The organism is Serpentinimonas sp. SMBJO2, from assembly GCF_056341105.1.
In genome coordinates this window covers 2,262,921-2,318,639 of the sequence record NZ_CP150628.1, presented here as the reverse complement: position 1 = coordinate 2,318,639, position 55,719 = coordinate 2,262,921, and the positions used below count along the sequence as shown (strand labels likewise).

55 protein-coding genes (2 of these 55 running past the window's edge) are annotated in these 55,719 nt (G+C 67.6%); 38 read left to right on the top strand and 17 right to left on the bottom strand.

Going from position 1 to position 55,719, the window contains the following annotated elements; translation table 11 throughout:
- Both prfA and hemA read right to left on the bottom strand, forming a co-directional pair.
- Nucleotides 1–1,062, bottom strand: partial view of a peptide chain release factor 1 gene (gene prfA, locus AAAZ40_RS10750; protein WP_476660362.1) — the 5' portion only. 54 nt of this gene lie to the left of the window's left edge; the window shows 1,062 of its 1,116 coding nt (coding positions 1–1,062); its start codon is at nt 1,060–1,062; its stop codon lies beyond the left edge, outside the window.
- Entirely contained in the window at nt 1,059–2,336 is a 1,278-nt protein-coding gene (gene hemA / locus AAAZ40_RS10745) for a glutamyl-tRNA reductase (protein ID WP_476660361.1), read from the bottom strand. The genes prfA and hemA overlap by 4 nt, the downstream gene beginning before the upstream one ends.
- Nucleotides 2,337–2,490: 154 nt before the next feature.
- Between hemA and AAAZ40_RS10740 the strand changes: the two genes are divergently transcribed.
- From AAAZ40_RS10740 to AAAZ40_RS10635, 22 genes are all read left to right on the top strand, one after another.
- Nucleotides 2,491–2,772 (top strand): hypothetical protein, encoded by a 282-nt coding sequence (locus AAAZ40_RS10740; protein ID WP_476660360.1) that lies wholly within the window; start codon nt 2,491–2,493, stop codon nt 2,770–2,772.
- A gap of 132 nt (nt 2,773–2,904) precedes the next feature.
- Nucleotides 2,905–6,891 (top strand): DUF3683 domain-containing protein, encoded by a 3,987-nt coding sequence (locus tag AAAZ40_RS10735; protein ID WP_476660359.1) that lies wholly within the window; start codon nt 2,905–2,907, stop codon nt 6,889–6,891.
- A complete protein-coding gene (locus tag AAAZ40_RS10730; protein WP_476660358.1) occupies nt 6,888–7,325 on the top strand; it encodes an HIT family protein in 438 nt (145 codons plus the stop codon). Before AAAZ40_RS10735 ends, AAAZ40_RS10730 begins: the two co-directional genes overlap by 4 nt.
- 38 nt (nt 7,326–7,363) lie before the next feature.
- A complete protein-coding gene (locus AAAZ40_RS10725; protein WP_476660357.1) occupies nt 7,364–7,780 on the top strand; it encodes a gamma-butyrobetaine hydroxylase family protein in 417 nt (138 codons plus the stop codon).
- A gap of 30 nt (nt 7,781–7,810) precedes the next feature.
- Nucleotides 7,811–8,542, top strand: a complete 732-nt coding sequence (gene ubiE, locus AAAZ40_RS10720; RefSeq protein ID WP_476660356.1) for a bifunctional demethylmenaquinone methyltransferase/2-methoxy-6-polyprenyl-1,4-benzoquinol methylase UbiE — start codon at nt 7,811–7,813, stop codon at nt 8,540–8,542.
- A 24-nt stretch (nt 8,543–8,566) separates the two neighbouring features.
- Nucleotides 8,567–9,556 (top strand): Tim44 domain-containing protein, encoded by a 990-nt coding sequence (locus AAAZ40_RS10715; RefSeq protein WP_476660355.1) that lies wholly within the window; start codon nt 8,567–8,569, stop codon nt 9,554–9,556.
- Between the two features lie 54 nt (nt 9,557–9,610).
- A complete protein-coding gene (locus AAAZ40_RS10710; RefSeq protein ID WP_476660354.1) occupies nt 9,611–10,222 on the top strand; it encodes an SCP2 sterol-binding domain-containing protein in 612 nt (203 codons plus the stop codon).
- Nucleotides 10,222–11,775, top strand: a complete 1,554-nt coding sequence (ubiB, locus tag AAAZ40_RS10705; RefSeq protein ID WP_476661733.1) for a ubiquinone biosynthesis regulatory protein kinase UbiB — start codon at nt 10,222–10,224, stop codon at nt 11,773–11,775. Before AAAZ40_RS10710 ends, ubiB begins: the two co-directional genes overlap by 1 nt.
- Before the next feature lie 158 nt (nt 11,776–11,933).
- Nucleotides 11,934–12,239, top strand: coding sequence for an FmdB family zinc ribbon protein (locus AAAZ40_RS10700; RefSeq protein WP_476660353.1), 306 nt, complete (start codon nt 11,934–11,936; stop codon nt 12,237–12,239).
- A 129-nt stretch (nt 12,240–12,368) separates the two neighbouring features.
- Nucleotides 12,369–14,168, top strand: coding sequence for an aspartate--tRNA ligase (gene aspS, locus AAAZ40_RS10695; protein ID WP_476660352.1), 1,800 nt, complete (start codon nt 12,369–12,371; stop codon nt 14,166–14,168).
- Between the two features lie 52 nt (nt 14,169–14,220).
- Complete coding sequence (locus AAAZ40_RS10690; RefSeq protein ID WP_476660351.1) at nt 14,221–14,532, top strand: ElaB/YgaM/YqjD family protein; 312 nt, start codon at nt 14,221–14,223, stop codon at nt 14,530–14,532.
- A 122-nt stretch (nt 14,533–14,654) separates the two neighbouring features.
- Nucleotides 14,655–15,056 (top strand): phage holin family protein, encoded by a 402-nt coding sequence (locus AAAZ40_RS10685; protein WP_476660350.1) that lies wholly within the window; start codon nt 14,655–14,657, stop codon nt 15,054–15,056.
- Entirely contained in the window at nt 15,053–15,361 is a 309-nt protein-coding gene (locus tag AAAZ40_RS10680; RefSeq protein ID WP_476660349.1) for a YqjK family protein, read from the top strand. The genes AAAZ40_RS10685 and AAAZ40_RS10680 overlap by 4 nt, the downstream gene beginning before the upstream one ends.
- Complete coding sequence (gene motA, locus AAAZ40_RS10675; protein ID WP_476660348.1) at nt 15,358–16,218, top strand: flagellar motor stator protein MotA; 861 nt, start codon at nt 15,358–15,360, stop codon at nt 16,216–16,218. The genes AAAZ40_RS10680 and motA overlap by 4 nt, the downstream gene beginning before the upstream one ends.
- A 39-nt stretch (nt 16,219–16,257) precedes the next feature.
- The gene (motB, locus tag AAAZ40_RS10670) at nt 16,258–17,370 is read left to right on the top strand and encodes a flagellar motor protein MotB (RefSeq protein ID WP_476660347.1); all 1,113 of its coding nucleotides are present in this window, start codon (nt 16,258–16,260) and stop codon (nt 17,368–17,370) included.
- Between the two features lie 82 nt (nt 17,371–17,452).
- Nucleotides 17,453–17,836 (top strand): chemotaxis response regulator CheY, encoded by a 384-nt coding sequence (gene cheY / locus AAAZ40_RS10665; protein ID WP_250959790.1) that lies wholly within the window; start codon nt 17,453–17,455, stop codon nt 17,834–17,836.
- Between the two features lie 29 nt (nt 17,837–17,865).
- Nucleotides 17,866–18,510, top strand: a complete 645-nt coding sequence (locus AAAZ40_RS10660; protein ID WP_476660346.1) for a protein phosphatase CheZ — start codon at nt 17,866–17,868, stop codon at nt 18,508–18,510.
- A gap of 119 nt (nt 18,511–18,629) precedes the next feature.
- A complete protein-coding gene (locus tag AAAZ40_RS10655) occupies nt 18,630–19,784 on the top strand; it encodes an EscU/YscU/HrcU family type III secretion system export apparatus switch protein (protein WP_476660345.1) in 1,155 nt (384 codons plus the stop codon).
- A 27-nt stretch (nt 19,785–19,811) separates the two neighbouring features.
- Entirely contained in the window at nt 19,812–21,908 is a 2,097-nt protein-coding gene (gene flhA / locus AAAZ40_RS10650) for a flagellar biosynthesis protein FlhA (protein ID WP_476660344.1), read from the top strand.
- Nucleotides 21,905–23,449 carry a flagellar biosynthesis protein FlhF gene (gene flhF, locus AAAZ40_RS10645; RefSeq protein ID WP_476660343.1) on the top strand — a complete coding sequence of 515 codons (1,545 nt, stop codon included), beginning with the start codon at nt 21,905–21,907 and terminating at the stop codon, nt 23,447–23,449. Before flhA ends, flhF begins: the two co-directional genes overlap by 4 nt.
- Nucleotides 23,442–24,182 (top strand): hypothetical protein, encoded by a 741-nt coding sequence (locus AAAZ40_RS10640; protein ID WP_476660342.1) that lies wholly within the window; start codon nt 23,442–23,444, stop codon nt 24,180–24,182. The genes flhF and AAAZ40_RS10640 overlap by 8 nt, the downstream gene beginning before the upstream one ends.
- Nucleotides 24,157–24,873 (top strand): RNA polymerase sigma factor FliA, encoded by a 717-nt coding sequence (locus tag AAAZ40_RS10635; RefSeq protein WP_476660341.1) that lies wholly within the window; start codon nt 24,157–24,159, stop codon nt 24,871–24,873. The genes AAAZ40_RS10640 and AAAZ40_RS10635 overlap by 26 nt, the downstream gene beginning before the upstream one ends.
- 28 nt (nt 24,874–24,901) lie before the next feature.
- Here AAAZ40_RS10635 and AAAZ40_RS10630 read toward each other — a convergent pair whose 3' ends face one another.
- From AAAZ40_RS10630 to flgA, 3 genes are all read right to left on the bottom strand, one after another.
- The gene (locus AAAZ40_RS10630; protein ID WP_476660340.1) at nt 24,902–25,270 is read right to left on the bottom strand and encodes a hypothetical protein; all 369 of its coding nucleotides are present in this window, start codon (nt 25,268–25,270) and stop codon (nt 24,902–24,904) included.
- 71 nt (nt 25,271–25,341) lie between these two features.
- Nucleotides 25,342–25,695, bottom strand: a complete 354-nt coding sequence (gene flgM, locus AAAZ40_RS10625; protein WP_476660339.1) for a flagellar biosynthesis anti-sigma factor FlgM — start codon at nt 25,693–25,695, stop codon at nt 25,342–25,344.
- Nucleotides 25,696–25,797: 102 nt separating this feature from the next.
- Nucleotides 25,798–26,568, bottom strand: coding sequence for a flagellar basal body P-ring formation chaperone FlgA (gene flgA / locus AAAZ40_RS10620; protein WP_476660338.1), 771 nt, complete (start codon nt 26,566–26,568; stop codon nt 25,798–25,800).
- 187 nt (nt 26,569–26,755) lie between these two features.
- Between flgA and flgB the strand changes: the two genes are divergently transcribed.
- From flgB to AAAZ40_RS10565, 11 genes are all read left to right on the top strand, one after another.
- Nucleotides 26,756–27,184 carry a flagellar basal body rod protein FlgB gene (flgB, locus tag AAAZ40_RS10615; protein ID WP_476660337.1) on the top strand — a complete coding sequence of 143 codons (429 nt, stop codon included), beginning with the start codon at nt 26,756–26,758 and terminating at the stop codon, nt 27,182–27,184.
- Nucleotides 27,185–27,196: 12 nt separating this feature from the next.
- Complete coding sequence (flgC, locus tag AAAZ40_RS10610; RefSeq protein WP_476660336.1) at nt 27,197–27,604, top strand: flagellar basal body rod protein FlgC; 408 nt, start codon at nt 27,197–27,199, stop codon at nt 27,602–27,604.
- 22 nt (nt 27,605–27,626) lie between these two features.
- Nucleotides 27,627–28,283 (top strand): flagellar hook assembly protein FlgD, encoded by a 657-nt coding sequence (locus tag AAAZ40_RS10605; RefSeq protein WP_476660335.1) that lies wholly within the window; start codon nt 27,627–27,629, stop codon nt 28,281–28,283.
- A gap of 27 nt (nt 28,284–28,310) precedes the next feature.
- Complete coding sequence (gene flgE / locus AAAZ40_RS10600; protein WP_476660334.1) at nt 28,311–29,633, top strand: flagellar hook protein FlgE; 1,323 nt, start codon at nt 28,311–28,313, stop codon at nt 29,631–29,633.
- 26 nt (nt 29,634–29,659) lie between these two features.
- Nucleotides 29,660–30,403: a flagellar basal body rod protein FlgF gene (locus AAAZ40_RS10595; protein ID WP_476660333.1), complete on the top strand. Its 744-nt coding sequence runs from the start codon at nt 29,660–29,662 to the stop codon at nt 30,401–30,403.
- Nucleotides 30,404–30,433: 30 nt separating this feature from the next.
- Complete coding sequence (gene flgG / locus AAAZ40_RS10590) at nt 30,434–31,216, top strand: flagellar basal-body rod protein FlgG (RefSeq protein ID WP_476660332.1); 783 nt, start codon at nt 30,434–30,436, stop codon at nt 31,214–31,216.
- A gap of 63 nt (nt 31,217–31,279) precedes the next feature.
- Nucleotides 31,280–32,026 carry a flagellar basal body L-ring protein FlgH gene (locus AAAZ40_RS10585; protein WP_476660331.1) on the top strand — a complete coding sequence of 249 codons (747 nt, stop codon included), beginning with the start codon at nt 31,280–31,282 and terminating at the stop codon, nt 32,024–32,026.
- Between the two features lie 65 nt (nt 32,027–32,091).
- Complete coding sequence (locus AAAZ40_RS10580) at nt 32,092–33,321, top strand: flagellar basal body P-ring protein FlgI (RefSeq protein WP_476660330.1); 1,230 nt, start codon at nt 32,092–32,094, stop codon at nt 33,319–33,321.
- Between the two features lie 2 nt (nt 33,322–33,323).
- Nucleotides 33,324–34,214 (top strand): flagellar assembly peptidoglycan hydrolase FlgJ, encoded by an 891-nt coding sequence (gene flgJ / locus AAAZ40_RS10575; protein ID WP_476660329.1) that lies wholly within the window; start codon nt 33,324–33,326, stop codon nt 34,212–34,214.
- 13 nt (nt 34,215–34,227) lie between these two features.
- Complete coding sequence (flgK, locus tag AAAZ40_RS10570) at nt 34,228–36,129, top strand: flagellar hook-associated protein FlgK (RefSeq protein WP_476660328.1); 1,902 nt, start codon at nt 34,228–34,230, stop codon at nt 36,127–36,129.
- 12 nt (nt 36,130–36,141) lie between these two features.
- Nucleotides 36,142–37,092, top strand: a complete 951-nt coding sequence (locus AAAZ40_RS10565; protein WP_476660327.1) for a flagellin N-terminal helical domain-containing protein — start codon at nt 36,142–36,144, stop codon at nt 37,090–37,092.
- A gap of 152 nt (nt 37,093–37,244) precedes the next feature.
- On the opposite strand, the gene groL is transcribed toward AAAZ40_RS10565, so the two are convergent.
- The 3 genes from groL to ampD form a co-directional block, all read right to left on the bottom strand.
- Nucleotides 37,245–38,891, bottom strand: coding sequence for a chaperonin GroEL (gene groL, locus AAAZ40_RS10560; RefSeq protein ID WP_476660326.1), 1,647 nt, complete (start codon nt 38,889–38,891; stop codon nt 37,245–37,247).
- A gap of 45 nt (nt 38,892–38,936) precedes the next feature.
- Nucleotides 38,937–39,227 (bottom strand): co-chaperone GroES, encoded by a 291-nt coding sequence (gene groES / locus AAAZ40_RS10555; protein WP_029463242.1) that lies wholly within the window; start codon nt 39,225–39,227, stop codon nt 38,937–38,939.
- Nucleotides 39,228–39,381: 154 nt separating this feature from the next.
- Nucleotides 39,382–39,966, bottom strand: coding sequence for a 1,6-anhydro-N-acetylmuramyl-L-alanine amidase AmpD (ampD, locus tag AAAZ40_RS10550; protein ID WP_476660325.1), 585 nt, complete (start codon nt 39,964–39,966; stop codon nt 39,382–39,384).
- 139 nt (nt 39,967–40,105) lie between these two features.
- On the opposite strand from ampD, the gene pssA reads away from it, so the two are divergent.
- From pssA to AAAZ40_RS10535, 3 genes are all read left to right on the top strand, one after another.
- Nucleotides 40,106–40,954, top strand: coding sequence for a CDP-diacylglycerol--serine O-phosphatidyltransferase (gene pssA, locus AAAZ40_RS10545; RefSeq protein WP_476660324.1), 849 nt, complete (start codon nt 40,106–40,108; stop codon nt 40,952–40,954).
- A 317-nt stretch (nt 40,955–41,271) separates the two neighbouring features.
- A complete protein-coding gene (locus AAAZ40_RS10540) occupies nt 41,272–42,822 on the top strand; it encodes a 2-isopropylmalate synthase (protein ID WP_476660323.1) in 1,551 nt (516 codons plus the stop codon).
- Nucleotides 42,823–43,005: 183 nt separating this feature from the next.
- Nucleotides 43,006–44,286, top strand: a complete 1,281-nt coding sequence (locus AAAZ40_RS10535; RefSeq protein WP_476660322.1) for a D-alanyl-D-alanine carboxypeptidase family protein — start codon at nt 43,006–43,008, stop codon at nt 44,284–44,286.
- Between the two features lie 101 nt (nt 44,287–44,387).
- Here the strand turns inward: AAAZ40_RS10535 and AAAZ40_RS10530 are convergent, their stop codons facing one another.
- Genes AAAZ40_RS10530 through nth form a run of 4 tightly spaced genes read right to left on the bottom strand, consistent with a single transcriptional unit; the run spans nt 44,388 to nt 47,479 of the window.
- Nucleotides 44,388–45,194: an IclR family transcriptional regulator gene (locus AAAZ40_RS10530; RefSeq protein ID WP_476660321.1), complete on the bottom strand. Its 807-nt coding sequence runs from the start codon at nt 45,192–45,194 to the stop codon at nt 44,388–44,390.
- A 37-nt stretch (nt 45,195–45,231) separates the two neighbouring features.
- A complete protein-coding gene (locus AAAZ40_RS10525) occupies nt 45,232–46,038 on the bottom strand; it encodes an arginyltransferase (protein ID WP_476660320.1) in 807 nt (268 codons plus the stop codon).
- Entirely contained in the window at nt 46,035–46,826 is a 792-nt protein-coding gene (gene aat, locus AAAZ40_RS10520; protein WP_476660319.1) for a leucyl/phenylalanyl-tRNA--protein transferase, read from the bottom strand. Before aat ends, AAAZ40_RS10525 begins: the two co-directional genes overlap by 4 nt.
- Nucleotides 46,823–47,479: an endonuclease III gene (gene nth, locus AAAZ40_RS10515; protein ID WP_476660318.1), complete on the bottom strand. Its 657-nt coding sequence runs from the start codon at nt 47,477–47,479 to the stop codon at nt 46,823–46,825. Before nth ends, aat begins: the two co-directional genes overlap by 4 nt.
- A gap of 35 nt (nt 47,480–47,514) precedes the next feature.
- Here nth and AAAZ40_RS10510 point away from each other — a divergent pair, with 35 nt between their 5' ends.
- Nucleotides 47,515–48,714: an aminotransferase-like domain-containing protein gene (locus tag AAAZ40_RS10510; protein WP_476661732.1), complete on the top strand. Its 1,200-nt coding sequence runs from the start codon at nt 47,515–47,517 to the stop codon at nt 48,712–48,714.
- Between the two features lie 35 nt (nt 48,715–48,749).
- Here AAAZ40_RS10510 and AAAZ40_RS10505 read toward each other — a convergent pair whose 3' ends face one another.
- Nucleotides 48,750–49,316, bottom strand: a complete 567-nt coding sequence (locus AAAZ40_RS10505) for a redoxin family protein (RefSeq protein WP_476660317.1) — start codon at nt 49,314–49,316, stop codon at nt 48,750–48,752.
- Nucleotides 49,317–49,469: 153 nt separating this feature from the next.
- Here AAAZ40_RS10505 and AAAZ40_RS10500 point away from each other — a divergent pair, with 153 nt between their 5' ends.
- Nucleotides 49,470–50,840 carry a TrpB-like pyridoxal phosphate-dependent enzyme gene (locus AAAZ40_RS10500; RefSeq protein WP_476660316.1) on the top strand — a complete coding sequence of 457 codons (1,371 nt, stop codon included), beginning with the start codon at nt 49,470–49,472 and terminating at the stop codon, nt 50,838–50,840.
- Nucleotides 50,841–50,850: 10 nt separating this feature from the next.
- On the opposite strand, the gene serB is transcribed toward AAAZ40_RS10500, so the two are convergent.
- The 4 genes in view from serB to AAAZ40_RS10480 are tightly spaced (at most 10 nt apart) and all read right to left on the bottom strand, a layout consistent with a single transcriptional unit that may run on beyond the window.
- Nucleotides 50,851–51,576 (bottom strand): phosphoserine phosphatase SerB, encoded by a 726-nt coding sequence (serB, locus tag AAAZ40_RS10495; RefSeq protein WP_476660315.1) that lies wholly within the window; start codon nt 51,574–51,576, stop codon nt 50,851–50,853.
- The gene (locus AAAZ40_RS10490) at nt 51,573–54,563 is read right to left on the bottom strand and encodes a restriction endonuclease (protein WP_476660314.1); all 2,991 of its coding nucleotides are present in this window, start codon (nt 54,561–54,563) and stop codon (nt 51,573–51,575) included. Before AAAZ40_RS10490 ends, serB begins: the two co-directional genes overlap by 4 nt.
- Before the next feature lie 10 nt (nt 54,564–54,573).
- Nucleotides 54,574–55,137 (bottom strand): hypothetical protein, encoded by a 564-nt coding sequence (locus AAAZ40_RS10485; protein WP_476660313.1) that lies wholly within the window; start codon nt 55,135–55,137, stop codon nt 54,574–54,576.
- Nucleotides 55,134–55,719, bottom strand: partial view of an AAA family ATPase gene (locus AAAZ40_RS10480; protein ID WP_476660312.1) — the 3' end only. It continues 824 nt past the right edge of the window; the window shows 586 of its 1,410 coding nt (coding positions 825–1,410); its start codon lies beyond the right edge, outside the window; the stop codon is at nt 55,134–55,136. Before AAAZ40_RS10480 ends, AAAZ40_RS10485 begins: the two co-directional genes overlap by 4 nt.

Below are 55,719 nucleotides of genomic sequence, written 5' to 3'. Positions count from 1 at the left end.
CAGCTCGGCGCCGCGCGCCAGCCGCAGCGCCTGCAGCACTTCGTCCAGATCGCCCTCCAGGACTTGCCCCAGTTTGTAGAGTGTGAGGTTGATGCGGTGGTCGCTCAGGCGCCCCTGCGGGTAGTTGTAGGTGCGGATGCGGTCGCTGCGGTCGCCGCTGCCGATCAGGCCCTTGCGCTCGGCGGCCTCGCGGCTGGCGCGTTCGCTGCGCTCTTTTTCCTGCAGGCGCGCTTGCAGCACCTGCAGCGCCTTGGCCTTGTTGCTGTGCTGGCTGCGCCCGTCCTGGCATTCGGCCACCAGGCCGGTGGGCAGGTGCACCACACGCACGGCGGAGTCGGTTTTGTTGATGTGCTGGCCGCCGGCGCCGCTGGCGCGGAAGGTGTCGATGCGCAGCTCGGCCGGGTTGAGGGTGATGGCCTGCGTCGGGTCGGGCTCGGGCAGCACCGCCACGGTGCAGGCGCTGGTGTGGATGCGCCCTTGCGCTTCGGTGGCCGGCACGCGCTGCACCCGGTGCCCGCCGGACTCAAAGCGCAGCATGCCGTAGGCACCGTGCCCCTCGAGGCGCAACACCAGTTCTTTGTAGCCCCCCAGCTCGGCCGGGGTTTCGCTCAGGGTCTCGACGCGCCAGCCCTGGCGCTCGGCAAAGCGGGTGTACAGGCGCGCCAAGTCGCCGGCAAAGAGCGCGGCCTCATCGCCGCCGGTGCCGGCGCGGATTTCGAGGAAGGCGTTGCGCGTGTCGTCGGGGTCGCGTGGCAGCAGCAGGGTTTGCAGCTCGGCCTCGAGCTGTGCCAGTTCGGCTTGCAGCTGCGCCGCCTCGAGCTGCGCCAGCTCGGCCAGTTCGGGATCGGGGTCGAGGCTCAGGCTGTGCGCGTGGTGCAGCGCGGCTTCGCGCTCGAGGTAGCGCAGGTAGGGTTGCACCACGGCGTCGGCCTCGGCGTGCTCGCGGCTGAGCTGGCGAAAGCGCTCGCGGTCGGACACGGCGTCGGGCGCGCCCAGCAGGGCGTCGAGCTCGTGCAGACGCAGCCGCTGGCGCTCCAGCGTCTGGCGGATGAAGGGCTTCACAGGCGCCCGGGCCCGCGCAGAAACAGGCGCGAGACCGCTTCGGCGGTGGCGGCGCGGGTGTGTTCGTCGCCGGCGTGCAGCTCGGCCAGCGGGCCGTGCAGCATTTTTTGCGTCAGGCCCCGCGCCAGCGCCTGCAGCACGGCCTCGGTGTCCTCGCCACGCGCCAGCCTCTTGCGCGCGCGCTCCAGTTCGAGCGTGCGCCAGTCTTCGGCCTGCGCGTGCAGCTGGTTGATCAGCCCGACCACGCCTTGGGCCGGGTCGCGTTGCTGCAACCAGTGCATGAAGCCCTGCACGCCGGAATCGATGATCGCTTCGGCCTGCGCCACCGCCGCCTGGCGTTGGCTTTTGCCGTTTTGCACCACATGGGCGAGGTCATCGACGGTGTAGAGGTAAACGTCTTCGAGCCCCTTGACTTCGGCTTCGATGTCGCGCGGCACGGCGAGATCGACCATGAACATGGGCCGGTGGCGGCGCTGCCTGAGCGCGCGCTCGACCGCCCCGAGCCCGATCAGCGGCAGGGTGGAGGCGGTGCAGCTGATCACGGCGTCGAACTCGTGCAGCCGGTTGGGCAAGTCGGACAGCCGCAGCGTCTCGGCCCCGAAGCGGCTGGCGAGCTTCTCGCCGCGCTCCAGCGTGCGGTTGGCGATGGCCATGGACAGCGGCTGCCTGGCGGCAAAGTGGGTGATGGCGAGTTCGATCATCTCGCCGGCGCCGATGAACAGCACCCGGATCTGGTGCAAATCTTCGAACAGCTGGCCCGCCAGGCGCACGGCGGCGGCGGTCATGCTGATCGACTGCGCGCCGATGGCGGTGCTGCTGCGCACCTGCTTGGCCACGGCAAAGGAGCGCTGGAACAGCTGGTGCAGCGTGCGGCCCAGGGCGCCGGCCTGTTCGGCGGCGCGCACTGCGTCCTTCATCTGGCCCAGGATCTGCGGTTCGCCCAGCACCATCGAGTCGAGCCCGCTGGCGACGCGAAAGGCGTGCCGCGCCGCGGCGTCGTCGCGCAGCACGTAGGCGTGGTGCAGCAGCTGCTGCGGGCTCACGCCACCGGTGTCGGCCAGCCAGTGCAGGGTGGGCTCGAGCGCAGCCTGCTCGGCGGCGCAGTAGATTTCGGTGCGGTTGCAGGTCGAGAGCAGCGCCGCCTCGGGCCGCTGCGCCAGGCCGGCGCGAAAGCGCTGCAGGGTGGGGGCCAGCTGGTCGAGCGCGAACGCGAACCGGCCGCGCACGTCGAGCGGCGCGGTTTGATGGTTGATTCCTAGCGCCCAAACTGCCATAAGGGCTGGATTATAAAATCGACCTGACCGATTCAACCCTGCCTACAAACCCGCAGGGATGCGCCTTCGGGCCCGCGCCCGTATTCCCCGGGCCGGACTGGGGGTGCGAGCTTTCTTTTGCCCCTACAGCAGGCCTGCGTGGCCGCACCCCACCATGAGCTTCCTCGACGGCCTGCTGCACCTGTTTCATTTCTTCCTGCCGGCCTTTGGTTTGGCGGCGCTGCTGGCGCCGGCGCTGGTCTGGGGCCAAGGCGGGGGCAGCCGGCGCGGCTCGCGCTTCAAGAGCCTGCTGCTGGGCTGGCTGGCCTTGTCGGCGCTGGGCGCGCTGGTGCTGCTGGCCGGGCTGTGGTGGCACGGGCGCGACGGCCGCATGGCCACTTACGCGGCGCTGGTGGTGGCGCTGGGCTCGGCGCTGGCCTACTGGCGCTCGCGCTGACTTCAAGGCCGGCAGCGGCGGCCTGGGGATCGCCGCTTACCCATGCGCCGCGCAGGCGCAGCGCCGCTGCGCTGGCCGGTGCCGCGAAGCGCTGCGTTAACATCGGCCACCCAGCCTGACGCTTTGGCCCTTATGAACGCCCCGATCCCGATGCAGCAGCTGCTCGCCGCCGCCGACGTGCAGCCGCGGCTGCGCGAAATCCCCTACAACTACACCTCGTTTTCCGACCGCGAGATCGTCATCCGGCTGCTCGGCGCGCGCGCCTGGGAGCTGCTCGAGCAGCTGCGCCAGGAGCGCCACACCGGGCGATCGGCGCGCATGCTCTACGAGGTGCTGGGCGACATCTGGGTGGTGCAGCGCAACCCCTACCTGCAAGACGACTTGCTCGACAACCCCAAACGCCGCCGCGCGCTGGTGCAGGCGCTCGAGCACCGGCTGTGCGAGATCGAAAAACGCCGCCGTCCGCTCGAAGACGGCGCGCGCGACGCGCTGGTGGGCGAGCTGCTGGCGGCGGCGCAGCAGGCGGTGCGCGAGTTCGAGCGCCGCTTCACAGAGGTGGCCACCCTGCGCCAGCGCGTGGCCAAGGCGCTGCGCCGCCACACCGCGCGCGACAACGTCAAGTTCGATGCCCTGAGCCGCGTCAGCCACGTCACCGACGCCACCGACTGGCGCGTCGAATACCCCCTGGTGGTGCTCACGCCCGACAGCGAGGCCGAAACCGCCGCCTTGGTGCGCGCCTGCTTCCAGCTTGGGCTGACGTTGATTCCGCGCGGCGGCGGCACCGGCTACACCGGCGGCGCGGTGCCGCTGTGCTGGAACAGCGCCGTCATCAACACCGAAAAACTCGAGGCCCTGAGCGCCGTCGAAATGACCACGCTGCCCGGTGTGGCACAGCCCGTGCCCACGATCTGGAGCGAGGCCGGGGTGGTGACGCAGCGCGTGGCCGACGCCGCCGAGCGCGCTGGTTTCGTGTTTGCCGTCGATCCCACCAGCGCCGAGGCCTCGTGCGTGGGCGGCAACATCGCCATGAACGCCGGCGGCAAGAAAGCCGTGCTCTGGGGCACCGCGCTCGACAACCTGGCCAGCTGGCGCATGGTCACGCCCGACGCCGAATGGCTGCAGGTCACGCGCCTGAACCACAACCTGGGCAAGATCCACGACGCCGAAAGCGCCAGCTTCGAGCTGCAATACTTTGGGCCCGACGGCAAGACGCTGCTGCGCACCGAGCGCCTCGACATCCCGGGCCGCACCTTCCGCAAGGCCGGGCTGGGCAAGGACGTGACCGACAAGTTCCTGGCCGGCTTGCCCGGGGTGCAGAAAGAGGGTTGCGACGGCCTCATCACCAGCGCGCGCTGGGTGTTGCACCGCATGCCCGTACACACCCGCACCGTGTGCCTCGAGTTCTTTGGCAACCCCAGAGACGCGGTGCCCAGCATCGTCGAAATCAAGGACTACCTCGATCGCCTGCAACGCAACGGCAGCGCGCAGCCAGTGCTGCTGGCCGGGCTCGAGCACCTGGACGACCGCTACCTGAAGGCGGTGGGCTACAGCACCAAGAGCAAGCGCGGTGGCCTGCCCAAGATGGTGCTGATCGGCGACCTGGTGGGCGACGACCCGGACGCGGTGGCGCACGCCACCAGCGAGGTGGTGCGGCTGGCCAATGGCCGTGCCGGCGAAGGCTTCGTCGCCGTGAGCCCCGAGGCGCGCAAGAAGTTCTGGGCCGATCGCAAGAAGACCGCCGCCATCAGCCGCCACACCAACGCCTTCAAGGTCAACGAAGACGTGGTCATCCCGCTGGCGCGCATGGGCGAGTACACGCTCGGCATCGAGCGCATCAACATCGAGCTGAGCCTGCGCAACAAGCTCGAACTGGCCGATGCGCTGCTGGCCTTCTTTGACCGCGCCGCGCTGCCGCTGGGGCCGGTGGAAGACGCCGCCGACCGCCCTGGGCCGCAAGCGCAGCTCGAGCGGGCGCAACAGGCGCGGGCGCTGATCGAGCGCGTGCGCGCGCAATGGCTGGGCTGGCTCGAAGCGCTCGACGGCTTTGCCGCCGCCCCCAGCGCAAATGTCCAGGATGCCCTCGATGCCCTGGACGGGGTGGATGGCTCGGACGGCGCACCCACCGAGCGCAACAGCTTCGAGCCCTTGCAAGAGCAACGCTGGCGCGCCAGCTGGAAGACGCAGATTCGGGCCCCGCTGCGCGCCCTGTTTACTGGCAGCGTCTGGACGCCGGTGCTGGCCGAATGCGAGGCCATCCACCAGCGCGTGCTCAAGGGCCGGGTCTGGGCGGCGCTGCACATGCACGCCGGCGACGGCAACGTGCACACCAACATCCCGGTCAACAGCGACGACTACGCCATGCTGCAGACCGCGCACGAAGCGGTGGCGCGCATCATGGCGCTGGCGCGCAGCCTGGGCGGCGTGATCAGCGGCGAGCACGGCATCGGCATCACCAAGCTCGAATATCTGAGCGAGGCCGAGCTGGCCCCGTTTGCCGACTACAAACAGCGCATTGACCCCGAAGGCCGCTTCAACCGCGGCAAACTGCTGCGCCACAGCCCCTTGTTCGCACAGGCCGAGCAGCGCCGCGCCGACCTGAGCCAAGCCTACACCCCGAGCTTTGGCCTGATGGGCTACGAGTCGCTGATCATGCAGCAAAGCGACATCGGCGCCATTGCCGACAGCGTCAAGAACTGCCTGCGCTGCGGCAAATGCAAGCCGGTGTGCTCGACCCACGTGCCGCGTGCCAACCTGCTCTACAGCCCGCGCAACAAGATTTTGGCCACCAGCCTGCTGATCGAAGCCTTTCTGTACGAGGAGCAGACCCGGCGCGGCATCAGCCTGCGGCACTGGGAAGAGTTCGAAGACGTGGCCGACCACTGCACCGTGTGCCACAAGTGCCTGTCGCCCTGTCCGGTCAACATCGACTTTGGCGACGTCACCATGAACATGCGCAACCTGCTGCGCAAGATGGGCAAAAAGAGCTTCAGGCCGGGCAACGCCGCCGCCATGTTCATGCTCAACGCCACCCGGCCCGAGACCATCAAGCTCGCGCGCAGCCTGATGGTGGGGGTGGGCTTCAAGCTGCAGCGCTGGGCGCACGGGCTGCTCAAGGGGCTGGCGCGCCAGCAGACCAGCGCCCCGCCCGCGACCCTGGGGCCGGCCCCGATCAAAGAGCAGGTGATCCACTTCGTCAACAAAAAGCTGCCCGGCGGCCTGCCCAAGAAAACCGCGCGCGCCCTGCTCGACATCGAAGACCGGAACTACGTGCCCATCATCCGCGACCCGCGCGCCACCAGCAGCGACACCGAGGCCGTGTTCTACTTCCCTGGCTGCGGCTCCGAGCGCCTGTTCAGCCAGGTCGGGCTGGCGACCCAGGCCATGCTCTGGCACGCCGGCGTGCAGACCGTGCTGCCGCCGGGCTATCTGTGCTGCGGCTACCCGCAGCGCGGCTCGGGCCAGTTCGACAAGGCCGAGCAGATCATCACCGACAACCGGGTGCTGTTCCACCGCGTCGCCAACACGCTCAACTACCTCGACCTCAAGACCGTGGTGGTGAGCTGCGGCACCTGTTACGACCAGTTGCAGGGTTATCAATTCGAGCAAATCTTTCCCGGCTGCCGCATCATCGACATCCACGAATACCTGCTCGAAAAGGGCATTACCTTGCCCAAGACCGACGGCAGCTACCTGTTTCACGATCCCTGCCACAGCCCGATGAAGCTGCAAGAGCCGCTGCAAACCGTGCAGGCGCTGCTCGGCCCCAAAGTGCTCAAAACCGAGCGCTGCTGCGGCGAGTCGGGCACGCTGGGCGTGACCCGGCCCGACATTTCGACCCAGGTGCGCTTTCGCAAAGAGCAAGAACTCAAGCAAAACGCTGCCGATCTGGCCGCGCTGGCGGGCCCCCGTGCTGACACGCGCCCGAGCAAGACCAAGGTGCTCACCAGTTGCCCCAGTTGCCTGCAAGGCCTGAGCCGCTACGGCGACGATCTGGGCAACGGCTTGCTCGAGGCCGACTACATCGTGGTCGAGATGGCGCAGCAGATATTGGGCCCCAACTGGCTGCCCGAGTACGTGGCGCGCGCCAACGCCGGGGGCATCGAACGGGTGCTGGTGTGAGTCGGTCGCCGTGCCCGCTGTGTCGCAGCGAGGGCGGGCAGGTGCTCTGGCGCGACGCGGGCTTGCGCATCGTCCGTGTCGCCGGGGCGGAGGCCGAGGATTTTCCCGGCTTTTATCGCGTCATCTGGAACGCCCACGTGGCCGAGTGGACCAACCTGTCGGATGCCGAACAAGGGCGCTGTCTGAGGGCGCTCAACGCCACCGAGCGGGCCGTGCGCGAGCACCTGCGGCCGACCAAGGTCAATCTGGCCTCGTTGGGCAATTTGGTGCCGCATCTGCACTGGCACGTGATCGCGCGCTTCGACTGGGACAGCCGCTTTCCCGCCCCGGTCTGGGCCCCCGCCCAGCGGGTCGCGCCATCGGCCCGGATGGCGGCCTTGCAATCCGCCCTCGCGGCCTGCGATGACGCCCTGGCCGGTGGGGTATTTGCCTGAGCCCCACAATCGCCCCACCCCTTTCAGGAGCAACACCCATGGCCGGACTCACCTCAACCACTCCCATTGCACAAAACATCACCGTGCACGCCCAGTCGCGACTGCTGGAGATCGTGTTTTCCGACGGTGCGCACTTCAAGCTGCCGTTCGAGCTGATGCGCGTGTACTCCCCTTCTGCGGAAGTGCAGGGCCATGGCCCGGGTCAGGAGGTGTTGCAGACCGGCAAGCGCGAGGTCGGCATCGTGGCCTTGGAGCCGGTCGGCCAATATGCCGTGCAACCGACCTTTACCGACGGGCACAACAGCGGCATCTACAGCTGGGATTACCTCTACTCTCTGGGGGCCCGGCAGGCCGAGCTGTGGGCCGACTACGAACGCCGTCTGGCCGCAGCGGGCATGGGCCGCGACGCCCCGATGCCTGCCAAAACCGGATCGGCCTGTGGTCGCTCCCATTGAACTGGCCCCTGAAGCGGCTACCATAGCAACATGAGCCAGACCCATTTCGGATTTGCCGCCGTCGATGAGCAGGACAAGGCGCGCCACGTGCGCGCCGTGTTCGATTCGGTGGCGCCGCGCTACGACCTCATGAACGACCTGATGTCGGGCGGCCTGCACCGCTTGTGGAAGCGCTACGCGGTGGCGGTGGCCAATGTGCAGCCGGGGCAGCGCGTGCTCGACCTCGCCGGCGGCACCGGCGACTTGGCGCGCGCCTTTGCGCCGCTGGTGCAGCCCGGTGGCGTGGTGGTGCACACCGACATCAACGAGGCCATGCTGCGCGAGGGCCGCGAGCGCCTGCTCGACGCCGGGGTGCTGCTGCCGACGCTGGTCTGCGACGCCGAGCGCCTGCCCTTTGACGAAGGCGCTTTCGACCTGGTAACGGTGGCCTTCGGGCTGCGCAACATGACGCACCAGCAGCTCGCGCTGCAAGAGATGCACCGGGTGCTGCGCCCGGGCGGCAAGCTGCTGGTGCTGGAATTCTCCAAGGTGGCGCCGCCGCTGCAGGCGGCTTACGACTGGTACAGCTTCAACATCCTGCCGCGGCTGGGTCAGTGGGTGGCGGGCGATGCAGACAGCTACCGCTATCTGGCCGAATCGATCCGCATGCACCCGGATCAGGAAACTTTGCGTGGCATGATGCGTCAAAGCGGCTTCGGGCATGTGGACGTGCACAACCTCACGGCCGGCGTCACGGCCTTGCACGTGGGCATCAAGTGTTGATTTTTCAATGAAAGTGAGCGAGACATGAAGTTTTGGTCGATTTTTCTGGCGCTGATGCTGGCGCTGACCTCCTTTGATGCCCTGGCGCAAAAACGCTTTGGCGGCGGCGGCTCCTTCGGGCAGCAGTCGGGCAACGTGCAGCGCAACGCCACGCCAGCGCAACCGGCGCAGGCCCCAGGTCAGCGCGCCGGGCAGGCCACACCCAACCAGGCCCCGGCTTCGCGCCCTTGGGGGGCCATGCTGGGCGGCCTGGCAGCGGGTCTGGGCTTGGCCTGGCTGGCTTCGTCGCTCGGTTTGGGTGAAGAGTTTGCCACCCTGCTGCTGTTCCTGCTGGCCGGTTTGGCGATCATGGTGGTGGTGGGCCTGATTCTGCGCGCCCGCGCCGCCTCGGCCGGCCGTTCGCCCTTTGCCATGCAAGGCGCCGGTGGCCAGTACACGGCGCGCAGCTACCAGCCCGGCAATGTGGGCAACGACGCCTCGGCGCGGCCTTGGGAGCGCAGCCAGAGCGGCTTTGGTGGCAGCCCGGCCCCGGCCTCTGGGGCGGGCGGCCAAGGCGGTAGCCTGATCGGTTCGGCCTTGGGCGGCTCGGCGCTGGGCGGCAGCCAAAGCTGGGGCGTGCCTGCAGACTTCGACACCGAGGGCTTTCTGCGCGCCTCCAAAGCCAATTTCGTGCGCATCCAGGAGGCATGGGACCGCGCCGACATCGCTGCCCTGCGCACCCTGATGAGCGACGAGATGGTGGGCCACATCCAGGCCCAGCTGGCTGAGCGCGCCGTCGAGCGCGAGCGCGCCGGCGCCCCGCTGGTGCAGAAAAACGAAGTGCTGATGCTCGAGGCGCAGCTGCTGGGTATCGAAGACCGCGGGCACGACTACATGGCCAGCGTCGAGTTCTCGGGCATGATGCGCGAAGAGGGCTCGGCCGGCCCCACGCCGATGCGCGAAGTCTGGAACATCACCCGACCCAAGCAAGGCCCAGGTGGCTGGGTGGTGGCGGGCGTGCAGGCCCTGCACTGAGAGGCGGCCAGGCGCAGCGACAGGCTGGGCTTTATGCGCCAAAATCGGGGGGCCATGAAACAGCCCCCCTTTGCTTTTCCGCCGCCGCCCGAGGCGCTGCAGCGCTTCCTGGAAGCGCTGCCCAAACTGCCCAAGCTGCCCGCCCTGGATGCGCTGCCCGCAGCGCTGCCCAGTCTGGCGGCCTTGCCTGAGCCCCCCGAATGGTTGCGCCTGGAACTGCACAACCGCTTGCTGCTGCTGCTCAACCACGTGCTGCAGCAAGAGCCGCAGGCCATGGAGCGGCTGCGCCGCCAGCAAGGCAAGGTGGTGCGGGTGCAATGGGGGCCGTTTGCGCTCGAGCTGCAGGCCACGCCGGCGGGCTTGCTGGCGCTGGCGGCGCCGGAGCGCACCCCCGATCTGCGCATCGAGCTCACCGACCCCTCGCCGCTGGCGCTGGCCCAAGCGGCCCTCAGCGGCGCCAAGCCCGCGCTCGAAATACAGGGCGATGTGCAGCTCGCCGCCGAAGTGGCGTGGCTGTTCGACAACGTGCGCTGGGACGCCGAAGAAGACCTCTCCCGCCTGCTGGGCGACGCGCTGGCGCACCGGCTGGTGAGCGCGGTGCAGGCCGGCTTGGCCGAGCTCAAGCGCTTTGGTGCCAGCCGCGGTGAGCGCGGAGCGCCGACGTGATCCGGCGTTTCTTTCGCGGCGCCTTCATCGTCTGGGTGGTGTTGCGCTACGGCCTCGACGAGCTGGTGCTGTCGGGCTTTGACAACCCGCTGCTGGCCTTGCTGCGCCGCATCGTCACGGTGGGGCGCAACCTGCGCGCCCCGCGCGGTCAGCGCCTGCGCGAGGCGCTCGAGCGGCTCGGGCCGATCTTCGTCAAATTCGGTCAGGTGCTCTCGACCCGGCGCGACCTCATGCCGCCCGATATCGCCGAGGAGCTCGCGCATCTGCAAGAGCGGGTGCCGCCTTTTCCCAGCGCGGTGGCGGTGGCCACGATCGAAAAAGCCTTTGGCAAGCCGCTGCAGCAGATATTTGCCCAGTTCGAGCAGACGCCGGTGGCCAGCGCCTCCATTGCGCAGGTGCATTTTGCGCAACTGCACGACGGGCGCGAGGTGGCGGTCAAGGTGCTGCGCCCCGATATGTTGCCGGTGATCGAGAAAGACCTCGGTCTGATGCGCCTGATGGCCGGCTGGGTGGAGCGGCTCTCGGTCGATGGCAAGCGCCTGAAACCGCGCCAGGTGGTGGCCGAGTTCGACAAATACCTGCACGATGAGCTCGACCTGTTGCGCGAAGCCTCCAACGCGGCCCAGTTGCGGCGCAACATGCAGGACCTCGATCTGGTCCTGATCCCCGAAATGCATTGGGACTGGTGTCGCTCCGACGTGCTGGTGATGGAGCGCATGCGCGGCGTGCCCATCAGCCAGGTCGAGCGGCTGCGCGCGGCCGGGGTGGACATCCCGCGCGTGGCGCGCGAAGGGGTGACGATCTTTTTTACCCAGGTGTTTCGCGACGGGTTTTTCCATGCCGACATGCACCCCGGCAACATCCAGGTCAGCCTCGAGCCCGCCACCTTTGGGCGCCTGATTTCGCTCGATTTCGGCATCGTTGGCACCTTGACGCCGACCGACAAAGAGTATCTGGCGCAAAACTTCACCGCCTTTTTCAGGCGCGACTACAAGCGCGTGGCCGAACTGCACGTGGAAAGCGGCTGGGCCCCGCCGCACACCCGCATCGACGAGCTCGAGGCCGCCATCCGCGCCGTGTGCGAGCCCTATTTCGACCGCCCCTTGAAGGAAATCTCGCTCGGCATGGTGCTCATGCGGCTGTTCCAGACCTCGCGCCGCTTTCAGGTCGAAATCCAGCCGCAACTGGTGCTGCTGCAAAAAACCCTGCTCAACATCGAGGGCTTGGGGCGCGAACTCGACCCCGAGCTCGACCTCTGGAGCACGGCCAAACCGTTTCTGGAAAAGTGGATGCTCGAGCAGGTGGGGCCGCAGCGCCTGTGGCAGCAGCTCAAGGCCGAAGCGCCGCTGTATGCCAAGCTGCTGCCCGCCTTGCCACGGCTGCTGCACGACTATCTGCGGCAGCGCCCGACCGACTTGCGGCGCGAGGTGCAGGAGCTGGTGCAGGAGCAGCGCCGCACCAACCGCCTGCTGCAGGGCATCATTTATGGCGGCGTGGGCTTCGTGCTGGGGTTGCTGGCGATGCAGCTCTATGTGCGCGTCAGCTTGTGGTGAGGGCAGGGCTGGCAGGCTGGGCCCAAGCCCAGCATCGGGATGGTTCGCGCCAAAGCGGATCGAGACCGCAGGCTTGAAACGGCACCGTCTGGCCCCAGCTAAAATGCCGGGTTCGAACCCGCTTCCTTCTCTGTTCCCGATTTGCACAGGTACACCCCATGCCCATCTACGCCTATCAGTGTGAGTCCTGCGGCCACGCCAAGGACGTGTTGCAAAAAATCTCCGCCGACCCCCTCACCACCTGCCCGGCTTGCGGGGCCGAGAGCTTCAAAAAGCAGCTCACTGCCGCCGGTTTCCAGCTCAAGGGCTCGGGTTGGTACTGCACCGATTTTCGCAACGGCTCGGGTGCTGCGGCCAAGCCGGGCGCTGCGGCACAGTCTGCCGGCCAGCCCGAGGCGGCTGCGGCGGCACCACCGCCCTGCGGCCAGCCCGCCTGTGCGGCCGCCTGCCAAGGCCAGGCCTGATGCCCATCCTTGGCGCCACGCCTTGCCCGTGCAAAGGCTTGGCGCGCGCCCTCTGGGCCGGGCCACGAAGCGCTGCGCTCGCGCGCCCTCGCTGCATCTGTTTGATTCCCTGTTTTTGAAAGCCCTTACATGTCGATGCGCAGCCACTATTGCGGTTTGGTCACCGAAGCCCTGCTGGGCCAAGCCGTCAGCCTGTGCGGCTGGGTCAACCGCAGGCGCGACCACGGCGGCGTGATCTTCATCGACCTGCGCGACCGCGAAGGCACGCTGCAAGTGGTCTGCGACCCCGACCGACCCGAGATGTTTGCCATCGCCGAGGGCTTGCGCAACGAATTTTGCGTCCAGATCCAGGGCGTGGTGCGCGCGCGCCCGGCTGGCACCGCCAACGAAGCCATCAAGAGCGGTCAGGTGGAGCTGCTCTGCCACGCCATCACGGTGCTCAACCCCTCGGTCACGCCGCCGTTCACGCTCGACGACGACCATCTGAGCGAGACCACGCGCCTGACGCACCGCGTGCTCGATCTGCGCCGCCCCACCATGCAGCGCAACCTGATGCTGCGCTACCGCGTGGCGATGGCGGTGCGCCAGTTCCTGGACGCGCACGGCTTCATCGACATCGAAACCCCCATGCTCACCAAGAGCACGCCCGAGGGCGCGCGCGACTACCTGGTGCCCAGCCGCGTGCACGACGGCCACTTTTTTGCCCTGCCGCAGTCGCCGCAGTTGTTCAAGCAGTTGCTCATGGTAGCCGGCTACGACCGCTACTACCAGATCACCAAGTGCTTTCGCGACGAAGACCTGCGCGCCGACCGCCAGCCCGAGTTCACGCAGATCGACATCGAGACCTCGTTCCTGAGCGAGCAAGAGATTCGCGACCTGTTCCAGCGCATGATCACCGAGGTCTTTCGCGGCACGCTGGGTGTGGAGCTGGGCGCGTTCCCGGTCATGGCCTACGCCGAAGCCATGCACCGCTTTGGTTCCGACAAGCCCGACTTGCGCGTGCGGCTCGAGTTCACCGAGCTCACCGACGTCATGGCGGGGGTCGAGTTCAAGGTCTTCAGCAGCGCGGCGCAGATGAAGGGCGGGCGCGTGGTGGCGCTGCGCGTGCCCGGCGGCGCCGCCCTGAGCCGCTCCGAGATCGACGCCTACACCGAGTTCGTGAAAATCTACGGCGCCAAGGGGCTGGCCTGGATCAAGGTCAACGACCTGGCGGCGGGCCGCGAGGGTTTGCAAAGCCCGATCGTGAAAAACCTCGACGACGCCGCGCTGGCGGCGGTGCTCTCGCGCAGCGGCGCGCAGAGTGGCGACCTGCTGTTCTTCGGTGCCGACAAGGCCAAGGTCGTCAACGACGCCATCGGCGCCTTGCGCCTCAGGATCGGCCACAGCGACTTTGCCAAGGCCAACGGCCTGTTTGAGCCACGCTGGGCGCCGCTGTGGGTGGTCGATTTCCCCATGTTCGAGTACGACGACGAGGCCGCGCGCTGGAACGCCGTGCACCACCCCTTCACCGCCCCCAAGGCCGGCGACGAAGCCTACATGGCCAGCGAGCCCGGGCGCTGCGTCGCGCAGGCCTACGACATGGTGCTCAACGGCTGGGAGCTGGGCGGCGGCAGCGTGCGCATCCACCGCGCCGAGGTGCAGGCCAAGGTGTTCGAGGCGCTGGCCATCAGCCCGGCCGAGCAGCGCCAGAAGTTCGGCTTTCTGCTCGACGCGCTGCAGTACGGCGCGCCGCCGCACGGCGGGCTGGCGTTCGGGCTCGATCGGCTGATCACGCTCATGACCGGCGCCGAGTCGATTCGCGACGTGATCGCCTTCCCCAAAACCCAGCGCGCCCAGTGCCTGCTGACGCAAGCGCCGAGCCCGGTAGACGAAAAGCAACTGCGTGAACTTCACATCCGGCTGCGCAATCCGATTGTGGCCCAGTCCTGATATAGTGGCTGGGCAACGTGCCCTTTTCCATCACCCTCAACGGGAGCTAGCCATGACCGATTCCACCGCCGCCTCCAAAGACAAGCTGGTCGCCGACCTCAAGGTCGTGATCGCCGACGCCGAAGAGTTGCTCTCTGCCACCGCCCACGAAGCGGGCGAGCGCGTGGCGCAACTGCGCGAGCGCGTGCAAGACAACCTGCGCAATGCGCGCCACACCCTGGGTGGCCTCGAGGACGACCTGCGCCTCAAGGCGCGCGACGCCTGCCGCGCCACCGACCACTACGTGCACGAGCACCCCTGGACCTCGATCGGCGTTGCCGCCGGCGTCGGGCTGCTGCTGGGTCTGCTGATCAGCCGCCGCTGAAGCGGCCACGAAGGCGGCATTGGGGCGGCGCTTGGGCTGCGTTCAGGCTTCGGCCTGAGCTGCCTTGGTGCTTGCCCTTTTTGATCCGCTTTCGGTCCTTTTTCAAGCACCCCGCACCCCCTATGGCTTTGCTGCGCCCCTCTGCCGACCAGCCGCCGCGCCCGGCCTGGAGCGCCAGCCTGCGCGGCTTGCTGCGCGACGCGCTCAGCCTGGCGCAGGTGCGCCTGGAGTTGCTCGCGCTCGAAGGGCGTAGCCACGCCCAAGCCGTGGTCGGCCTGCTGCTGTTGGGCTGGGCGGCTTTGTGCCTGTTGTTGCTCGGCCTGGCTTTTTTGGCGGTGCTGCTGACCGTGCTTTGGTGGGACACGCCCTACCGCGTGTTGGCGCTGGCGGCGTTTGCCTTCGTATTCCTCACCCTGGGCGTGGTCGCCGCAGCCTGGGCCTGGCGCAGTTGGCAGGCCGAGCGGCTGTGGTTCGAGGCCTCGCGCCAGGAACTGGCGCAGGATTTGCGCCGGCTGCGCCCATGAACGGCCCTAACGCGCGCTACTGGGAGCGCCGCGCGGCGCTGTTGCAGCAGTCGGCGCAGTTGCGCACGCGCCTCGAGGGCCACGTGCAGGCGCTCGAGCCGGCCTGGCAGGTGCTAGACGGCGCCCAGCGCGGCCTGGGCTGGCTGCGCCGTCACCCCTGGGTGCCGCTGCTGGGTTTGCTGGCGCTGGCGCGGCGCCCGCGCACCGCCCTGAGTTGGGGCTGGCGTGCCTGGCGCACCTGGCGCTGGGTGCAGCCTTGGCTGGGCTCCGAGCGGCCGACCACATTGCGGCAGACCCAACCATGAAGCTGATTTTTGGCCTGGTGTTCGGCATCGGCTGCATCTTTGGCGGCTACGTCCTGTCCGGTGGCAAGATGGGCGCCATTCTGGCGGCGCTGCCCATCAAGATGCTGATCATCATGGGCGGCGCGCTGGGCGCCTTCATCATCAACAACAACCCCAAGGTGCTCAAGGGCGCGCTGGCCGGTATCGGCGCGGCCATGAAGACCAGCAAGCACACCAAGGCGCGCTACCTCGATTTGCTCGCGCTGCTGTACGACGTGCTGCAAAAGGCGCGCAAGGAAGGGCTGATGGCGATCGAGTCTGACATCGAAAAGCCGGAAGACTCGCCCCTGTTCCAGAAGTACCCCGCCATTGCCGCCGACCACCATACGGTCGAGTTCATCACCGACTACCTGCGCATGATGGTCTCGGGCAACCTGAACGCGCACGAGATCGAGTCCATCATGGACAGCGAGATCGAAACCCACCACAACGAAGGGCATCTGGTGGCGGCGGCCTACCTGCGCCTGGCCGGCGCCCTGCCGGCGTTTGGCATCGTGGCGGCGGTGCTGGGCGTGATCCTGACCATGGCCTCGGTGACCGAGCCGCCCGAGGTGCTGGGGGCCAAGATCGGTTCGGCCCTGCTCGGCGCCTTCCTGGGCATCTTCCTGGGCTACGCCATCTTTGAGCCGCTGGGTGGCACGCTGGAGCAAAAGCTGGAGGAAGACACCAAAGAGCTGCAGTGCATCAAGACCGTGCTGCTGGCCAGCATGCAGGGCTACCCGCCCCTGACGGCGATCGAGTTCGGGCGCAAGGTGCTGTTCTCGAACGAACGCCCGAGCTTTGTCGAGCTCGAAGGGCACGTCAAGCAGAAGAAGTAAGCCCGGCGCCCGGGCTGCACTCGGCATGGACACGCGAACATGAGCGCCACCGGCAAACCGCTGCAGCCGATCATCATCAAGCGCATCAAGAAGGGCGCGCATGGTGCGCATGGCGGTGCCTGGAAGATCGCCTACGCCGACTTCGTCACCGCCATGATGGCGTTGTTTTTGCTGCTGTGGCTGCTGGGCTCGACCACCGAAGAGCAAAAGCAGGCCATCTCTGGGCACTTCAACCAGACCATCATGGTGGCTTTGTTGGGCGGGCCGGGTGCGGGTGCAGGCACCACCGTGCTGCCCCATGCCGGGGGCGATATCACCCAGGCTGTGGGCGAGGTGGCGCGTGCACCCCAACCCAGCCCCCCCGATTTGCAACGCGCCCAGGAAGCCCAATTGCGCCAGATGCAACTGGCGCTGGACCGCAGGCGCATCGAAGACCTGCGCGGCCAGATCGAGCAGGCCATCGCCGCCAATCCGCAACTGGCCGTGTACAGCCAACAGATCCGGCTCGAAATGGTGCAGGACGGGCTCTACATTCAGATCGTGGACGAACAGAACCGCCCCATGTTCGACGCTGGCAGCCCGGTGGTGCCGACGCACCTGCGCAGCATCCTGCGCCAAATCGCGGTGTCCTTGCAGGCGGTGGACAACCGCATTTCCATTTCCGGTCACACCGACGCCAGCCCATTTGGGCGCGGCGCTCTGGGTTACAGCAACTGGGAGCTGTCGGCCGACCGCGCCAACGCCACCCGGCGCGAGCTCATGGCTGCCGGCACGCCCGAGCAAAAGATTGCGCGCGTGGTCGGCATGGGACCGGCCCAGCCCTTGCTGCCCGAAAACCCATTCGACCCGCGCAACCGGCGCATTGGCATCCTGGTGCTGACGCAAGAGGCCGAGGAGCGCATGACGCGCGCCATCGAAGGCGCCGCACCCCAAGCGCCTGCCCCCACACCGGCGCAGCCGCTGGCCCCAGACCAGCCCACACCGGCTCCGGCTGCCGTTCCCACAGCGCCCGCGCCCAGCCCGCCGCCAGCCCCGGCCCAGCGCCAAGGGGGCACCCCTGGGACGGTTGCCTTGCCGCCCTTGCCAGCCATTGCGCCACCCATCAGCCCGCCCCTGACCCCGCCCGCAGCGCCGCCTGCGCCGCCGCGCTAGCGTCAGGCGTCTGGCACCTGCCCAGCTGTTTGTGCTGGCCCAGTTACACTAGCGCCAACCGAAAACCGTACCGGATCTAGCCATGCCTGACCTGCGTTTCCTGATCGTCGATGATTTTTCGACCATGCGCCGCATCGTGCGCAACCTGCTCAAGGAAATCGGCCACACCGACGCCGACGAGGCCGAGGACGGCGTCGTGGCCTTGCACAAGCTGCGCAACGGCCGCTTCGATTTCGTGGTTTCCGACATCAACATGCCGAACATGAACGGCTTCGAGTTGCTGACGCAGATCAAGGCCGACGACAAGCTCAAGCACATCCCGGTGCTCATGGTCACGGCCGAGGCGCGCAAGGAAGACATCATCGCCGCCGCCCAGGGCGGGGCGGCGGGCTACATCGTCAAGCCCTTCACCAAAGCCACGCTGGAAGAAAAGCTGGCCAACATCTTCAAGAAAATGGGCTGGTGAGCGCACCCAGGCACGCACAGGGCAGGGATATGGATCAGCAAACGCACGAACATCAGGCCGAAATCTTTCAGCGACTCGGGCGCATCACGCGCCAGTTGCATGACGCGCTCAACGAACTGGGCTACACCCCGGTGCTCAAGGGCGCCGTCGATGAGTTGCCCGATGCCCGCAGCCGCCTGCAATACATCGCGCGCCTCACCGGCGATGCGGCCGAAAAGGTGCTCAACCGCGTCGATGAGGCCAAGGCCGAGCAAGACGCCGTGCGCCTGCACAGCCAGCAACTGCTCGACACCATCGGCGCCGTGCCAGGCCTCAAATGGGCCATGCCCGAGCTGCTCGAGTGGTCGCAGAAAATCCAGCACAGCACCGAGCGCACCGACGCGCACCTGACCGAGATCATGCTGGCGCAGGACTTTCACGACCTCACCGGGCAGGTGATCAAGAAAGTGGTGACGCTGGCCGCCACGATCGAGGAGCAACTGCTGCAACTGCTGCTCGAATCGGCCGCGCACGCGCAGTCCGAGGCGGCGCCGCAACCCGCGGCGCTTGCCGCGCCGGCTCCTGCCGTGCGGCGCGAACCGTTGTCTGGCCCAGTGGTCAACCCCGAAGGCCGCACCGACGTGGTCACCGACCAGTCGCAGGTGGACGATCTGCTCGCCAGCCTCGGCTTTTGAGGCATCGCGCCTGCCCAAGGCGCGTGTTAAGTGCAAACAGCTCGGTTTAGGGGCGGCTAATCGGGCTTTAGAAATCTGGCGCGCACCAGACAATGCGGTCAACCCAGCGTTGGCCGCCCATGGAATCCTCCCAAGACAAAAACCTGCCCGCCACCCCGCGGCGCCTGCAAAAGGCGCGCGAGGACGGTCAGGTGCCGCGCGCCAAGGATTTGAGCAACCTGGTGGTGGTGGCCGGCGGCATGGTGCTGCTGTGGCTCAGCACGGCCTGGGCCTACGAGCGCATGAGCCAGGTCATGCGCATCAGCTACCGCTTCAACGCCGAGTCGCTGCGCCATCCCGAGCACATGCTCGAGGTGCTGGCGCTGGCCCTGTACGCCGCCCTGCTGTACTACCTGCCGCTGGCGCTGACGGTGGCGGTGCTGGCGGCGCTGTCGCTGGTGGCGGTGGGCTCCTTTGCCTGGAGTTTCAAGCCCATCACGCCCAAGCTGTCGGACATCGGCCTCATCAGCGGCTTCGGGCGGCTGTTCTCGATGCAGCAGCTGTTCGAGCTGCTCAAGCTGCTCGCGGTTTCGATCCTGTTGGCGCTGGTGGGATGGTGGTTCGTGAGCAGCCATTTGCCGGCGTTTGGCTCCCTGCTGCTGCGCCCGCTCGAGAGCTCGATCCTGCAGTTGGGGCAGTGGTTCATGCTGGGTGTGGGCGGCCTGCTGCTGGTGTTGCTGCTGGTGGCCCTGATCGATGTGCCGCTGCAGCAGTATCTGCACCGGCGCAACCTCAAGATGTCGCACCAAGAGGTGGTGGACGAGAACAAGGAAGCCGAGGGCAACCCGTGGTTGCGCGCCAAGCGCTTGCAGCGCCAGCGTGAACTGGCGCAGGGCGGCAGCGTGGCCCAGGTGCCCGCGGCCGACCTGGTGCTGATGAACCCCACCCACTACGCCGTGGCGCTCAAGTACGACGAGCAAACCATGGCCGCCCCGCACGTGATCGCCAAGGGGGCCGACCTGAACGCGCTGCGCATCCGCGACATGGCCAAGCTGCACCAGGTGCCGGTGTTGCAGTCCCCGATGCTGGCGCGCGCGCTGTATGCGCACACCGAAATCAACCAGCAGGTGCCGGCGGCGCTGTTCACCGCCGTGGCCCAGGTCTTGGCCTATGTGTACCGTCTGCGCGCTGCGCTGCGCGGCCAGGGCCCCATGCCGGGCCAGCCACCCAAGCCCCACGTGCCGCCCGAACTCGACCCGCATCAGGGCCACGATGGGGCACCGGCGCAGGCCTAAGCCCGCGCGCTCAGACACGATGCTCCCATGAACGCCCTGTTGCAAACCCTACAACGCTGGTTCGGCCCCGGCAGCGGCTATGCCGCCGTGATCGCCGTGCCCATCCTGGTGATGCTGGTGCTGGCCATGCTGGTGCTGCCGCTGCCGCCCTGGCTGCTGGACCTGCTCTTCACCCTGAACATCGCCGTGGCCCTGATGGTGATGATGGTCGCGGCGTATATGCGGCGGGCGATGGACTTCATCGTCTTTCCCACCGTGCTGCTGCTGACCACGCTGATGCGGCTGGCGCTCAATGTGGCCTCGACCCGCGTGGTGCTCATGGAAGGGCACCAGGGCACGGGGGCGGCCGGCAATGTGATCGAGGCCTTCGGCACCTTTCTGGTCGGTGGCAACTTTGCGGTCGGCGTGATCGTGTTCCTGATTCTGGTGGTGATCAACTTTGTCGTCGTCACCAAGGGCGCCGAGCGCATCGCCGAAGTCGGGGCGCGCTTCACGCTCGACGCCATGCCGGGCAAGCAGATGGCGATCGACGCCGACCTCAACGCCGGCATCATCAACGACAAAGAGGCCAAGCAGCGCCGCGCCGAAGTGGCCGAAGAGGCCGACTTCTTCGGCAACATGGACGGCGCGGCCAAGTTCGTGCGCGGCGACGCCATTGCCGGCATCCTGATTTTGCTCATCACCATGATCGGCGGCTTTGCCATCGGCATGCTGCAGCACGGCATGAGCGCGGGCGACGCCTCCGGCACCTACATCACGCTGGCCATCGGCGACGCGCTGGCGGCGCAGGTGCCGGCGCTGTTGATTTCGGTGGCGGCGGCGATGGTGGTCTCGCGCGTGGGCAAGGAAGAGGACCTGGGGCAGCAGATCGTCGGCCAGGTGTTCGATTCGCCCAAGGTGCTCGGCATCAGCGCGCTGGTGCTGTTTCTGCTGGGCATCATCCCGGGCATGCCCAACGTGGTGTTCCTCAGCTTTGCCTTTGCCCTCGGGGCGGCGGCGTTCTGGACCGGTTGGCAGCAGCGCAAGGCGCAGGCGGCCAGCGAGCTGGCGCAGCAGCAGGCCAGTGCGCCCGCCCCCAGCGACGGCGAGGCCTCGTGGAACGACATGCAGCCGGTCGATCTGCTGGGCCTGGAGCTGGGCTACCGCCTGATACCGCTGGTGGACAAAGCGCGCCAGGGCGATTTGCTCACGCGCATCAAGGGCGTGCGCAAGAAGTTCGCCCAAGACGTGGGCTTTCTGCCGCCGCCGGTGCACGTGCGCGACAACCTCGAGCTCAAGCCCAGCAGCTACCGCATCGCGCTGCGCGGCGTGGTGGTGGGCGAAGGCGAGGTGTTTCCGGGCCAGTTCATGGCCATCAACCCGGGCCACATCCGCACACCCCTGATCGGCAACCCGACCACCGACCCGGCCTTTGGCCTGCCGGCGCACTGGATCGACGAGCGACAAAAAGAAAACGCGCAAATGGCCGGTTATACCGTGGTTGATTCCGAGACCGTGCTGGCGACGCATTTGTCACACTTGATGCAGGTCCATGCCGCCAGGCTGCTGAGCCGCACCGAGGTGCAAGAGCTGGTGGCGCACGTGTCCAAACTGGCCCCCAAACTGATCGAGGAAGTGGTTCCGGCCATGGTGCCCATCGGCGTATTTCACAAGGTGCTGCAGCTGCTGCTCGACGAGTCGGTGCACATCCGCGACGTGCGCACCATCGTCGAGGCCCTGGCCGAACACGCCGGCCAGACGCAGGACCCGGCCGAGCTGGCGCGGCGCATGCGGCAGGCGCTGGCGCCGGCGATCGTGCAGCAAATCTACGGCCCGGTGAGCGAACTGGAGGTGATCGCCATCGAGCCCGGGCTCGAGCGCTTGCTCACCCAGGCCCTGGGCGGACAGGGCGCGGGCGCGCTCGACCCCGGCGTGGCCGAACTGCTCACCCAGTCGGCGGCGCAGGTCTCGAACCGGCAGGAAGAAAAAGGCATCCCGGCCTGCCTGCTGGTGCCTGACGCCATCCGCAGCGCCATGGCGCGTCTGCTCAAGCGCGCCGCGCCCCGCCTGCAGGTGCTGGCGCACAGCGAAATCCCTGACACCCATTTGATCCGCATCGGCCCGATACTTGGAGAGCCCGCATGAACGCCCAACGCTTTATAGCCCCGAACTCGCGCGAAGCCATGGCGCTGGCCAAGGCCACTTTTGGCGACAGCGCCGTGATTTTGTCGAGCCGCTCCATGGATCAAGGTTTTGAAGTGGTGGCCACCAGCGAGGAAGACCTGGGGCACTTGCGCACGCAGGTTGCGGCTGCCCCCAAGCCATCGCAGCGCCCCGACGAACGCACGCCGCGCGCCAACCTGCAGCAGCGCGCCGAGAGCCAGTTGCCGCGCCAGCAGCCAGCGCCCAGCAGCGTGGCGCAGGACACCGAAACCATGGCCATGAGCACCTTGTCGTTCCAGGACTACGTGCGCGAACGCATGCTGCGCAAGCGCCGCGAAGCCATGCAAAGCCCAGTGCGCGCCGATCCGGTGCCCAGCGAGCCTGCGCACCCACAGGGCGCCGCACCCGCACGCCGCAGCGCGCCCGAGCGCGAGGGCTATCGGGCCTCGCCCGATGAGCACGACCTGCGCTTGCAATTTGCCCAGCCCGCAACTGCTGCGCCCAAGCCCAAGGCGCGCCCGGCAGTGGTGAGCCCGGTCCCCGAAGCACCCAAAGCCGACGCCTCGCCCTCGGTGGCGGCGCGCCTGACCGAGCAGATCGACAAGCTGCAGACGCTGATGGAGGAACGCCTGAACACCTTGGCTTGGCTCGGGCAGGCCAAGCAAGACCCGATCGAGGCCGGTCTGCTGCTCAAACTCATCCGCTGCGGCTACTCGCCCACGGTGGCGCGCGCGGTGATCGAGCGCCTGCCCGAAGGCCAAGAACCAGCGGCGGCCTTTCGCTGGACGCAAGAGGTGCTGGCGCGCAACCTGCGCACCCACCGCGAAGCCGGCCAGCTGTGCGACGAGGGCGGGGTGTTTGCGCTGGTGGGGGCCACCGGCGTCGGCAAAACCACCACGGCGGCCAAGCTGGCGGCGCAATGCGTGCAGACCTATGGGCCCAGCAGCATCGGCCTGATCACGCTCGACAGCTACCGCGTGGCCGGCTACGAGCAGTTGCGCTCCTATGCGCGCATGCTGGGCGTGGTGGCGCATCTGGCGCACGACCGCGCGGCGCTGCAAGACCTGCTCGAGCTGCTGGCCAACAAGCGCATGGTGCTCATCGACACCGCCGGGCTGGGCCAAAAAGACCCGCGCATCGCCGAGATGATGGAGCTGCTGGACTCGCCCGGCATCAAGAAACTGCTGGTGCTCAACGCCGGCGCCCACGGCGACACGCTCGACGAGGTGGTGCACGCCTACGTGGGCAGTGGTCTGCATGGCGTGATTTTGTCCAAGCTCGACGAAGCCGCCAAGCTCGGGCCGGCGCTCGACACCCTGATCCGGCACCAGCTGGTGCTGCGCGGCCTGAGCACTGGCCAGCGCGTGCCCGAAGACTGGCAGCGCCCCGATGCGCCGACGCTGGTGCGGCTGTCGATGGCGGCGAGCGGCAAATCGTCGTTCGACCCGCTGGAGGCCGAGTTGCCGGTGTACTTTGCCGAATCGGGCCAGGTGCGGGTGCCGTTGGACGGTCGCCATGTTTGAGTCCGGTTTCGACCAGGCCACGGGCCTTGCGGCCTTGCGCCTGCAGCATCCCAAGCGCTTGTTGCCGGTGGTGCAAAGCCCCGATCCGGCGCTGGCGCAGGCGGCGCTGCAGCGGCTTGAAGACGGCTTGCTGCATCTGGGTCTGAGCGTGCTGCCGCTCGATGGCATGCCCGAGAGCGGTGGCGCGCTGTCCCCATCCAGCGCCTGGCTGGACCAGTGGCAGCAGGCGCTGCCCGACGCTGGGGTGTTGCTCTGGCAGGCCCCGCTGGAGGCCTGGGCGGTGCGGTTGGCCGGCACCCAGGCGCGCCCGCTGGTGCTGCTCGATGCGGTCCCGGCGAGCCTGGTGAACGCCTACAACGCCGTCAAGGTCTTGTGGCAGGTGGCGGCCCTGCAGGCGCTGGTGCTGTGGCTGCCCGAGGCCGAGCCGACCTCGGTGCGGTCAGCCGACAGGGATCAAGGCCAGGAGCCTGGGCCGGTGCAGACGCTGCGCCAGCAGGTCTGGCGCCACCTGGGGCTGCGGGCTGCGGTCTGGCCGCTCGGGTATGATCGTCAGCGGGGTGTCTTGCACCACGCGGCTGGCGAGTCCTGTATGCAACGGGTACTGGAAACGGCGTTGGTGCTGCAAGATTGCGTGAGACAACCCCATGTTCATTCCATTTCACACGAGTTTTTCGCGCTTTCAGCCCACCAGACCGGCGCATTTCCTGATGTACACCGCCAAAGGCACGCTTGACCGCGATGCCCAACTCAGACGCCACAGCCCTTTGGTGCTCCGTCTGGCGCATCATCTGATGGCCCGACTCCCGGCCAGCGTCGATATCGACGACCTGATCCAGGTCGGCATGATCGGCCTCAACGAAGCCCTGTCGCGCTACGACCCGGCGCAAGGGGTGCAGTTCGAGACCTTTGCCAGCCAGCGCATCCGCGGCGCCATGCTCGACGAGCTGCGCGACGGCGACTGGCTTTCACGCGGCTCGCGCAAGCAGCAAAAGGACATCGAGCAGGCGGTGCAGCGGCTGGAGCAGCGCCTGCAGCGGGCACCGCGCGAATCCGAGATCGCGCTCGAGCTCGGGCTGTCGCTGCCCGAATACCAGGAGATGCTGGGCCGGGTGCGCGGTTCGCAACTGGTTTACCTCGAGGACCTGAGCGGCGGGGCGGAAGACGAGCAGTTCCTCGACCGCTTTCTGCCCGCCGACGAAGGCGCCAACCCGCAGGCCCAGTTGAGCGAGCAGCGCATGCGTGCGGCCCTGGTCGAGGGCATCAACAAGCTGCCCGAGCGCGAGCAGCACGTGATGAGCATGTACTACGAGCACGACATGAACCTCAAGGAGATTGCTGCCGTGCTGGGGGTGACCGAGTCGCGCGTGAGCCAGTTGCACAGCCAGTCGATTGCGCGGCTGCGGGCGCGGCTGCGGGCGCACTGAAAGCGCGCGCTTGCGCCGCCACGGCGATTCAGGCTTTGAAGTAACCTGCCGCGGCCCCGTTGCCCTGGGCAAAGGGGCTCGAGCGCCCCGCCAGCCGGCTGTAGGTTTTGAGGGCGTCGGCCGGGAACAGCACGTCGAGTGCGCGCTGCGCTCGGGCCGACAGGCGGGTGTTGGTCTGGCTCAGTTGCTGCAGATCGGTGCCCAGGCGTTGCCATTGCAGCACAAACTCGGCCGGCGCGGCAGCGCCGTGTGCGGCGGCTTGCTGCAGCAGCGGCAGGTGCTGGGCCATGCAACGGGCCAGTTCGGCGGCGCCGGCCACCAAGGCATCGGCGTTGTCGTGCTGGATCGACTCCAGCGCCAGCCGCTGCACCGCGGCGGCCGCCGTACGCAAGGCCATCAGGGATTCAAGCGCCAAGCCCCAATCGGGGCTGCCGGCGGGAGGAAGGCTGTGCGCCAAACCCCGGTTGCTCATCGCATGGGGGCGGCGCCGGCCTCGGAGCGCGGCGCCGCAGCGGCCACGCCAAGCATTTCACGCGCCTGAACCAGCATCTGGTCGGCGATGGCTTCGGCGTTGACCGAAAACGAGCCGTTCTGGATTGCGCTGCGCATGGCCTGCACTTTTTCGGCGTTGAAAACGTCGGCGCCGGAGCGCGCCACGTTGTGGGTCATGGTCTGGGTCACGGCCGACAACCGCACCTCGACGCTGGCCACGGAGGCCGTGTCAGGCGCACCCACCCCCTGAGCAGGCACGGCGGCGCGATCGAGCACCCGCGTGGGCGGGCTGACTGCAGCAGGCTTGTCGGTGAGGTTGTTGATGTTCATGACGCGCTCCAAACCCCAGATGAGTGGGGCACTTGAGAGCCTTATCGGCCGAATGAGGCCCGACTTTAACCTTTTTTTGCGGTTCTGGCTGTGGCGTTTGTGTCACAGGCGGACGGCGACCGTGTCGGCGTCGATGACCACCCCGTTGACGACTTGCCGATTGGGCAGCCGCACCCGCACCGCTTGGCCGCGCACCCCGTGGTTGAGCGCGGTGCCGCTGGCCGTGAGTGTAAAGCCTGCGCCCTGAAGCAGCAAGGTCACTGTGCTCCCGGACGCAAACAGCTGCGGGGCGCGCACCATGCCGGGGCGCAGCACCTGACCGGGTTGCAGCGCGCTCGCCGCCGCCAAGCCCAGCCACTGCTCGGGGCGGGTCAGCGGGGGTGTCGGGTGCGCGGCCCAGTCGATCTCGGCGGGCTCCAGGTCGGCCTCGGTCAGGGCAACCCCGTGGCGCACCGGCTGGCGCACCACCCAGGCCGGGCCCCAAGCGCGCACCTGGACGGGCAAAAACACCGTCCAGGCCACCGGGCCTTGCACGCAGCGCAGCCCAATGCGGGTGCGGCCCCAGAGCCGGGTGTTGTTGGGCATGAACGGTTCGACCTGGGCGCATGGGGCCAGTTGCAGCCGGCTGTCGAAGCGCCCCACCACCACTTCGGGGCGCAAGGGCAGGTCGGTGCTCACCTGGGCGATCAGCTGCTCGTTGATCCAGCGCTCGGTCTGTTGCGACCAGGCCTGGTGCGCAGGGCTGGGCTGGGTGGAGGCGGCGGCACCGCTCCAGCCCATTGCGAGCGCCAGCAGCCCGGCCAGCAGCAGGGCGGCACGCCGCACGCGGCCACGCTGCGGCCCTTGGCAGGAGCAGATTGGGTTCGGGCGCATGGGGGCAGCTGTGGTCAGGGACGGTGTCGCAGCACTGTAGCCCAGCCGTGGCTGCGGGTTGAGCGGAAATAGCCGGCCAATGGGCTGCTTATTCAAGGCTTGAAAAGGGCTCAAGTTTTCCACAATCGCGGCATCGGGGCCGTGCGTGCAGCCAGTGCCTCCCAACCAAAAGCCGCAGGAGCGCAAGATGTTTGAGCCACTGACCCGGCGCCTGGAGTTCTTCTCGGACGCGCTGCAGTTGCGCGCGCATCGCCAGCAGGTGCTGGCGAGCAACATCGCCAACGCCGAAACGCCCGGCTTCGTGGCGCGCGATTTCGACTTTCGTCAGGCCATGGACAGCGTGCGTGCGCGCAGCCCCGAATTGCGCGCCGGGGCCATGCCGGTGCTCACCGGCGGCAACACCCAGCATTTGCGCACGGCAGCGGCCATGGCGGATGTGCCAGACCGCCACCGCGTGCAGTACAGCGTCCAGACCCAGCCCAGCCTGGACGGCAACAGCGTGGACATGGACCAGCAGCGCGCCAACTTCGTCCACAACGCGGTCATGTACGAATCCACCTTGCGGTTCATCAACGGCCATGTGCGCACCATGCTGAGCGCCATCCAGGGCCAGTGAAGGAGAGCGATCGTGTCGATGTTCACCATTTTCAGCGTCTCGGGCAGCGCCATCAGCGCCCAGGCGCAGCGCCTCAACACCGTGGCCAGCAACCTGGCCAACGCCGACGCCGTGGCCGGCCCGGACGGCCAGGCCTACCGCGCGCGCCAGGTGGTGTTCCAGACCGTGCCCATGGGCAACAACCCGGCCTCGGCCGGGGTGCGGGTGCAGGACATCATCGAAAGCGCGGCGCCGAACCGGCGCGTCCACAACCCGCAGCACCCGAACGCCGACGCGCAAGGCTACGTCACGCACTCGAACGTGAACCCGGTCGAGGAGATGGTGAACATGATCGCCGCCTCGCGTTCGTACCAGAACAACGTCGAAGTCATGAACACCACGCGCAACCTGCTCTTGCGCACCCTGCAAATGGGCCAATGAGCCGCCCCCCCGGAGCCGCACCATGTTCATGACCCCCTTGAGCCGCAGCGAGATCGACGCCTACAACGCACGCGGCGGCAACCAGGCCCAGGCCAACGACCCACAGGCGGCACAGGACCGCTTCCTCAAGCTCTTCATCGCGCAATTGAGCAACCAGGACCCGCTCAACCCCATGGACAACGCGCAGATGACGACGCAAATGGCGCAGATCAACACCGTCACCGGCATCCAGCAACTGAACCAGACCGTCAAGAGCCTGGCGGCGCAGTTTGGCTTGACGCAAGGGGTGCAGGCGGCGACACTGGTGGGGCGCGAGGTGGTCACGCAGGGCAATGCCCTGAGCAGCGCCGCGGGCCAGGCCGTGGGCAGCTTCAGCCTGGCGCAAGCCGCCGACAGCGTGCGTGTGGATGTGCTCGGCCGCAGCGGCGAGTTGTTGGGCAGCGCGAACCTGGGGCCGCGCAGCGCGGGCTTGCAGCACTTCACCTGGGCGCTCGACGGCGTCGACCCGGCGCGCGTGGCCAGCATGCAGATCCAGGCCACGGCGGCGGGGCAGGCCGTCAGCGCCATGCCCCTGGCGCGCCAGCGCATCGAATCGGTCGGGGTGATCGAGGGCGCGCTGCAAATGCGCAGCGCCAGCGGCCAGACCCTGAACACCAGCGACGTGCTCGCCTTTCTCTGACACCGCCACGCACCCGAGGAGTTAGCCATGAGTTTCCAGACCGGCCTGTCGGGCCTGAACGCCGCCGCACGCAACCTGGACGTGATCGGTCACAACATTGCCAACGCCAACACCACCGGCATGAAGGCGAGCCGGGCCGAGTTTTCCGAGGTCTTTGCCTCGTCGCTGGGCGCAGCCGGCGGGGGCAATGCGGGCATAGGGGTGCAGGTGGCCACGGTGGCGCAACTGTTCAGCCAGGGCAATCTGAAAATCACCGGCAACCAGCTCGATCTGGCCATCAACGGCAGCGGTTTTTTCCAGGTGGCGGCGCCCGACGGTTCCACCCTCTACACCCGCAACGGCGAATTCAAGCTCGACCGCAACGGCTTCATCATCACCAACAACGGTTCGCGCCTGCAAGGTTTCCCGACCGACGAGTCGGGCAACCGCACCAGCGTGGTGCCAGCCGATCTGACCCTGCCCACCGGGGCGGCGATTGCCCCGCGCCGCACCGGCGACAACCCCGACCCGGCGCTGCAAGGCCTGTTCCTGAGCGCCAACCTGGACGCGCGCACTGCGCCGCAAGTGGTGCCACCGGCCACCGCCGCCAGTTTTCCCTTGAGCGAAGGCCAGAAAACCTTTGGCACCGCGACCAATGTCTTCGATTCGCAGGGCAACCCGATCACGCTGCAGATGTATTTCGTGCGTCTGCCTGCGGCCAACACCTGGGAGGTGCTGGCCAGCGCCGACAACGGCGTCTCGGGCATGTCCTTGGGCAACGTGGTGTTCGACGCCGCCGGGCAAGTCACCAGCGCCGCCCTGGCGCCGATCAGCATCTCGTCTGGCACCACGGTGCCGCCGCCGCCGGGCACGGTGCAGACCGGCAACGCCTCCATCCCCAGCGACGGCACCTTCACCTTCGACTTGCGCCTGGGTGATGCCACCGCCGGTTTCACCCTGACCCAATTCGGCAGCAAGTTTGGGGTTTTTGACCTGCGCCAGGACGGCTACAGCTCGGGCGAACTGACTTCGATCGACATTGCCGAAAACGGCGTCATTCTGGCGCGTTACTCGAACGGGGTTTCGATTGCCGAAGGCCAGGTAGCCTTGGGCAACTTCCGCAATCTGCAAGGCTTGCAGCCGGTCAACGGCGGTTTCTGGATCGAGACCATTGCCTCGGGCCCGGTGGTGCTGGGCGGCCCGCTGGAAGGGCGGCTGGGTCTGGTGCGGCAGAGTTCGCTCGAGGAGTCGAACGTGGACTTGACGCAAGAGCTGGTGAGCATGATCGTGGCGCAGCGCTCGTACCAGGCCAACGCGCAGACCATCCGCACCCAGGACCAGGTCATGCAAACGCTGGTCAACCTGCGCTAGTCGCCCTGAGCTGAAGGAGCCGCGCCATGGACCGCATGATCTACCTCGCCCTGTCGGGGGCCAACGCGGCCATGCACCGCAAGCAGGCCCTGACGCACAACCTGGCGAATGTGAGCACCAACGGCTTTCGCGCCGAGATGTCCACTTTCCGCTCGGTGCCGCTGCGCGGCGAGGGCGCGAGCACGCGCGCCTTTGCGCTCGAAGCCAGCGCCGGTCACTTGGACACGCCGGGCACGATCCAGCACACCGGGCGCAACCTCGATGTGGCCGCCGCCGGGCGCGCCTTCTTTGCCGTGCAGGCGCTGGACGGCACCGAGGCCTACACCCGCGCCGGCGCCTTGCAGGTGTCGTCGCAGGGGCAACTGGTGGGTGTCAACGGCCTGCCGATGCTCGACGACGGCGCGGCCCCGATCGCCGTGCCGGCCAATGCCCAGGTGATGATCGCCAGCGACGGCACGGTGAGCGCGCGCGTGGGCGCGGAGCCGCCGCAGGCGCTTGGGCGCCTCAAGCTGGTCACGCCCGACGACGCGGCACAGCGGCTGGTGCGCGGCAACGACGGTCTGTTTCGCAGCGCCGACGGCGGCCCGCTGCCTGCAGACCCAGCGGCCACGCTCATCGACGGCGCGCTCGAGGGCTCGAACGTGAACCCGATCGAGGCCATGATCGGCATGATCAGCGTACAGCGCCAGTTTGAACTGCAACTGCGCATGCTGCAAAACGCCGAGCGCAACGACCAGACCGCGGCCCGACTGTTGAACCTGCAGGGCTGAACCCGGCCCTTTGCACCTTAGGAGCACACCATGATCAACGCCTTGCAGATCGCCAGCACCGGCATGCGCGCGCAGCAAACCCAGCTCGACGTGATTTCGCACAACCTGGCCAACGTCTCGACCACGGGCTTCAAGCGCGGCAGCGCCATGTTCGAAGACTTGATCTACCAGAATCTGCGTCAGGTCGGGGCCCCCAACGCCGAACAGGCCGAACTGCCCACCGGCCTGCAGATCGGGCTGGGGGTGCGCACCGTGGCCACCGCGCGCACCTTCACCCAAGGCAGCTTGCAAAAGACCGAAAACCAGCTCGACGTGGCCATCAACGGCGACGGCTTTTTCCAGATCGAGATGCCCGACGGAAGCACCGCCTACACCCGCGACGGCAGCTTCAAGATCACCGCCGAGGGCCGCTTGGTGAACAACAGTGGCATGCCGGTGATCGGCGCCGTGACCATTCCGCGCGATGCGCGCAGCGTCACCATCGGCGCTGACGGCCAGGTGACGGTGCTGGTGGGCACCAACCCGGCACCGCAACCAGCGGGCACGATCACGCTCGCCACCTTCATCAACCCGGCGGGGCTCGAGCCGCGCGGCCAAAACCTGTTTACCGAAACCGCTGCGTCGGGTGAAGCCGCCGTGGGCGCACCCGGCAGCGAGGGGCGCGGGCCGGTGTTGCAGGGCTTTCTCGAGAGCTCCAACGTGAACGTGGTGCAAGAGTTGGTGGCCATGATCCAGACCCAGCGTGCCTACGAGCTCAACTCGCGCGCCGTCCAGACCTCGGACCAGATGCTGGCGCGGTTGGCGCAGATTTGAAGCGGGCTGCAGCGACGCCGCAACCGCGCCCTTGAACCCGACCGACCCACCGGAGACCGCACCATGAAGCCCCTACTGCCGCGCCGGCCCCTGCCGTTGCACCCTGTTTGCCCGGTGCGCAGCGGCGCACGCGGGTCGGTGCTGCTGGCGGCGCTGCTGGCGGCTGTGGTCTTGAGCGGCTGCGAAACCCTGTCGCAAGTGCCGCAGGTGGACCTGGCCCCGATGCCGCGCACACTCGACATCACACCCGCGCCGGTGGCTGCGGCACCGGTCAACGGCAGCCTGTTCAGCGCCGCCACTTTCCGTCCGGCTTTCGAGGATCACCGCGCGCGCCTGGTCGGCGATGTGCTCACGATCCAGATCAGCGAGCGCGTCAGCGCCACCCAGGAGAGCGCGACCACGGTCAACCGCAATTCGGAACTCAGCGCTGGGGTGTCGGCTTTTCCGCTGGCGCGTGCGCGCGAGCTCGGGCGCCTGCGCACCGCCGCCGAGACCGAAAACAGCTTCAACGCCGACGGCTCGACCGAGGCCACCCACACCTTTGCGGGCAGCATCACGGCGGTGGTGACGCAGGTGCTGCCCAACGGGCACCTGGTGGTGGTGGGTGAAAAGCAAATAGGCGTGAACCAGAACGTGGACGTGCTCAAGTTCTCGGGCACGGTCGATCCGCGCACCATCCGGCCCGGCAACACGGTGCAATCGACCCAGGTCGCCAATGTGCGCGTGCTCTCGCGTGGCCGTGGCGCGCAGGCCGATGCGCACACATTTGGCTGGCTGGCACGCTTCTTTTTGACGCTTATGCCGTTCTAAAGTTTTACACAATGGGCACGACGGCTGCGGTTGGCAGCCGCGCCCGCCGCACCGGAGTTTGTACGATGAACCGCCTACCCACCCCCCGAGCCGCCCGGCCCTGCGTTGCCGCAGGGCCTCTGGGTGCGGTGTGGGCGCTGGGGCCGGCGCGCCGTCGCCTGGGGCTGGCTGGGCTGTCGATCTGGGCTGCGCTGGCTGCACTGGCTGCACTGGTCATCGGGCTGCTGGCCGCCGGCCCCTTGCACGCCAGCACGCGCATTCAGGACGTGGCGGCGGTGCAGGGCGTGCGCAGCAACCCGCTGACCGGTTATGGGCTGGTGGTGGGGCTCGATGGCACCGGCGACCAGGCGGCCCAAATGCCCTTCAGCGCGCAGTCGCTGCGCAACTACCTCGAACAACACGGCCTGAGTCTGCCGCCGGGCGCCAACTTTCAGCCACGCAACGTGGCGGCGGTGTTGGTCACGGCGCAGTTGCCAGCCTTTGCCCAGCCGGGGCAGGCCATCGATATCACGGTGTCGTCGATTGGCAATGCGCGCTCGCTGCGCGGTGGCACCCTCATCACCACGCCCTTGCGCGGGGTCGATGGCCAGATTTACGCCTTGGCACAGGGCAACCTGATCGTCGGCGGCGCCGGCGCCGCAGCCGCCGGCGCCCAGGTGGTGATCAACCATTTGAGTGTGGGCCGCATCCCCAACGGCGGCCAGGTCGAGCGCAGCGTGCCCACGCCGCTTTTGCTCGGTACCACCATCGACCTGAACCTGAACGCCGCCGACTTCCAGACCGCGCGCCGGGTGGCGCTGTCGATCAACCAGGCCAAGGGCGCGGGCACGGCGCAAGCGCTCGACGGCCGCGTGGTGCGCCTGCGCGCCCCGACCGACCCCAACGAACGCGTCGCCTTTTTGGCCGACATCGAGCAGTTGCCGCTGCAACTGGCGCCGCCCACGGCGCGCGTGGTGGTGAACTCGCGCACCGGCTCGGTGGTCATGAACCAGAGCGTGACCCTGGCCCCGGCGGCGGTGGCGCACGGCAACCTCACGGTCACCATCCGCGTCACGCCGCAAGTGGCCATGCCGCCGCCGTTCGCGCCGCCCGGCACGCCACCGGTGGTGGTCGAACAGGCCGAGGTGCAGATCGGCCAGGAGGGCGGGGCGCTGATCCAGGTGCCTGCCAGCACCCAATTGAGCGAGGTGGTGCGCGCCCTCAACGCCATGGGGGCCACGCCCATGGATCTGGTCTCGATCTTGCAAGCCTTGCGCGCCGCCGGCTCGCTGCGCGCCGAACTCGAGGTGATCTGAGCATGAACCTGCAGCCTGCCACGGCCCCAGGCGCTGCACTGGCGCTGGCGCAGCAGCGCGGGCTGGCCGCCGACAGCAACGCGCTCAACCAGCTCAACCAGTTGGCCGGTCGCGACAGCCGCGCCGCCATCCGCGAGACCGCGCGCCAGTTCGAAGCCCTGTTCATGCGCGAACTGCTCAAGAGCATGCGCGAAGCGACGATGAGTACGGGACTGATGGGCGACGAAGCCGCTGGCTTGGGCAGCCAGTTGCTCGACGAGCAATGGGCCGTCAAGCTCACCGGACTGCCCAGGGGCTTGGGTGAAATGATCGAGCGCCAACTGATGCAGCAAACCCAGGGCGCGCAGGAGCCTGCCAGCGCCGGCCCGGCTGCGGCCCCTGCGGCCATTGCCGCGCGGCCACCGTTTGCCACCCCGAGCCCGAGCCAGGCCAGCTTCGTGACCCAGCACCGCCAGGCGGCGCAGCAAGTCGAGCGCGAGAGCGGCATCCCGGCCAGCTTCATGATCGGCAAGGCCGCGCACGAGACCGGCTGGGGCCGCAGCCCGATCCGCAACGCCGACGGCTCTGACAGCTTCAACCTGTTTGGCATCAAGGCCACGCCGGGCTGGCGCGGGCGCGTGGCCGAGATCACCACCACCGAGTACGTCGATGGCGCGCCGCAGCGCATGGTGCAGCGCTTCCGCGCCTACGACAGCCCGCTCGAGGCCTTTCGCGACTACGCGCGCCTGATCGGGAGCAGCCCGCGCTACGCCGAAGTGATGCAAAACCTGCACTCGGCGCGCGCCTTTGCCCGCGAGGTGCAGGAAGCCGGCTACGCCACCGACCCGCGCTACGCCAGCAAGCTCGAGCGCGTGATCAACGCCACCCTGAACGTCAAACGGGCCTTGGGCTGAACGGGGGGCACAGATGGGATTCAACGTCGGCGTCACGGCCCTGGTGGCCAACCAGGCAGCCTTGCAAGTCATCGGCCACAACATTGCCAACGTCAGCACGCCGGGGTTCTCGCGCCAGAACGTCGAACTCACCCAGGTGCCCGGGCAGCGCTTTGGCGCGGGCTACTTCGGCAAGGGCGTGCAGGTGGCGTCGGTCGAGCGCGCCTTCAACCCCTTCCTGACGCGCGAGGCGAACCTGACCGCAGCCGCGGCCGAGTCGGCCAATCTGCGTTTTCAGCGCCTGCAAACGCTCGAGCAGCTCTTTCCCATGGGGAACGACGGCATCGGGCAGCAGCTCAACGGCTTTCTCAACGCCTGGGCCGACACCGTGGCCTCGCCCACCAACCAGACCGCGCGCGGCGTGGTGCTGACGCGGGCCGAAGAGTTCGCCAGCCGGCTCAACCTGACGGCGCGCCAATTGGAAGAGCTGCGCGTGACCACGCGCATCCAGATCGAGGCCGGCATCGAGCAGGCGAACCGGCTCACCACCAGCATCGGGCAGATCAACCAGCGCATCATCGACGCCTTGGCTGGCGGTGCGCCGCCCAACGACTTGTTCGACCAGCGCGACCGGCTCGTGGCCGATTTGAACAAAATCATCCAGGTCAACACCTTGACGGCCGACGACGGGTCGTTGACGGTGTTCGTGGGCGGCAGCGTGCCGGTGGTGCTGGGCAACCGCGCCACCGCGCTGGTGGGCTCCGAGTCGGTCAGCGCCGAAGGCCGCTACACCCTGGGTTTTGGCAACGCGAACGCGATCATCAACGAGGGCCTGATCACCGGCGGCAGCCTCAAGGGCGCGCTGACCTTCTACAACGACGACGTGGGCGGCGTCAGTGCGCAACTCGGGCGGCTGGCGCTGGCCACGCTGGAGCTGACCAACCGCCAGCACCGCCAGGGCCTGGACTTGAACGGCAATGCCGGGCAGGATTTTTTTCGCGCCTTGCCTGCCGAGTATTTCTCGTCGGCGGTTTCGGTGGTGAGCGGCTCGGTCACGCCGCCAGGGTTGAGCTGGAGCATCGACGGCGCCGCCGACGCGCCAGCCAGTTTTCGCGCCTCCGACTACCGCATCAGCTTCAGCGCTGCAGGCACGGGCAGTCTGACACGCATCAGCGACGGGCACAGCGTCGCCTTTGGCCCACCCGATACCGATCTCACGCTCGACGGCCTGCGCTTCAGCGGGCTGAATCTGGGCGCTGCCAACACCGAGGTGCTGGTGCGGCCGTTTCGCGCCGCGCCTGCGGCCTTGGGCGTCAACCTGACTTCGCCTTCGCAACTGGCGCTCTCGAGCCCGGTGGTGGTGGCGGCGGCGCCGGGTAACTCGGGCAATGTCGAGGTGGTGTCCCTGCACCGCCCTGCGGGCGCGAGCGCGCCGCCGGCTTGGAGTTCGACCACGGTCGAATTTTTTCCCGGCGGTTACAGCACCGACGGGGGCCTTACGGTCTTGCCTTTTCGCTCTGGCACGCCCATCGTCGTCGATGGCTTTGCGCTCACTCTGCGCGGCGCGCCCTCGGTGGGCGACCGCTTTACCGTCAGCCCGGCCACCGGTTTGGACATGCGCCAAAACGCCGGCAACGGTCAGGCGCTGCTGGCCTTGCGCGACCTCGATGCGCTCGACGGCTACAGCCTCTCCGATGGCTACATTCCGGTGTTCGTGGCGGTTTCGTCGAGCATTCAGATCGCCAAGGCCGAGTCCGAATTTTCTACCCGCGTGGCAGCCCAGGCCGAGACCGCGCGCGCCAACCAGGCCGGCGTCAACCTCGACGAGGAGGCGGCGCGCCTGCTGCAGTTTCAGCAAGCCTACCAGGCCAGCGCGCGCTATTTGCAAGCCGTCCAGTCGGTTTTCGAGACCCTGTTGGCCACCTTTGGCCGTTGAGGAGTGTGATCCATGGCTATCGTCCGTGTGGCTACGGCGCATCTTTTCGACGCCGGCATGACGCGCATCAACCAGCGCAGCTCCGAGCTCAACGACCTGCAGGAAAAACTGGCTGCAGGCAGGCGCGTGTTGCGCGCCAGCGATGACCCGGTGGCCGCCACCATGGCCGAGCGCGAGAGCAACCGACTCATGCGCAACGGGGCCGATATGCGCGCGCTCGAGCGCTCGCGTGCCAGTTTGCAGCAAGCCGAAGCGGCAGTGGGGCAGATGGGCGAGGTGCTGGCGCGTTTTCAGGAGCTGTTGGTGCAGGGGGGCAATTCGACCTTGTCGGATCGCGACCGCCTCACCCTGAGCGCCGAGATGCGCGGCCTGCGCGACCAGATGCTGAACCTGGCCAACGTGCAAGATACCGAAGGCAATGCCTTGCTCGGTGGCCTGGGCGTGACCGACCCGAGCGGGCGCCCGTTTGCCGAAGTCGGCCCGCCCACCGCCGTCGTCTCCAACCTGATTCCGGGCCAGGCCGCAGCCACCGAACTGGGCTTGCCCAACCGCGTCGACGGCGACTTTGCCTTGCGCAACCTCGCCTCCACCGACCCGGCCGTGGTCGGCAGCACGGATCTGTTTGCCATCATGCAGCGCGCCATCGAGGCGCTCGAAGACCCGGCCCTGAGCGTGGCTGCGCGCACCCAGGCGCTGGGCTACGCCAACGCCGACCTGCAAACCGGGCAGGACCGGTTGCTGCTGGTGCGCGGGCGCCTGGGCGAACTGCTGCAGCGCGCCGACAGCATCTCCAGCCTGCTGCAAGACCGCGACCTGGCCGGCCAGCAGGCGCTGTCGCAACTGACCGACCTGGACATGGTGCGCGCCATTTCCGAGTTCCAGACGCGCCAGCTCGGGCTGCAAGCGGCGCTGCAGTCCTATGGGCAGGTGCAGCGCTTGTCCTTGTTCCAGTTCATCGCCTGAAGCGTTCGAGGTGCCACGCCAGCGCCCGCTCGGGCTGTGCGCGGCGCACAAAAAAGCCGGGAGGCTCTGCAGCCCCCCGGCTTTTGCATAGGCCCGCCAGCCCTGAGCCCAGAAGGCTCGTGCCGGCGGCCAGTGGCATCACGCCAGCGGCATCACATGTCCATGCCGCCCATACCGCCCATGCCCCCCATGCCGCCGCCCGGCATGGCCGGTGCGTCGTCTTTGGGGGCTTCGGCCACCATGGCCTCGGTGGTCAGCATCAGCGCCGCCACCGACGCGGCGTTTTGCAGCGCCGTGCGCGTGACCTTGGTCGGGTCCAGAATGCCCATGTCGATCATGTCGCCATAGGTGTCGTTGGCGGCGTTGAAGCCGTAGTTGCCCTTGCCGGCCAGCACCGAGTTGACGACCACGCTGGGCTCGCCGCCGGCGTTGGCGACGATGATGCGCAGCGGCTCTTCGACCGCGCGCAGCACCAGCTTGATGCCGGCTTCCTGGTCGGCGTTGTCGCCCTTGACCGCGCCGATGGCCTGGCGTGCGCGCAGCAGCGCCACGCCGCCGCCGGCCACGATGCCTTCTTCGACGGCCGCGCGGGTGGCGTGCAGCGCGTCTTCGACGCGGGCTTTTTTCTCTTTCATCTCGACTTCGGTGGCCGCGCCGACCTTGATCACCGCCACGCCGCCGGCCAGCTTGGCCACGCGCTCTTGCAGCTTCTCACGGTCGTAGTCGCTGGTGGCTTCCTCGATCTGGATGCGGATTTGCTTGACGCGCGCCTGGATGTCGTCTTCCGAGCCAGCACCGTCGATGATGGTGGTGTTCTCCTTGGCGATTTCCACCCGCTTGGCCTGGCCCAGGTCGGCCAGCGTGACCTTCTCGAGCGTCAGGCCGACTTCCTCGGCGATCACCTTGCCGCCGGTCAGGATGGCGATATCTTCCAGCATGGCCTTGCGGCGGTCGCCAAAGCCCGGGGCCTTGACTGCCACCACTTTCAGGATGCCGCGGATGGTGTTGACCACCAGCGTCGCCAGCGCTTCGCCTTCCACGTCTTCGGCAATGATCAGCAGCGGACGGCCGGCCTTGGCCACGGCTTCGAGCGTGGGCAGCAGGTCGCGGATGTTGCTGATTTTCTTGTCGAACAGCAGCACGAACGGGTTGTCCAGCAGCGCCGCTTGCTTTTCCGGGTTGTTGATGAAGTAGGGCGAGAGGTAGCCGCGGTCGAACTGCATGCCTTCGACGATGTCGAGCTCGTTGTCCAGGCTCTTGCCGTCTTCGACCGTGATCACGCCTTCCTTGCCCACTTTGTCCATCGCCTTGGCGATGATGTCGCCGATGCTGGCGTCGGCGTTGGCCGAGATGGCGCCCACTTGCGCGATTTCCTTGCTGGTGGTGGTGGGCTTGGAGGCCTTTTTCAGCTCTTCGACCAGGGCCGTGACGGCCTTGTCGATGCCGCGCTTGAGGTCCATCGGGTTCATGCCGGCGGCCACGTACTTCATGCCTTCGCGCACGATGGCTTGGGCCAGCACGGTGGCGGTGGTGGTGCCGTCACCGGCGTTGTCGCTGGTCTTGGAAGCGACTTCCTTGACCATCTGCGCGCCCATGTTCTGCAGCTTGTCCTTGAGCTCGATTTCCTTGGCCACTGACACACCGTCCTTGGTCACGGTGGGGGCACCGAAGCTGCGCTCGAGCACCACGTTGCGGCCTTTGGGGCCCAGGGTCACCTTCACGGCGTTGGCCAGGATGTTCACACCCTCGACCATGCGGGCGCGGGCTTCGCCGCCGAAAACTACGTCTTTTGCTGCCATTTGTTGCTATCCTTGAAATGTGTGGGGGTGAAACGGGGGCGCGCTTCAGCGCACGACGACGGCGAACAGGTCGTCTTCCTTCATGACCAGCAGCTCGTCGCCATCGACCTTGACGGTCTGGCCGCTGTACTTGCCAAACAACACGCGGTCGCCGACTTGCACGCTCAGGGCTTTGGTTTCGCCTTTGTCGTTGGTCTTGCCCGGGCCGACGGCCAGCACTTCACCCTGGTCGGGTTTTTCGGCGGCGTTGTCGGGAATCACGATGCCCGAAGCGGTTTTGGTTTCCTGTTCCAAGCGCTTGACGATCACGCGATCGGCGAGGGGGCGAAGTTTCATGGGTACTCCTGTCACAAAAAAGGCACACACAACGGTGCAGTTGCTACGAAAGTCGTGGGGGCCGGCTGCGGCTGCCCTGGGCAGGCCGCTGACCGAGTCTGCTGTTAGCACTAACCACCAACGAGTGCTGATGATAAGGCCGCAGCGCCGGTTTTCAAGGGGGGGCGGCGAAAAACTCCGCATCGGCCTGCGGCCACAGCCCGACCAGGCGCTCGTGCGGCCAGCCGGTCAGGCGCTGCAGCAGCGCCCAGTCGAAGCCCGGCCCGGGGTCGGCCTTGCGACCGGGGGCGATGTGCTGGTGCCCGGCCACGTGCTCGATCGGGTAGCGCCCCGCCAGCTCGAGGCACAGCGCGGCCAGCGTCGGGTACTGGGCCGGCTCGAAGGGCTCGCCCTCCAGGCCTTCGAGCTCGATGCCGATCGAAAAATCGTTGCAGTTGGGCCGGCCCAGCCACTGCGAGGCCCCGGCGTGCCAGGCGCGGCGCTCGCAGTCCACAAACTGCAGCAGCTCGCCGCAGCGGCGGATGTAGTAGTGCGCCGACACCTGCAGGCCCCGGATCGACTCGAAGTAGGGGTGCGCGCCCCAGTCCAGCGTGCCGGCAAACAGCTGCTCGACCTGCGGGCCGCCGTACTGCCCCGGCGGCAGGCTGATGGAGTGCAGCACCAGCAGCGTGATGCGCGCCCCCGGCGGGCGCGCGCCGTGGTGCGGGCTGGGGCAGCGGCGTGGGGTGGGCAGGGGCACGGCGGGCGGGCTTTGGGAGCGAAGTGGGTTTGGGAGGCTGAGGTTCAGGCCATCGAGTCTAGCTGGAGTGGACGCCACTTCGACCCACTTCGACCCGAGTCGCTCCAGATGCCGACCGCGCTGGCTTACACTTGCCGCCATGCAAGCCGACTCCAGCCCCCCACCTGCCCCCAAACCCGATCCCGATTCGGGGTGCGGTGGAGCCGCTGCGCCGCTGCCGCCGCCGCGGCGCATCAAGGGCATTTACGTGCTGCCCAACCTGATCACGCTGGCAGGGCTGTTCGGTGGCTTTTATGCCGTGGTCATGGCCATGAACGACCGCTTCGACCTCGCTGCCCTGGGCATTTTCGCCGCCATGGTGCTCGACAGCCTCGACGGCCGGGTGGCGCGCCTGACGCGCACGCAAAGCGCCTTTGGCGAGCAGATGGATTCGCTGGCCGATATGGTCTCCTTTGGCGCCGCGCCGGCGCTGGTGGCTTACGAGTGGGCGCTGTACGACCTCGGGCGCTGGGGCTGGATCGCCGCTTTTGTCTATTGCGCCTGCGCGGCGCTGCGGCTGGCGCGCTTCAATGTCAACACGGCCGTGGTCGATCGGCGCTACTTCCAGGGCCTGCCCTCGCCGGCGGCGGCGGCGCTGGTGGCGGGCTTCATCTGGCTGGCAACCGAATTCGAGCTCAGTGCCCCCGATCTGGTCTGGCCGATGTTCGCCCTCATGCTCTATGCCGGGCTGACCATGGTCTCCAACCTCCCCTTTTACAGCTTCAAAGACCTCAAGCTCAAGCGCAGCGTGCCCTTTGTGGTGATCGTGCTGGTGGCGCTGGGGATCGCGGTGATCAACATCCACCCGCCGCTGGTGCTGTTTGGCCTGATTGCGGGCTATGCCGCCTCGGGTTACGTGGTCTATGGTTGGCGCAAGCTGCGCGGCGAGCCCACCAGCGTGGTGAGCACCAGCACCCACGACCCGGACGAAAAAGACCTGCACCGCTGATCGAAGCGGCCTGAAGCCACCCGTTCATGCCGGCCTCGAGGCCCCACACCCCCTGCCGGCGGCGCAGCACATGCGCGCCATAGCCCCAAGGCCGCCACGGTGATAGGCAGGGGCAATCGCCCGCCCGGCTGGGCATGTTATATTGTTGTCATGCAAGACCTGCGCGCGCTTTCGCTACTACCCCGGACTCACCACGGGTCGGCGAGTTAGCGCACGCCTTTTTTGCACAACGGCCCGTTTGCACCCGCAGCGGGCCGTTGGTGTTTTTGGGGCTGCGGGCAACATGAGGTTGCGGACACACCGCTTGGAGCACTCACATGAGCGACAAACTGATCATTTTCGACACCACCTTGCGCGATGGCGAGCAGTCGCCCGGGGCCTCCATGACCAAGGACGAAAAGCTGCGCATCGCGCGCCAGCTCGAGCGCCTGAAGGTGGATGTGATCGAGGCCGGCTTTGCTGCCGCCTCCAACGGCGACTTCGAAGCCGTCAAGGCCATCGCCGACGCCATCAGGGACAGCACCGTGTGTTCGCTGGCGCGCGCCAACGAGCACGACATCAGCCGCTCGGCCCAGGCGCTGGCCGGCGCGCGCAGCGCCCGCATCCACACCTTCATCGCCACCAGCGCGCTGCACATGGAGAAAAAGCTGCGCATGACGCCCGAGCAGGTGTTCGAGCAGGCGCAGCAGGCGGTGCGGCTGGCGCGCCAGCTCTGCCCCGACGTCGAGTTCAGCCCCGAAGACGGCTACCGCAGCGACCCCGACTTTTTGTGCCGCGTGATCGAGGCGGTGATCGGCGCCGGCGCGCGCACCATCAACATCCCCGACACCGTGGGCTACGGCGTGCCCGAGCTCTACGGCAACTTCATCAAAATGCTGCGCGAGCGCGTGCCCAACTCCGATCTCGCGGTCTGGAGCGTGCACTGCCACAACGATCTGGGCATGGCGGTGGCCAATTCGCTCGCCGGCGTCAAGATCGGCGGCGCGCGCCAGGTCGAGTGCACCATCAACGGCCTGGGTGAGCGCGCCGGCAACTGCGCGCTCGAAGAAATCGTCATGGCCGTGAAAACGCGGCGCGATTACTTTGGCCTCGAAGTCGGCATCGACACCACGCAGATCGTGCCCGCCAGCCGCATGGTCAGCCAGACCACCGGCTTTGTGGTGCAGCCCAACAAGGCCGTGGTCGGGGCCAACGCCTTTGCCCACGCCAGCGGCATCCACCAGGATGGCGTGCTCAAGGCGCGCGCCACCTACGAGATCATGCGCGCCGAAGACGTGGGCTGGAGCGCCAACAAGATCGTGCTCGGCAAGCTCAGCGGCCGCAACGCCTTCAAGCAGCGCCTCGACGAGCTCGGGATCGCGCTGCACAGCGAAGTCGAGCTCAACGCCGCCTTTGCCAAGTTCAAGGAACTCGCCGACCGCAAGTCGGAAATCTTTGACGAAGACATCCTGGCGCTGGTCAGCGACGAAAGCGTGACCCCCGACCAGGAACACTACGCGCTGGTGGCGTTGGCCCAGCACAGCGAGACCGGCGAGCGCCCGCAGGCGCGGGTGGTGTTCACCATCGGCGGCAAAGAGTACTGCGGCCAGGCCGAGGGCAACGGCCCGGTGGATGCGTCGCTCAAGGCGATCGAGAGCCACGTGCACAGCGGCGCCGAGCTGCAGCTGTATTCGGTCAACGCCATCACCAGCGGCTCGACCGAAAGCCAAGGCGAGGTCACGGTGCGGCTGCAGCACGCCGGCCGGGTGGTCAACGGCGTCGGCGCCGACCCCGACATCGTGGTCGCGTCGGCCAAAGCCTACCTGAGTGCCCTCACCAAGCTGCACAGCAAGGCCGAGCGCGTGCAGGCGCAGGGCTGGCCGGTCTGAAGCGCAGGCCGCCCGGGCTGCGCTGCGCCGGCCTCGATCAGATCAGGGTAAACCCTTAGGTGGCCACAAAAATGTTGTGATGAGGGCTTAAAAACCCCTCACAAGCGCCTGAATCTGGATTGGTTTTTGATTTTTCTCTCTATACTGGCGGGCCCAGCGCCTGTTTCTAGAGGGTAGTAAGACATGAACCGATACCAAATTGTGCTGCGCCCCGGCTGGTCGGCGGCCCTGCTGCTTGGGTGCACGGGTTTGCTGCTGCCCGTGTACGCCCAAACGCCTTTTCCTGCCAAGCAGCGCGTGGCAGCGCCCGAGGTGCGCATCGAGGGGGCCCGGGCCGCGCCCGTGCCGGCCAGCAGCGCCCGAGCCGAGCGCGAGCGCGCCGTGGCGCCGCAGGCCAGCCGCCCCGGTGCCGCCGCCTTGGCAGTGCCCGAATCTGCAGGGCAACGCTTTGCCGCCAAGGTGCAGATCGCCACCGACGCGCAGATCGAGCGTGCGCGCCATGCGGCGGCACAGTCGCAGCGGGTGTCGGTGGTGGTCGCGGCGGCGCCGGCCCAGCCGCCGCGCGAGGCCGCCCCGGCTGCGTCTGCTGCGGCCGGCGAGCGCGCCAGCCCGATGCAGGCCGAGCGCCTGGGCCTGCGCGTGGCCGACGACCCGCTCGAGCTCGATTCGGGCGTGGCGCTGCTGGTGGATGCGCACACGGGCGAAATCTTGCTCGGCAAAAACGACACCGTGGTGTTGCCGATCGCCTCCATCACCAAGCTCATGACGGCGATCATCGTGGTCGATGCCCGGCAGGATCTGGACGAAATGCTCACCATCACCCAGGCCGACATCGATCGGCTGCGTGGCAGCGGTTCGCGCCTGCCCGTGGGGGCGCAGCTGACGCGCGGCCAAGCCCTGCATCTGGCCTTGATGTCGAGCGAAAACCGCGCCGCCCACGCGCTGGCGCGCCATTTCCCCGGCGGCGTGCCGGCTTTTGTGCGGCAAATGAACCGCAAGGCGACCGAGTTGGGTATGCACGACACCCACTTCGCCGACCCCACCGGTTTGTCGGGCGGCAACCGCTCCAGCGCCCGCGACCTGGCCATGCTCACGGCGGCCAGCTCGCATCGCCCCTTGGTGCGCGAGCTGTCGGTCTCGCCGCAGTACCAGCTGGCGCTCGGGCCGCGCACGATCACCTACCGCAACAGCAACATGCTGGTGCGCAACGGCGACTGGGAAATCAACCTGCAGAAAACCGGCTTCATCCGCGAGGCCGGGCGCACGCTGGTGATGCAAGCCGATGTGTCGGGGCGGTCGCTCATCTTGGTGCTGCTGGGTGCCAGCGGCAGCCAGGCGCGCGCCACCGACGCCGAGCGGCTGCGCCGCTGGGTGCTGCGCAGCCTGTTTTCGAGCGGCCCGCGGCCGGCCGATGCGCTGTCGGCCAGCGAGCACGAGCGCTCAGGGCTGCTGCAGCCGAGCTGACCGCCACACGCTGCGGCTTGATCGCGGCCTGACCCGCGGCGGCTTGATCGCGGCCTGGCCCGCTGCGGCACCCAAGCAGGCCATGGCACCCAGCCCGCGCATCAGGGCGGGCTGGGTTCGGTTTGCCAGCCCAGCGCGGCGCTGATCTGCGCCGCGCTGGCGCGCAGCTTGGGCAGCCAGCTTTCTTCGAGCCGATCGGCCGGGGCCGAGATCGACAGGCCCGCCACCAGCCGGCCCTGGTCGTCGTAAATGCCGGCGGCCATGCAGCGCACCCCCAGCTCCAGCTCCTCGTTGTCGCGCGCCACGCCGTGGCGGCGGCACAGCGCCAGTTCGCGCTCCAGCAAGGGCAGCTGGGTGATGCTGTTGCGCGTCTGGCCCATCAGCCCGGTGCGGCTGGCGTAGGCGCGCAGGCGCTGCGGATCGTCGGCGGCCAGGAACAGCTTGCCGACCGAAGTCAGGTGCAGCGGCGCCCGGCCCCCGATGGCGCGCACCACCTGCATGCCCGAGCGTTCGCTGTAGGCGCGTTCCACGTAAATGATCTCGTCGCCCTGGCGCACGCTCAGGTTGACCGGTTGCTGGATTTGCTTGTGCAGCTCGCGCATGGGCAGCAGCGCCGCGTCGCGCACGCTCAGGCGCCCCTTGACCAGGTTGCCGAGCTCGAGCAGGCGCATGCCCAGCCGGTAGGCGCCGGGTTCGGGCCGCTCGACCAGGCGCCCCAGAGCCAGGTCGTTGAGGATGCGGTGCGCCGTCGAAGGGTGCAGGCCGGTGCGCTCGCTGATCAGCCTGAGCGGCACCGGCTCTTCGTGCGCGGCCAGCACGTCGAGCAGTTGCAGGATGCGTTCGATCACTTGCACGCTGGGCTTGGGCGGCGGGATGGGCAGGGGGGCGCTGTGCGGGATGCGGTTCATGGGGCTTGAGCCTAGGCAAGATGCAAGGCACCGCATTTTATCTGGTGAAACGCGATCGCATGCCCAGGCCCAGGTCTTGCGGCTGTGCCGCCGGCGCAGTCCAGCGCGCAGGCGGGGCTTGCCAGCGGCCACCGAGCAGCAGCTGGTGCGGCTGAAAGCGGCTTTTGTAGCTCATCTTGGGGCTTGCCTCGATCCAATAGCCCAGATAGAGGTAACGCAGCCCCAGCTGACGCACCTGTTCGAGCTGCCACAGCACGCAGTAGCTGCCGTAGGCGGCGCTGGGGTCGGGGTCGTAGAAGGTGTACACGGCCGACAGGCCGTCTTCGAGCACATCGAGGATCGAGACCATGCGCAACGTCTCGGCGCCGCTTTCGGGCGCAGGTTCGTTGAACTCGACCAGCCGCGTGTCGGCGCGGCTTTGCAGCAGAAACTGGCGGTACTGTTCGAGGTCGTCGTGGTCCATGCCGCCGCCGGGGTGGCGCTGGCGCTGGTAGCGCAAGTACAGTTCGTAGTGCGCCGGTCGCAGGCCCAGCGTGAGCACGCGCGCTTGCAGGTGGGCGTGGCGCTTCCAGGCGCGGCGCTGGCTGCGGCTGGGCTCGAAGGCTTGCGCGTCCACGCGCAGCGGCACGCAGGCCTGGCAGCCGTCGCAGTGCGGCCGGTAGGTGTAGAGCCCGCTGCGCCTGAACCCTTGGGCCACCAGCTGCGCGTAGGTGTCGCCCCGGATCAGGTGACTGGGCGAGGCCACGAGCGAGCGCGCCGTGCGCGCGCTCAGGTAGCTGCACGGGTAGGCTGCGGTGGCGTAAAACTGCACGGTCTGCAGCGGGAGTTCCTGCGGGTGCGTCACGGCGGTGGGGGTGGGGTGCGGGGGTCGGGGTTGGGAGCCAACAGGCTTTGCCAGTGTACGGGTTCGAAGCGCCAGACCGGGCTGGGCGCGGCCAGGGCCGCTTTGGCGGTGCGCAAAAAGTCGCTGCGCGACAGGGTGCGGGCGCCGAGCGAGGCCAGGTGCGCGGTGTCTTGCTGGCAGTCGATCAGCGGCACCTGCCAGGCGCGGGCGCAAGCCACCAGCGCCGCCAGCGCGATTTTGGAGGCGTTGGGGCGGCGGCTGAACATCGATTCGCCAAACACCATGCGCCCCAAGTTGACGCAGTACAGGCCGCCGACGAGTTCGCCCTGATGCCAGGTCTCGACGCTGTGTACGCAGCCGGCCTGGTGCCAGGCCAGATAGGCGTCGATCATCGGCGGCACGATCCAGGTGCCGCGCTGGCCTTGGCGTGGGCTGTGGGCGCAGGCGCGCAGCACGTGCTCGAAGGCGCTGTCGATGCGGATCTCGAGCGCGCCCGAGCGCAAGCCGCGCCGGATCTCTTTGCGCAACGAGGGGTGGAGCCTGAAGTCGGCCGGGCGCAGCGCCATGCGCGGGTCGGGGCTCCACCACAGGATGGGTTGCTCGCCGCTGAACCAGGGAAAGATGCCGCTGGCATAGGCGCGCGCCAAGGTGGCGCAGTCGAGCGCGCCACCGGCGGCCAGCAGACCCGGAATCGGGTCGCCCTCTGCCCAGGCCTGCTCGACCGGCGGAAACGCCTGCCCCGGCTCCAACCAGGGCAGGGCGTGGCGCGGGCCGGGTGGACGGCTCATGGGCGTGGTGGGGCTGGGGCCGCCGCATTGTGCAGCGCCGTGTCGCACCAGGCGGCCACGTGGCACTGCGCGCACTGCGGCGCACGCGCCCGGCAGACGTAGCGCCCGTGCAGGATCAGCCAGTGGTGGGCGTGGCGCAGATACGCCGGCGGGATGCGCGCCAGCAGGCCCCGCTCCACCTCGAAGGGCGTGCGCCCCGGCGCCAGACCGCTGCGGTTGGCAAGCCTGTACACGTGCGTGTCCACCGCCAGCGTGGGTTCGCCAAAAGCCACGTTGAGCACCACATTGGCGGTTTTGCGCCCGACGCCGGGCAGGGCCTCGAGCGCGGCGCGGCTGCGCGGCACCTGCCCGCCGTGGCGCTCGATCAGCAGCTGGCAGGTTTGCAGCAAATGGCGCGCCTTGCTGCGGTACAGCCCGATGGACTGGATGTGCGCCTGCACCTGCTCGAGCCCGAGGGCCAGCATCTGTGCCGGCGTGGAAGCGGCGGCAAACAGGGTGCGGGTGGCGCGGTTCACGCTCACGTCGGTGGCTTGGGCGCTGAGCAGCACCGCGCACAGCAGCTCAAAGTCGCTCTTATACTCCAGCTCGGTTTCGGGCTCGGGGTTGGCTGCCGCCAAGGCGGCAAAGAACGGCTCGATGTGTACTGGTTCCATGGCGAGGATTTTCACCCATGAGCGCACCCCCTGCGATCCGTTTTGCCGATCGCCTCGCGCAGATCGAGACATCGGCCATCCGCGAGCTGTTCAAGCTGTTGGGCCAGCCCGGCATCATCAGCCTGGCGGGCGGCTTCCCCGACGCGGCGCTGTTCGACGTCGAGGGCATCCGCGCCGCCAGCGAGCGCGCCCTGAGCACCGACCCGGCCGCCGCCTTGCAGTACGGCGCCACCGAAGGCTACCAGCCGCTGCGCGAGCAACTGGCGGCGCTCATGGCCGCCAAGGGGGTGCAGGGGCTGGCGCCCGAGCAGCTCATCGTCACCACCGGCAGCCAGCAGGCGCTGGACCTGATCGGCAAGACGCTGATCTCGCCGGGCGACAAGGTGATCGTCGAGGGGCCGACCTTTCTGGCCACGATCCAGTGTTTTCGCCTCTATGGCGCGCAGTTGATCACGGCCCCGATCGACGCCGACGGGGTCGATGTGCAGCGGCTCGAGGCGCTGATCGCCGAGCACCGGCCCAGGTTTGTCTATCTGGTGCCCAGCTTTGGCAACCCCAGCGGCGCGCTGCTGAGCCTGGAGCGGCGCCGGCGCGTGCTCGAACTGGCGCGGCGCACCCAGACCCCGATCCTCGAGGACGACCCCTACGGCGACCTGTACTTTGGCGCCGCCCCGCCGCCCAGCCTGCTGGCGCTGAGCGCCGAAGTGGCGGGCAGCCGCGACTGGCTGCTGCACTGCGGCTCGCTGAGCAAGGTGCTCAGCCCTGGGCTGCGCATCGGCTGGCTGGTGGCGCCGCCCGAGCTGCTGGCCAAGGCGGTGATGTGCAAGCAGTTCAGCGACGCCCACACCAGCACCTTTGCCCAGGCCACGGCGGCGCAGTACCTGCAAGGCGGCCGCCTGGCTGCGGCGCTGGCGCGGGTGCGCGCGGTCTATGCCGAACGCGCCCAAGCCCTGGGCGCCGCGCTGCGCCGCGAGCTCGGGGCGGCGATCGATTTTGTGCCCCCTCAGGGCGGTTTGTTCATCTGGGCGCGCCTGACCGGGGCCGGTGGCGCCTGCGCCGACGGCCAGGCGCTGGCGCAGCGCGCCGTGCAGCAAGGCGTGGCCTTCGTGCCGGGGCGGCCCTTTTATGCCTGCGACCCCGACCCGGCGACGCTGCGCCTGAGCTTTGCCACCGTCGATGTCGAGCGCATCCGCGAAGGCGTGGCGCGGCTGGCGCGGGCGCTCCAGGCGGGCTGAGAGGCTGGGGGCAGGCGCAAAGGCTGCGGCGCGGTCTAGAACCAGTGCGCCAGCCACAGCCGCAGCCGCATCCCGGCCCCGGTGGTGAAGCCCACGGTGGCAAAGCGCAACCGGCCCTCGGTGTCGATCACCGCGAACGCCGGCACCGAGCGGTAGCCCAGCGCCTGCGCCAGGGTGCCGCGCGTGTCGATCACGCTCAGCCACGGCAAACCGCGCTGCTGCTGGTGGCGCAGCACCTGCGCCGCCGGGCCCGACTGCATGGCCACCGTGAGCAGCGGCCAGTCCTGCCCCAGCCGCGTGACGCTGCCCTCCATGCCGCGGCAGATGGGGCACCACTCGGCCCAGATGTAGAGCGCCACCGGCCGCGTGCCGGCGTCGGGGGGTTGCCCCAGGCGAGCGGCGGCCAGGGCCTGCGCCAGGCTGCCGCTGTGGCTGCTGCCGTCGCGGCCCAGCCACTGCACCGGCTGGTGGAGGTCGAGCACGGCCGGCACGGCGCGCGTCTGCCAGGCTTGCACGCCCAAAAACACCGCCAGCACCAGCGCCACGGTGAGCAGGTGCGAGCGCCAGCGAGGCCAGCGCGAGGGTGGGGTGGGAGTATTCATGTCCGCCCTATTGTCGCCGCTCTGGCCCCGGTGTGCTGGCGTGCGGGTCGGTAGGCTTCGGCGGCGTGCTACATTGGCGCCGTGCAGCAGCGCGCACCCGCTGGCCCCTGCGCGCTCGCCCTCTGCTGCCAGTGCCACCAAGGAGATTGCATCTTGACCCAAACCACCAAATACCTGCTCGACGAAAGCCGCTTGCCCCGCAACTGGTACAACCTCGCCGCCGATTTGCCGCAGCCCGCGCCGCCGGTGCTGCATCCGGGCACTTTGCAGCCCATCGGCCCCGACGACCTGGCGCCGCTGTTTCCGCTCGAGCTGATCCAGCAAGAGGTGAGCACCGAGCGCGAGATCGAAATCCCCGAGCCGGTGCGCGACATCTACCGCCTCTGGCGTCCGGCACCGCTGTACCGGGCGCACCGGCTGGAACAGCTGCTCGGCACCCCGGCCAAGATTTTTTACAAATACGAGGGCGTCAGCCCAGCCGGCAGCCACAAGCCCAACACCGCCATCCCGCAGGCTTTTTACAACCAGCAAGCCGGCGTCAAGCGCCTGACCACCGAGACCGGGGCCGGCCAGTGGGGCACCTCGCTGGCCTTTGCCGGCTCGCTCTTTGGCCTCGAGGTGCTGGTGTTCCAGGTGCGCGTGAGCTACGACCAAAAGCCCTACCGGCGCGCGGTCATGGAAACCTACGGCGCCCGCTGCCTGGCTTCGCCCTCGGACCAGACCGCCTATGGCCGCAGCGTGCTGGCGCAGCGCCCCGATCACCCGGGCAGCCTCGGGATTGCGATCTCTGAAGCCGTGGAACTGGCGGTGCAGCGCGAGGACACCAAGTATGCGCTCGGCTCGGTGCTCAACCACGTGCTGTTGCACCAGACCGTGATCGGGCTGGAAGCGATGCAGCAATTGCAGATGGCCGACGCCTGGCCCGACGTGGTGGTGGGCTGCACCGGCGGCGGCTCCAACTTTGCCGGTCTGGCCTTTCCGTTCATCGGCGACGCGCTGCGCGGCGGCCGCAAGGCGCGCATCGTGGCGGTGGAGCCGGCGGCCTGCCCGTCGCTCACGCGCGGCAGGTACGCCTACGACTTTGGCGACACCGGGCACCTGACGCCGCTGACCAAGATGCACACCCTGGGCAGCACCTTCACGCCGCCGGGCTTTCACGCCGGCGGCTTGCGCTACCACGGCATGGCGCCGCTGGTGAGCCACTGCAAGGAGCTGGGCTTGCTCGAGGCCGTGGCCTACACCCAGGGCGAATGCTTTGCCGCCGGGGTGGCGTTTGCGCGCGCCGAAGGCATCGTGCCCGCACCCGAGGCGAATCACGCCGTCAAGGGCGCGATCGAAGAGGCGCTGCGCTGCAAGCGCGAGGGCCGCGCCGAGACGATTCTGTTTGGCCTGTGCGGCCACGGTCACTTCGACATGGCCTCGTACCAGAAGTACTTTGCCGGTGAGCTCAAGGACGAGGCCTACGACGAGCAGGAACTGGCCATGGCGCTGGCCGGGCTGCCCAGCGTGCCCGAGCCGCGCTGAAGGGGGTGCATCAGGGCTGCAGCACTTCGAGCAGCCGCTCCAGCCCGCCGTGCTCGATCGAAACCATGGCCTGCGCGCGCACCGCCGGTTTGGCGTGGTAGGCCACCGACAGGCCGGCGGCGGCCATCATCGGCAGGTCGTTGGCGCCGTCGCCGACGGCGATGCACTGCGCCGGCTCCAGCCCCAGCAGGCTGGCGACCTCGAGCAGGGTGCGGCGTTTTTCGGCGCCGTCGCAAATCTCCCCCCAGCACTGGGGCAGCAAGCGCCCGGTCAGGGCGCCGCAATTCGGGCCGCGGCGCAGTTCGAGCACGTTGGCGCGCACGAAATCGAGGCCCAGCTCGGCGCGCACGCGCTCGGCAAAAAAAGTGAAGCCACCCGAGACCAGCAGCGTTTTGAGCCCGGCGGCGCGGCAGGCGGTCACGAGCTCGGCGGCGCCGGGGTTGAGGCGCAGGCGTTCGGTGTAGACGCGCTCCATATCGGCCACGGTCACGCCCTCGAGCAAGGCCACGCGCCGGCGCAGGCTGTCCTTGAAGTCGGGCCACTCGCCGCGCATGGCGGCTTCGGTGATGGCCGCGACTTCGGCCTTGCGGCCCACGGCATCGGCGATCTCGTCCACGCACTCGATGTTGATCAGCGTCGAGTCCATGTCGAAGGCGATGAGCCCAAAGTCGCGCAGGCTCAAGGGGGGAGTGAAGCCCTGAATCACAAGGCCGGGGGCGAATTCCTGGGGAGTCATGGGGAGGTGGAAGTCAGGCTGGGGTCGATCTGGTGCAATACCTGCGCCAGCGAAGTGTGGTTGATTTTGGTCTTGAAGTGGACTTCAATGCCTTGGTGCCGCAGGGCCTGGAAGAACTGGCGGGCGCTGTCGATCTTCCATTGCTCGCGCTGCGGTATGTCTTGTGAATGGTCGTAGCCCTTGGTTTCCACCACCAGGTACAGCGCCTGGGCTTGGCCCTGGTGGGCAATGACGTAGCCAAAGTCGGGGTTGTAGTTGCCCACAGGGGTAGGGATGTTGATCTTGGGCAGCTTGGCAAACACGGTGATCTGCTGCTGGTTGGATTGGTCCACCGTGTCGCGCTCGATCTGGCTGTCCACCGGCATGACGGGGTTTTCGTAGAGTGAACGTGCTCGCACGGCGGGGTTGGATACGTCGTGCAGTTCAACGCCACACAGCGCTGCGGGGATGGTCTTCATCAAGTTGCCGGTCTGGTCGGTCAAGGCGGTTTGCACGCGGATTTCGCGCAACTCATAGCTGATCTTGTTGACCATCAGCTCGTGGATGCAGCGCTGGATCAGGTTGCGCAGCGTCAGCAGGGCGCGGTTCTCGTTGTGCTTGATCTGGTTGAACTTGTCGGCGGGCATGCGGCGCAGAAGCTCGCTGACGGTGTGCAAGGACAGCCGCGTCTGGTTGGCCAGTTCGCGCATGAACTGGGCCATGGAGTACACGGCGTGGGGCTTGATGGTGTATAGCCCCTGCGTGCTGCGCGCAGCCTGTACCGTCTCCACGTCGGTGGTGCGGGTGATGCCAATCGACAGCGGCGGTAGCTCGAAGTGCTTTTGAATGGCTGCAAGCACCTTGTCCACCAGTTGGGGGGTGTCCACGCTGTAGCGCACCACGGCATGGCGGTTGAGGTTGTCCCACAGCGGCTTGAAGTGCTGGAACAGCGGTTGGCGCACCTCGAGCGTGGGCCTTGGCTGGGTCTGTTTGCGCTTGACTTGCCCGGACCCTTCGTAGTACAGGTCCAGGTAGCGGATCATGTTCTGCACGTTGTCGGGGCTCATGCCGGGAATGCGGCCCAGCACAGCGGTGATGGCTTCGCGCCTGGCCTGGTATTCGGCGCGCTCCCAGCGCAAGGTGGCGCGACCCGTGGTGTCGTCCAGGTCGATCAGCCTCAGTTCCGCCAGGGCGTCCAGCACCTTGTTGGCTTGCCGCGTGCTCACAGCCACCCCAAACTCGGCCAGCACCGCATCGTCAAACTCAGCAGCCACGCGGCGCACGCTGTGCTCGGTGATTTCGGCCTGAATGGCACGCACAAAGTCGCCTTCGCTGGCGGGCACCACCACCATCAGGTCGTTGATTTCGTCAAAGGCCGCGTCAGTGGCCTGCACCCGCTCCAGTTGCTGGTTGACGGCCAGCCGCAGGCCGCGTCCGATCTGCTGCAGCTTGCTGATCCTGGAATGGCTGGGGGCCAGCTTGCACAGGGTGAACACGTTGGGGTTGTCCCAGCCCTCCTGCAGCGCCCACATGGAAAAGATGAAGCGCAAATCGGTGTCGAAAGACAGCAGCTTTTCCTTGTCCTGCAGGATCAGCTTGATGGCTTCCTCTTCGCCTTTTTCGCTGTTGGAGCGGGCAAAGTAGCCCCTGTGCACGCGGCTCACGTCTTGCGCCGTGCGCTCCAGGTAGGCGCGGTAGCCGGGGTCCAGGGTTGCGCTGGCCAGCACCTTGGTCAATTCCACCTGGTAGAGCCGCTCGAAGGTGTCGCGCAACACGGCTGGGCGCTGCCCGCTGCCAGGGGCAGGCAGGTACTTGGCCACCGCGTCGATGAAGAACAGGCTGATGGCCTTGATGCCGCGTTTGTACAGGGCTTGTTCCCGCTCGAAGTGGTTGGCGATGGCGCGCTGAATCAGCAGCGACTGCACCTCGTCGGCCAACATGCCAAAGCCGGTGGGCTCGCCCAGCGGCAGCGCAAAACCGTTGGTGAACACCAGCTCCTTGCTGGTCACGCTTTCCACCACGTGCCCGTCCAGGTGGGCAAGCCCGGTCTTGGCGCCCAGGTTGTCTTTGGCCTGCAGGGTGATGGCGGCGGTCTTGCCCGCCGGGGTCTGGTAGCTCAGGTGGGCCGTGCGCTCCTTGGCGGCACCGGTCACCTGGGTCAGCAGCAAGGTCTGCCCCATATCGGTGCCCGTGCCCACCGTATCCACGGTGATGCCCTTGACCAGCCGCTGGCGGAAGGCCTCCAGGCTGTCCAGCGTGTAGATGAGGTTACGGAACTCGTCGCGCTTGAAGGTGGCGCCAAAGCGTATGGTCAAGAGGGGATTGAACCGGGGCAGAAACGCCTGGACCACCTTGCCTTCGAAACGGTGCGGCTCGTCGATGATCAGCACCGGGCGGATGGCGGCCAGCGCCTCCATGTAGCTCTTGGCCTGGCCGAACAGGTTGGCCTCCACGCCGCGCTTGTTGATGAGCTTGCCGTCGCCTGCGAACGACTGGTAGGTGGCCACCATGACCGTCAGCCCCAGGTTCGCCGCGTGGATGAAGCGGTTGACCGTTTTGTCGGAGTAGTTGACGACGTTGATCTTCTGGTTGTCGTATTCCCGCGCAAAAAAAGCGGCCGTGGTTTGCAGGCTTTTGAGCGTGCCCTGGCGGATGGCGTTGCTGGGCACCAGCACGATGAACTTGGACAGCCTGTGCTTCTGGTGCAACCGGTGGATGGTTTCGATGAAGGTGAAGGTCTTGCCGGTGCCGGTTTCCATCAGCACGTCCAGCGACAGGGCCGGGGTGAGCGTGGAGGCCACCTCCACCGCGCCCGCATTGACCTGGTTGCCTTGCCGGATGCGCTCGATGTTGGCGCGCAGGGTCTTGAACGCCTCGTGCGGCACGTAGGTGGGGTTGGCATGCACACCGGCTGGCGACACAAAGCGCACGTCGGCGAACACGTCGGCAATGCTGTCCACGGCCTGCGCCTGGTGGGCCAGGCGGATGTATTGGAATTGGGCGGCCATGGTTGAGTTCTCACGCAGCAGCAAACACAGCAGCCATGGGAAGCGATCCACGCGAGCGGTCAAAGTGCATGTGCCGACATGCAGGATGAATGCCCTTGGTCGTCCAGGGCGGCAGGGTTGGGGTGCTGCTTAGCTTCTGGGCAAACGGCATCGTCTTCACTGTGATGGCAACAAATGCCGGGGTGGGTGGTGCGGCCTGTCCGACGCAAATCATGTGATGCAGAAAATGGCAAAACGCCAGCGACGCCCCCAGTTGCTGATGCGCTCCGCCGGAGTTGCCGCTCTTGAGTTCAACCATGAGAAACTGTGGGATGGCTTTGGTCGGGTTCCAGGTCACCACGATGCGATCACAACGCCGGTGGGCGAACTTGTGTTTGCCACGAAAGCACGGCCAGTCGGTTTTGATGGCCTCCAGCTTGATGGCCTCGTGGGTGGCCAAGCCACTCACGTTCAGCACGAACGAGGTTTGCCCCGCTTCTTCAATCACGAAGTGCCCGCCGACCAGTTTTTGCCCGTCCCTTAGCGGTGGGTGGAGCACATCGCGCAGTGCGTCAAAATATTCGTTCTCCGTCATGCCTTCCCCTTGCGTGCGTTGCCTGTTTCTGTTGGTTCTGGCTTCGGCGGTCTGGCCGCCAGCACGGCAAAGTAGATGTCCTGCGCTGCCGCATTGAGCTGTTCGATGCTTTCGTCAAACAGTGGAGTGCGGATGCCACTGCCCGCGTTCACAGCCATGGGCTCAACTCCACCCGCGTGGAACTCATAGGCATGCACCTTGTCGGCAGCCAGCCACTGCGCGCTGTTCAGGCCGTGCTGCTTGGCTATCGCGTCCCGCTCGGGGAAGTCTTCACTCAGCATCACCAGATTGCCCCACTCGCGCACCATGTAGTCGGAATGGGTGCTCACCACCACGCGGATGCCGCGGTTGACCAGCTCGGCCAGCAAGCGGGCGATGTTGCGCTGGTTCAGCGGGTGCAGGTTCAGCTCTGGCTCATCGATCATCAGGCAGTCGCCCGACTGTGCCAGATGGTTGAGGTACGACCACAGACCGAAGAACGTCTTGGCTGTTGAAGAACCCAAGTGCAAGCCCAGCTCGGTCTTGCTGCGCAGCGGGGCAATGCTGATGTCACCATAGCGATCCACCTTGTACTTCACTCGC

Coding starts and splice junctions, on each gene's coding strand:
- AAAZ40_RS10700 (WP_476660353.1), top strand. CDS start 11,934: ATGCCCATCTACGCCTATCAGTGTGAGTCCTGCGGCCACGCCAAGGAC.
- serB (WP_476660315.1), bottom strand. CDS start 51,576: ATGACTCCCCAGGAATTCGCCCCCGGCCTTGTGATTCAGGGCTTCACT.
- flgG (WP_476660332.1), top strand. CDS start 30,434: ATGATCAACGCCTTGCAGATCGCCAGCACCGGCATGCGCGCGCAGCAA.
- AAAZ40_RS10535 (WP_476660322.1), top strand. CDS start 43,006: ATGAACCGATACCAAATTGTGCTGCGCCCCGGCTGGTCGGCGGCCCTG.
- AAAZ40_RS10635 (WP_476660341.1), top strand. CDS start 24,157: ATGTACACCGCCAAAGGCACGCTTGACCGCGATGCCCAACTCAGACGC.
- AAAZ40_RS10715 (WP_476660355.1), top strand. CDS start 8,567: ATGAAGTTTTGGTCGATTTTTCTGGCGCTGATGCTGGCGCTGACCTCC.
- AAAZ40_RS10580 (WP_476660330.1), top strand. CDS start 32,092: ATGAACCGCCTACCCACCCCCCGAGCCGCCCGGCCCTGCGTTGCCGCA.
- AAAZ40_RS10485 (WP_476660313.1), bottom strand. CDS start 55,137: ATGACGGAGAACGAATATTTTGACGCACTGCGCGATGTGCTCCACCCA.
- ubiE (WP_476660356.1), top strand. CDS start 7,811: ATGAGCCAGACCCATTTCGGATTTGCCGCCGTCGATGAGCAGGACAAG.
- groL (WP_476660326.1), bottom strand. CDS start 38,891: ATGGCAGCAAAAGACGTAGTTTTCGGCGGCGAAGCCCGCGCCCGCATG.
- AAAZ40_RS10605 (WP_476660335.1), top strand. CDS start 27,627: ATGTTCATGACCCCCTTGAGCCGCAGCGAGATCGACGCCTACAACGCA.
- AAAZ40_RS10655 (WP_476660345.1), top strand. CDS start 18,630: ATGGAATCCTCCCAAGACAAAAACCTGCCCGCCACCCCGCGGCGCCTG.
- flgA (WP_476660338.1), bottom strand. CDS start 26,568: ATGCGCCCGAACCCAATCTGCTCCTGCCAAGGGCCGCAGCGTGGCCGC.
- motA (WP_476660348.1), top strand. CDS start 15,358: ATGAAGCTGATTTTTGGCCTGGTGTTCGGCATCGGCTGCATCTTTGGC.
- nth (WP_476660318.1), bottom strand. CDS start 47,479: ATGGAACCAGTACACATCGAGCCGTTCTTTGCCGCCTTGGCGGCAGCC.
- AAAZ40_RS10630 (WP_476660340.1), bottom strand. CDS start 25,270: ATGGCCTTGCGTACGGCGGCCGCCGCGGTGCAGCGGCTGGCGCTGGAG.
- motB (WP_476660347.1), top strand. CDS start 16,258: ATGAGCGCCACCGGCAAACCGCTGCAGCCGATCATCATCAAGCGCATC.
- flgJ (WP_476660329.1), top strand. CDS start 33,324: ATGAACCTGCAGCCTGCCACGGCCCCAGGCGCTGCACTGGCGCTGGCG.
- AAAZ40_RS10585 (WP_476660331.1), top strand. CDS start 31,280: ATGAAGCCCCTACTGCCGCGCCGGCCCCTGCCGTTGCACCCTGTTTGC.
- AAAZ40_RS10595 (WP_476660333.1), top strand. CDS start 29,660: ATGGACCGCATGATCTACCTCGCCCTGTCGGGGGCCAACGCGGCCATG.
- flhF (WP_476660343.1), top strand. CDS start 21,905: ATGAACGCCCAACGCTTTATAGCCCCGAACTCGCGCGAAGCCATGGCG.
- AAAZ40_RS10710 (WP_476660354.1), top strand. CDS start 9,611: ATGAAACAGCCCCCCTTTGCTTTTCCGCCGCCGCCCGAGGCGCTGCAG.
- flgE (WP_476660334.1), top strand. CDS start 28,311: ATGAGTTTCCAGACCGGCCTGTCGGGCCTGAACGCCGCCGCACGCAAC.
- flhA (WP_476660344.1), top strand. CDS start 19,812: ATGAACGCCCTGTTGCAAACCCTACAACGCTGGTTCGGCCCCGGCAGC.
- flgB (WP_476660337.1), top strand. CDS start 26,756: ATGTTTGAGCCACTGACCCGGCGCCTGGAGTTCTTCTCGGACGCGCTG.
- hemA (WP_476660361.1), bottom strand. CDS start 2,336: ATGGCAGTTTGGGCGCTAGGAATCAACCATCAAACCGCGCCGCTCGAC.
- AAAZ40_RS10660 (WP_476660346.1), top strand. CDS start 17,866: ATGGATCAGCAAACGCACGAACATCAGGCCGAAATCTTTCAGCGACTC.
- AAAZ40_RS10685 (WP_476660350.1), top strand. CDS start 14,655: ATGGCTTTGCTGCGCCCCTCTGCCGACCAGCCGCCGCGCCCGGCCTGG.
- AAAZ40_RS10725 (WP_476660357.1), top strand. CDS start 7,364: ATGGCCGGACTCACCTCAACCACTCCCATTGCACAAAACATCACCGTG.
- AAAZ40_RS10490 (WP_476660314.1), bottom strand. CDS start 54,563: ATGGCCGCCCAATTCCAATACATCCGCCTGGCCCACCAGGCGCAGGCC.
- groES (WP_029463242.1), bottom strand. CDS start 39,227: ATGAAACTTCGCCCCCTCGCCGATCGCGTGATCGTCAAGCGCTTGGAA.
- AAAZ40_RS10565 (WP_476660327.1), top strand. CDS start 36,142: ATGGCTATCGTCCGTGTGGCTACGGCGCATCTTTTCGACGCCGGCATG.
- AAAZ40_RS10690 (WP_476660351.1), top strand. CDS start 14,221: ATGACCGATTCCACCGCCGCCTCCAAAGACAAGCTGGTCGCCGACCTC.
- AAAZ40_RS10735 (WP_476660359.1), top strand. CDS start 2,905: ATGAACGCCCCGATCCCGATGCAGCAGCTGCTCGCCGCCGCCGACGTG.
- AAAZ40_RS10540 (WP_476660323.1), top strand. CDS start 41,272: ATGAGCGACAAACTGATCATTTTCGACACCACCTTGCGCGATGGCGAG.
- pssA (WP_476660324.1), top strand. CDS start 40,106: ATGCAAGCCGACTCCAGCCCCCCACCTGCCCCCAAACCCGATCCCGAT.
- AAAZ40_RS10680 (WP_476660349.1), top strand. CDS start 15,053: ATGAACGGCCCTAACGCGCGCTACTGGGAGCGCCGCGCGGCGCTGTTG.
- AAAZ40_RS10505 (WP_476660317.1), bottom strand. CDS start 49,316: ATGAATACTCCCACCCCACCCTCGCGCTGGCCTCGCTGGCGCTCGCAC.
- flgK (WP_476660328.1), top strand. CDS start 34,228: ATGGGATTCAACGTCGGCGTCACGGCCCTGGTGGCCAACCAGGCAGCC.
- AAAZ40_RS10640 (WP_476660342.1), top strand. CDS start 23,442: ATGTTTGAGTCCGGTTTCGACCAGGCCACGGGCCTTGCGGCCTTGCGC.
- AAAZ40_RS10530 (WP_476660321.1), bottom strand. CDS start 45,194: ATGAACCGCATCCCGCACAGCGCCCCCCTGCCCATCCCGCCGCCCAAG.
- aat (WP_476660319.1), bottom strand. CDS start 46,826: ATGAGCCGTCCACCCGGCCCGCGCCACGCCCTGCCCTGGTTGGAGCCG.
- aspS (WP_476660352.1), top strand. CDS start 12,369: ATGTCGATGCGCAGCCACTATTGCGGTTTGGTCACCGAAGCCCTGCTG.
- AAAZ40_RS10740 (WP_476660360.1), top strand. CDS start 2,491: ATGAGCTTCCTCGACGGCCTGCTGCACCTGTTTCATTTCTTCCTGCCG.
- cheY (WP_250959790.1), top strand. CDS start 17,453: ATGCCTGACCTGCGTTTCCTGATCGTCGATGATTTTTCGACCATGCGC.
- flgM (WP_476660339.1), bottom strand. CDS start 25,695: ATGAACATCAACAACCTCACCGACAAGCCTGCTGCAGTCAGCCCGCCC.